Annotated in this window: 38 protein-coding genes (1 of these 38 running past the window's edge); 20 read left to right on the top strand and 18 right to left on the bottom strand. The window is 67.4% G+C overall.

The window, feature by feature from the left end; all coding sequences use genetic code 11:
* Positions 1-1,588: the 5' portion of a heavy metal translocating P-type ATPase gene (locus tag D7S86_RS06150; RefSeq protein ID WP_121084607.1), read on the bottom strand. The gene continues 659 nt to the left of window position 1, outside the view; only the first 1,588 of its 2,247 coding nucleotides appear in the window; its start codon is at positions 1,586-1,588; its stop codon lies beyond the left edge, outside the window.
* A 103-nt stretch (positions 1,589-1,691) separates the two neighbouring features.
* Positions 1,692-2,903 (bottom strand): EAL domain-containing protein, encoded by a 1,212-nt coding sequence (locus D7S86_RS06145; RefSeq protein ID WP_121084605.1) that lies wholly within the window; start codon positions 2,901-2,903, stop codon positions 1,692-1,694.
* A gap of 194 nt (positions 2,904-3,097) precedes the next feature.
* Between D7S86_RS06145 and D7S86_RS06140 the strand changes: the two genes are divergently transcribed.
* Together D7S86_RS06140 and D7S86_RS06135 are read left to right on the top strand one after the other, a co-directional pair.
* Entirely contained in the window at positions 3,098-3,292 is a 195-nt protein-coding gene (locus tag D7S86_RS06140; RefSeq protein ID WP_121084603.1) for a heavy-metal-associated domain-containing protein, read from the top strand.
* An 11-nt stretch (positions 3,293-3,303) separates the two neighbouring features.
* Positions 3,304-4,212, top strand: coding sequence for a dTDP-4-dehydrorhamnose reductase family protein (locus D7S86_RS06135; RefSeq protein ID WP_240648012.1), 909 nt, complete (start codon positions 3,304-3,306; stop codon positions 4,210-4,212).
* Between the two features lie 75 nt (positions 4,213-4,287).
* On the opposite strand, the gene D7S86_RS06130 is transcribed toward D7S86_RS06135, so the two are convergent.
* The 6 genes from D7S86_RS06130 to D7S86_RS06100 form a co-directional block, all read right to left on the bottom strand.
* Entirely contained in the window at positions 4,288-7,587 is a 3,300-nt protein-coding gene (locus D7S86_RS06130) for an error-prone DNA polymerase (protein ID WP_121084599.1), read from the bottom strand.
* A 25-nt stretch (positions 7,588-7,612) separates the two neighbouring features.
* A complete protein-coding gene (locus D7S86_RS06125; protein ID WP_420813207.1) occupies positions 7,613-9,250 on the bottom strand; it encodes a Y-family DNA polymerase in 1,638 nt (545 codons plus the stop codon).
* The gene (locus D7S86_RS30610; protein WP_158601872.1) at positions 9,244-9,507 is read right to left on the bottom strand and encodes a pentapeptide repeat-containing protein; all 264 of its coding nucleotides are present in this window, start codon (positions 9,505-9,507) and stop codon (positions 9,244-9,246) included. Before D7S86_RS30610 ends, D7S86_RS06125 begins: the two co-directional genes overlap by 7 nt.
* 11 nt (positions 9,508-9,518) lie before the next feature.
* Positions 9,519-10,412: a translesion DNA synthesis-associated protein ImuA gene (gene imuA / locus D7S86_RS06115; protein WP_121084597.1), complete on the bottom strand. Its 894-nt coding sequence runs from the start codon at positions 10,410-10,412 to the stop codon at positions 9,519-9,521.
* A 190-nt stretch (positions 10,413-10,602) separates the two neighbouring features.
* Positions 10,603-11,112 (bottom strand): DUF2127 domain-containing protein, encoded by a 510-nt coding sequence (locus tag D7S86_RS06105; RefSeq protein ID WP_121084593.1) that lies wholly within the window; start codon positions 11,110-11,112, stop codon positions 10,603-10,605.
* A 251-nt stretch (positions 11,113-11,363) separates the two neighbouring features.
* Positions 11,364-11,798 (bottom strand): CBS domain-containing protein, encoded by a 435-nt coding sequence (locus tag D7S86_RS06100; RefSeq protein WP_121084591.1) that lies wholly within the window; start codon positions 11,796-11,798, stop codon positions 11,364-11,366.
* A gap of 184 nt (positions 11,799-11,982) precedes the next feature.
* On the opposite strand from D7S86_RS06100, the gene D7S86_RS30110 reads away from it, so the two are divergent.
* A complete protein-coding gene (locus D7S86_RS30110; protein ID WP_240648010.1) occupies positions 11,983-12,138 on the top strand; it encodes a hypothetical protein in 156 nt (51 codons plus the stop codon).
* Between the two features lie 187 nt (positions 12,139-12,325).
* Here D7S86_RS30110 and D7S86_RS06090 read toward each other — a convergent pair whose 3' ends face one another.
* Positions 12,326-13,021, bottom strand: a complete 696-nt coding sequence (locus D7S86_RS06090; RefSeq protein ID WP_121085237.1) for an HD domain-containing protein — start codon at positions 13,019-13,021, stop codon at positions 12,326-12,328.
* A gap of 309 nt (positions 13,022-13,330) precedes the next feature.
* On the opposite strand from D7S86_RS06090, the gene D7S86_RS06085 reads away from it, so the two are divergent.
* Positions 13,331-14,293 carry a GlxA family transcriptional regulator gene (locus D7S86_RS06085; RefSeq protein WP_121084587.1) on the top strand — a complete coding sequence of 321 codons (963 nt, stop codon included), beginning with the start codon at positions 13,331-13,333 and terminating at the stop codon, positions 14,291-14,293.
* A 142-nt stretch (positions 14,294-14,435) separates the two neighbouring features.
* Here D7S86_RS06085 and D7S86_RS06080 read toward each other — a convergent pair whose 3' ends face one another.
* The gene (locus tag D7S86_RS06080; protein ID WP_121084585.1) at positions 14,436-15,851 is read right to left on the bottom strand and encodes an aminotransferase-like domain-containing protein; all 1,416 of its coding nucleotides are present in this window, start codon (positions 15,849-15,851) and stop codon (positions 14,436-14,438) included.
* A gap of 268 nt (positions 15,852-16,119) precedes the next feature.
* Here D7S86_RS06080 and D7S86_RS06075 point away from each other — a divergent pair, with 268 nt between their 5' ends.
* Positions 16,120-16,443, top strand: coding sequence for a DUF2917 domain-containing protein (locus D7S86_RS06075; protein ID WP_158601870.1), 324 nt, complete (start codon positions 16,120-16,122; stop codon positions 16,441-16,443).
* Between the two features lie 381 nt (positions 16,444-16,824).
* A complete protein-coding gene (locus D7S86_RS06070) occupies positions 16,825-18,081 on the top strand; it encodes an MFS transporter (protein WP_121084581.1) in 1,257 nt (418 codons plus the stop codon).
* A gap of 140 nt (positions 18,082-18,221) precedes the next feature.
* On the opposite strand, the gene D7S86_RS06065 is transcribed toward D7S86_RS06070, so the two are convergent.
* The 4 genes from D7S86_RS06065 to D7S86_RS06050 all read right to left on the bottom strand — a co-directional run bounded on the left by D7S86_RS06065 (position 18,222) and on the right by D7S86_RS06050 (position 24,004).
* A complete protein-coding gene (locus D7S86_RS06065; protein WP_147432238.1) occupies positions 18,222-20,306 on the bottom strand; it encodes a right-handed parallel beta-helix repeat-containing protein in 2,085 nt (694 codons plus the stop codon).
* Between the two features lie 118 nt (positions 20,307-20,424).
* The gene (locus tag D7S86_RS06060; protein WP_121084577.1) at positions 20,425-22,545 is read right to left on the bottom strand and encodes a helix-hairpin-helix domain-containing protein; all 2,121 of its coding nucleotides are present in this window, start codon (positions 22,543-22,545) and stop codon (positions 20,425-20,427) included.
* Positions 22,542-23,327 (bottom strand): PP2C family serine/threonine-protein phosphatase, encoded by a 786-nt coding sequence (locus tag D7S86_RS06055; RefSeq protein ID WP_121084575.1) that lies wholly within the window; start codon positions 23,325-23,327, stop codon positions 22,542-22,544. The genes D7S86_RS06060 and D7S86_RS06055 overlap by 4 nt, the downstream gene beginning before the upstream one ends.
* Positions 23,324-24,004: a vWA domain-containing protein gene (locus D7S86_RS06050; protein WP_121084573.1), complete on the bottom strand. Its 681-nt coding sequence runs from the start codon at positions 24,002-24,004 to the stop codon at positions 23,324-23,326. The genes D7S86_RS06055 and D7S86_RS06050 overlap by 4 nt, the downstream gene beginning before the upstream one ends.
* A gap of 172 nt (positions 24,005-24,176) precedes the next feature.
* On the opposite strand from D7S86_RS06050, the gene D7S86_RS06045 reads away from it, so the two are divergent.
* On the top strand, positions 24,177-26,093 hold the full coding sequence (locus D7S86_RS06045; protein WP_121085236.1) for a propionate--CoA ligase: 1,917 nt from the start codon (positions 24,177-24,179) through the stop codon (positions 26,091-26,093).
* Positions 26,094-26,192: 99 nt separating this feature from the next.
* On the opposite strand, the gene D7S86_RS06040 is transcribed toward D7S86_RS06045, so the two are convergent.
* Both D7S86_RS06040 and D7S86_RS06035 read right to left on the bottom strand, forming a co-directional pair.
* On the bottom strand, positions 26,193-26,369 hold the full coding sequence (locus tag D7S86_RS06040; protein ID WP_121084571.1) for a DUF3563 family protein: 177 nt from the start codon (positions 26,367-26,369) through the stop codon (positions 26,193-26,195).
* 380 nt (positions 26,370-26,749) lie between these two features.
* Complete coding sequence (locus D7S86_RS06035) at positions 26,750-28,123, bottom strand: extracellular catalytic domain type 1 short-chain-length polyhydroxyalkanoate depolymerase (RefSeq protein WP_240648009.1); 1,374 nt, start codon at positions 28,121-28,123, stop codon at positions 26,750-26,752.
* A gap of 298 nt (positions 28,124-28,421) precedes the next feature.
* Between D7S86_RS06035 and D7S86_RS06030 the strand changes: the two genes are divergently transcribed.
* The gene (locus D7S86_RS06030) at positions 28,422-29,114 is read left to right on the top strand and encodes a phosphatase PAP2 family protein (RefSeq protein WP_240648008.1); all 693 of its coding nucleotides are present in this window, start codon (positions 28,422-28,424) and stop codon (positions 29,112-29,114) included.
* A 49-nt stretch (positions 29,115-29,163) separates the two neighbouring features.
* Here the strand turns inward: D7S86_RS06030 and D7S86_RS06025 are convergent, their stop codons facing one another.
* Positions 29,164-30,876: a CHAD domain-containing protein gene (locus tag D7S86_RS06025; RefSeq protein WP_121084567.1), complete on the bottom strand. Its 1,713-nt coding sequence runs from the start codon at positions 30,874-30,876 to the stop codon at positions 29,164-29,166.
* Between the two features lie 454 nt (positions 30,877-31,330).
* Here D7S86_RS06025 and D7S86_RS06020 point away from each other — a divergent pair, with 454 nt between their 5' ends.
* The 3 genes from D7S86_RS06020 to D7S86_RS06010 all read left to right on the top strand — a co-directional run bounded on the left by D7S86_RS06020 (position 31,331) and on the right by D7S86_RS06010 (position 35,148).
* Positions 31,331-32,920: an inorganic phosphate transporter gene (locus D7S86_RS06020; protein ID WP_121084565.1), complete on the top strand. Its 1,590-nt coding sequence runs from the start codon at positions 31,331-31,333 to the stop codon at positions 32,918-32,920.
* A 176-nt stretch (positions 32,921-33,096) separates the two neighbouring features.
* Positions 33,097-33,255, top strand: a complete 159-nt coding sequence (locus D7S86_RS06015; RefSeq protein ID WP_121084563.1) for a DUF3309 family protein — start codon at positions 33,097-33,099, stop codon at positions 33,253-33,255.
* A gap of 69 nt (positions 33,256-33,324) precedes the next feature.
* On the top strand, positions 33,325-35,148 hold the full coding sequence (locus D7S86_RS06010) for a GGDEF domain-containing protein (RefSeq protein WP_121084561.1): 1,824 nt from the start codon (positions 33,325-33,327) through the stop codon (positions 35,146-35,148).
* On the opposite strand, the gene D7S86_RS06005 is transcribed toward D7S86_RS06010, so the two are convergent.
* On the bottom strand, positions 35,106-35,888 hold the full coding sequence (locus D7S86_RS06005) for a metallophosphoesterase (protein WP_121085234.1): 783 nt from the start codon (positions 35,886-35,888) through the stop codon (positions 35,106-35,108). The genes D7S86_RS06010 and D7S86_RS06005 overlap by 43 nt on opposite strands.
* 268 nt (positions 35,889-36,156) lie before the next feature.
* Between D7S86_RS06005 and D7S86_RS06000 the strand changes: the two genes are divergently transcribed.
* The 9 genes from D7S86_RS06000 (at position 36,157) to treY (ending at position 57,626) form a co-directional block, all read left to right on the top strand.
* Complete coding sequence (locus tag D7S86_RS06000) at positions 36,157-36,822, top strand: DUF1345 domain-containing protein (RefSeq protein WP_121084559.1); 666 nt, start codon at positions 36,157-36,159, stop codon at positions 36,820-36,822.
* 299 nt (positions 36,823-37,121) lie between these two features.
* Positions 37,122-38,783 (top strand): glycogen synthase GlgA, encoded by a 1,662-nt coding sequence (glgA, locus tag D7S86_RS05995; protein ID WP_121084557.1) that lies wholly within the window; start codon positions 37,122-37,124, stop codon positions 38,781-38,783.
* A gap of 157 nt (positions 38,784-38,940) precedes the next feature.
* Positions 38,941-42,327: a maltotransferase domain-containing protein gene (locus D7S86_RS05990; RefSeq protein WP_121084555.1), complete on the top strand. Its 3,387-nt coding sequence runs from the start codon at positions 38,941-38,943 to the stop codon at positions 42,325-42,327.
* A 6-nt stretch (positions 42,328-42,333) separates the two neighbouring features.
* Positions 42,334-45,735, top strand: coding sequence for a maltose alpha-D-glucosyltransferase (gene treS / locus D7S86_RS05985; RefSeq protein ID WP_121084553.1), 3,402 nt, complete (start codon positions 42,334-42,336; stop codon positions 45,733-45,735).
* Positions 45,728-47,953 (top strand): 1,4-alpha-glucan branching protein GlgB, encoded by a 2,226-nt coding sequence (gene glgB, locus D7S86_RS05980; protein ID WP_121085233.1) that lies wholly within the window; start codon positions 45,728-45,730, stop codon positions 47,951-47,953. The genes treS and glgB overlap by 8 nt, the downstream gene beginning before the upstream one ends.
* A 9-nt stretch (positions 47,954-47,962) precedes the next feature.
* On the top strand, positions 47,963-50,467 hold the full coding sequence (gene glgX, locus D7S86_RS05975) for a glycogen debranching protein GlgX (protein ID WP_121084551.1): 2,505 nt from the start codon (positions 47,963-47,965) through the stop codon (positions 50,465-50,467).
* Between the two features lie 48 nt (positions 50,468-50,515).
* Positions 50,516-52,621, top strand: a complete 2,106-nt coding sequence (gene treZ / locus D7S86_RS05970) for a malto-oligosyltrehalose trehalohydrolase (RefSeq protein ID WP_147432237.1) — start codon at positions 50,516-50,518, stop codon at positions 52,619-52,621.
* Complete coding sequence (gene malQ / locus D7S86_RS05965; protein ID WP_121084547.1) at positions 52,618-54,807, top strand: 4-alpha-glucanotransferase; 2,190 nt, start codon at positions 52,618-52,620, stop codon at positions 54,805-54,807. The genes treZ and malQ overlap by 4 nt, the downstream gene beginning before the upstream one ends.
* On the top strand, positions 54,804-57,626 hold the full coding sequence (gene treY, locus D7S86_RS05960) for a malto-oligosyltrehalose synthase (RefSeq protein ID WP_121084545.1): 2,823 nt from the start codon (positions 54,804-54,806) through the stop codon (positions 57,624-57,626). The genes malQ and treY overlap by 4 nt, the downstream gene beginning before the upstream one ends.
* Positions 57,627-57,671: the final 45 nt, after the last annotated feature.

The raw sequence follows: 57,671 nt of genomic DNA, 5'->3' as shown, positions 1-57,671 counted from the left end.
GCGGCACGTGTGCATCCTGAATCGCCTGGCGGTTGCCGAACACGAACGCACGCTCGCCGACCGACGCGGCGATGCCGCGTCCGGCGAGCGCACGGACTTGCGTCGCGGGCGTCTCGCTAGGTTCGGCCGCATAGTCGGCGGCGGCATCGAGCACGGCGCGCGCGAGCGGGTGGCTGCTGCCGCGCTGGAGTTCGGCCGCGAGCGAGAGCAATTCGCCGCGCGAAATATTCGCGCTCCGATCGAAGGCGACGACGCGCGGCCGGCCCACGGTCAGCGTGCCCGTCTTGTCGAAGCCGACCCAATTGACGCGATGCGCGCGTTCGAGTGCTTCGGCGTCCTTGATCAAAATCCCGAAGCGCGCCGCGACACCCGTGCCCGACATGATCGCGACAGGCGTCGCGAGACCGAGCGCGCACGGACACGCGATGACGAGCACCGACACCGCGCGAATGATCGCGACGGGCCACCCCGCGCCGGCCATGACCCAGCCCGCGAGCGTAAGCGCCGCGACGGCGATGACGACCGGTACGAAGACCGCGGCCACGCGATCGACGAGCCGCTGGATCGGCGCCTTCGCGGTCTGCGCATCTTCAACGAGCCGGATGATCTTTTCGAGCGCGGTCTGCGCGCCGACGGCGTCGACCCGCACATGGAGCAATGCCTCGCCATTGATCGAGCCGCCCGTCACGCGATCGCCCGCGTGCTTGTCGACCGGCGTGCTCTCGCCCGTGAGCATCGATTCGTCGACAGTGCCGACGCCGGATTCGACGCGGCCGTCGACGGGAATCCGCTGGCCCGGCGGGACGATCGCGAGATCGCCGACGCGCACGTCGGCGAGTGCGACCTCGACTTCGCGCGCATCGCGTACGACGCGCGCATGAGATGGGCGCAGCGCCTGCAGGGCGCGGATCGCCGCGGCCGTCTGGCGGCGCGCGCGCCGCTCGAGCCACTTGCCGAACAGCACGAGCATGATGACGATCGCGGACGCCTCGAAGTAAAGGTCCGGCATCGCCCCGCCGGCGGCGCGCGCCCATTCGACGACGCTGAGCCCGTAAGCGGCCGACGTGCCGAGCGCGACGAGCAGATCCATATTGCCCGAGCCCGCGCGCAAGGCGCCCCACCCCGCGCGATAGAAACGCGCGCCGAGCCAAAACTGCACGGGCGTCGCGAGCGCGAACTGAAGCCATGCAGGCCACATCGCGTGAACGCCGAACACGGCGGCGACCATCGGAATCGCGAGCGGCAGCGCGAGAATCGCCGCGATCAGCACGTGAACGCCTTCGCGCCGTTCGGCATCGGCCGCGTCGTCGCTCGCGGCGCGCGGCGCGTGCGTATCGACGCGCGCGTCGTAGCCCGCCTTGCCGATCGCTTCGAGCAAGGCGGCGACCGGTACGCCGGCCTGCATCTCGACACGCGCGCGTTCGGTCGCGAGATTGACGCTCGCGGCGCTGACGCCCGGCGTTTTGCGCAACACCCGCTCGACGCGGCCGACGCACGACGCGCACGTCATGCCCTCGACGACGAGATCGACGGTTTCGTGCGGAATCGCCGCGACACGCAAGGCATTCAGGGTTTCAGTGCGGCTCATGACCAGCGCCCGCTCGGCATTTCATTGAGATGAACGGATCGTACACGTTCCAATGATGGGAAGGTCAACGGCCATTTTCAAGGCCGGGATCGGCCTTCGCGCTTCAGTCCGAGTCGACGTCGACGCCGAGCAGGTAACGGCGCCCGTCGCGTTCGACCGCGAGGGCCATCGTCACGCACATATAGCTGCCGCTGATCGACAGATAGGGCACCGTCGAGACAACCTCGCCGACCGATTCCATCGCTTTGCGAAAATACGGCCGGCTCTCCCAGTTCGCGCCGCTCTCGTCGTCGAGCGGCAGAAACCGGGCCACGTGCACGCCGCGCGTATAGACATGGCCGAACTGCATGCCGTCTTCGTCGACGACGTAGCATCGCGCGGCATCGGGATGCGCGAGCATGACGGCCGCAATCTCCGATTCGACGGCCCGCTTGAGGAACAGCTCGGCGGCATGCGCGAGCGCGGCGCGATGCGGTTCGAGCCGCGCCTCGCGCATGCCGTTGCGGCGCGCATGCTCGGCCGTCGTTTCGGCGCGCATGAGGTCGAGGCGCGGCAACACGCGGTCGAGACCCACGAGTTCGGGGCTGGGCAAGCCGAAGAAAAAACCCTGGGCCAGGTCCGCGCCCGAATCGAGTGCGATCGACGCCTCGATCGCCGTCTCGATCCCCTCCGCAACGACGAGGGTGCCGATCTCGTGAAGCATCGAGATCATCGTCGGCAGCACGCGCCGGATCGCGCGATCCTGCGTCGCCTTGATCGTGAGCCGGCGATCGAGCTTGATCAGATCGGGTTTGAGATCGAGCACGCGGTCGAGATTCGAATGACCCGCGCCGAAATCGTCGAGCGCGATGACGAAGCCGCTCGCGCGCAGCTCGGCGATCGATCGTTCGAGTTCGACGGGCCGGTCGTGCGGCGTTTCGAGCAATTCGATGACGATCTGACGCGGCGCGAGATCGTGCGCGGCGATCCGCTCGATCAGCGTCTGCGGAAAATTCGGCACGGCGATCGATTCGGGCCGCACATTGAGAAACAGCCAGTCCTGCCTCGACGACACCTGCGAGAACGTCTGGAGATGAATCCGTTGGCAGGCCGAATCGAGACGCACGAGCTCGCCCACGCGCGCGGCGGATTCGAAGAGTTCATACGGCGTGACGGCGCGCGCGCTGCGCGCCAGCGATCCGCGCACGAGCGCCTCGTACCCGACCACGCGTTGATGAATCAGCCCGACGATCGGCTGGAACGCCGTACCGAGCACGAATTCATCGTCGTGCAGACCGAACGACAGACCGGCCTGCTGCGGTAGTACGCGCGTCATGTCGCTGCGCTCTCCTGAGAGTCCTGGGGTGGGCGACGGATTCCGGATCCAGACCGCATCTCTATGTCTACGGCAACCTTCCGGATTCCTTTAGCATCCGCAACGAACACTGAAAAAGGCCCTTGAGTTTGCCACAATGGCAAGGTTCAAAATACGGGCATCTGCGTTGAAACACGCGTTCGAGGAGTCGGAACATGGTGGAACTGAAAGTGGAAGGCATGAGCTGCCAGCATTGCGTCGCATCGGTCACGAAGGCCGTGCGGGCGGTCGATGAGCATGCATCGGTCCGGGTCGATCTCGCCGAGGGGCGCGTCTCGGTCGACACGGCCGTGCCGCGCGACGCGCTGAGCGCCGCGATCGAGGACGCCGGCTATACCGTCGCGGCATGAGCGGCGCGGCGTTGCGGGTCGCCCTCATCGGGGCGTCGGGATTGCTCGGCCGAGCCGTCGCCGACGCGCTCGCGGGCGATCCGAAATTTTTGGTAACCGGCACGGCCCATACGCGGCCGGGTCCGGGCCGCGTCCCGCTCGATCTGACCGACGCGGCGGCGATCGCATCATTCTTCGATGCCTACCGGCCGCAGGCCGTCGTGCTCGCGGCCGCCGAACGGCGTCCCGATGTCTGCGAACAATTTCCCGAGCAAGCGCACGCGCTCAATGTCGGCGCGGTCGAGCGCATCGCGCACGCGGCGCGCGAACACGGCGCATGGCTGCTCTCGATTTCGACCGACTATGTGTTCGACGGCTCGCGCGCGCCCTACCGGCCCGATGCGCCGCCGCACCCGCTCAATGCGTACGGACACGGCAAGCTCGCGGGCGAACGTGCGCTGACGCCGTCGCTCGACAACGCGTGCGTGCTGCGTCTGCCCTTGCTGTACGGCCCGCTCGAACAGGTCGGCGAATCGGCGGCGACGAGCTTCATTCCGGCGCTCGAAGCGGCGCGCGCCGATCGTCCGGCCGTCGTCGACGATTGGGCGATCCGGTATCCGACCTTTACGCCCGATGTCGCGGTCGTGATCCGGCAACTGCTCGAACGCGTCGCCGCGGGCCGGCCCGTCACGGGCATTCATCACTGGTCGGGCAACGAAGCGATGACGAAATACGCGATCGCCTTGGAGCTCGCCGCGCGGCTGGGGCTCGACCCAGCGCATATCCGCGCGCAGTCGACGCCGGCCGATACGACGCCGCGGCCGTATGACTGTCATCTCGACAGTGCGTCGCTCGAAGCGCTCGGTATCGGCCGACGTACGCCGTTCGCGCAAGGTCTCGACGCCGTGCTGGACGAGCTGCGGATTCGGAAGTCGGCTTAGCGCGGTCGATTTCGACGCCTGCGTTCGGCGTTCGACAGGTATCGCAGACCCCGACGTTCGAACGACGCACCGTCTTCAATGAAAATCGCGGCTGTGCGTCGCGAGTTCGCCGAGCAGCGCCGAGTGATCGACAAGCCGCTGCGCGACGAGATTCACGACCTCGCCTTCGCGCTGCCAGGTGCCGAACACGCCGAGCAGTTGCGCGCCGAGCACCTCCTTGCGATATCGCTCGATGAGCCGCGGCCAGACGATCACGTTGACCGACCCCGTCTCGTCCTCGATCGAGATGAAGATCGTTCCGCTCGCGGTATCGGGCCGCTGACGCACGGTCACGATGCCGCATGCGCGCGCGAGGCGCCCGTTCGGATAAGTCGTCAATTCCTCGGCCGTGCGAAAGCGCAGCGCGGCGAGATGCGTCCTCAGCAACGCGACCGGATGACGCTTGAGCGTGAGCCCGAGACTCGCGTAGTCGTCGATGATCTCGCGCCCCTCTTTCGCGCGGGGCAGCATGAGCGGCGCTTCGTCGATCGGCGCATCGCGCAGCAGCCTCGTCGTGCCCTGCTGCGCCGTCACGGCCCACCAGGCCTGCCGGCGATGTCCGGCGAGCGCCTGGAGCGCGTCGCCCGCCGCGAGCGCTTCGAGTTCGAGCCGCGACAAGGCCGCACGCCGCGCGAGATCGTCGACGTTCTCGAACGGCGCGCGGCGCCGCGCGGCCATGATGCGTTCGGCCGCCGCCTGTGAAAACCCTTTGACGAGATTGAGTCCGAGCCGCGCCGCGGGACCGTGCGCGCCGAACCGTCGCGCAAGCTGCCAGTAACGGCGCGCGCTGCGCCTCGGCAACCTGTCGGCCATGGGCATCGGAAACGGCGTCGGCGCCGCGGGCCGCCAGTCGAAGTCCGGCGCGGGACCGTGGCGCGTCGCGGCGAAGGCGGCGCGCCGCGCGCGCTCGCGTGCCTGTTCGTCATCCGGATATTCGAAGCGCGCTTCCCAATCGCTCATCGTGACGTCGGGCGGCAGCACCGTCACGCCATGCCGGCGCGCATCCTGGACGAGTTGCGATGGCGAATAGAAACCCAGCGGCTGACTGTTGAGCAAGGCGATCAGAAACGCCGCGGGCTCGTGCCGCTTGAGCCACGCGCTCTGATAGCAGAGCAGTGCGAAGCTCGCGGCATGACTCTCGGGAAAGCCGTAATCGCCGAAGCCCTCGATCTGCTTGCAGATCCGCTCGGCGAACGCCGGATCGTAGCCGCGGTCGAGCATGCCCTGCCGAAGTTCGTCCTGGTACTGGTCGAGATGCCCCTTGCGTTTCCAGGCGGCCATCGCGCGGCGCAACGCATCGGCCTTCTCGGCCGAGAACCCGGCCGCGAGCATCGACAGGTGCATGACCTGTTCCTGAAACACGGGCACGCCGAGCGTGCGTTCGAGCGCGGGTTTGACTTCCTCCTTCGGATAGACGACGGGTTCGAGTCCCTGTCGGCGACGCAGATACGGATGCACCATGCCGCCCTGGATCGGTCCCGGCCGCACGATCGCGACTTCGACGACGAGGTCGTAATAGGTCTGCGGCCGCAGACGCGGCAGCATGCCCTGCTGCGCGCGCGATTCGATCTGGAACACGCCGATCGTGTCCGCGTGCGAGCACATTTCATAGACATCGAGGTCTTCGGCCGGAATATCCTGCGGCTTGAATTCGGGCAGACCGCGCCGCACGGCGACGAGTTCGAGCGCGCGCCGGATCGCCGACAGCATGCCGAGCGCGAGCACATCCATCTTGAGCAATCCGAGCGCCTCGATATCATCCTTGTCCCACTGGATCACGTTGCGCTCTTCCATCGCGGCGTTCTCGATCGGCACCAGACGCGAGAGCTTGTCGCGCGCGATCACGAAGCCGCCGACATGCTGCGACAAATGCCGCGGAAAACCGCGCAAGGCCTGCACGAGTTCGACGAGATGGCGCGTGAGCGGTGACGCCGGATCGAAACCCGCTTCGGCAAGCCGTTCAGGCACCGCGGCCGTGCCGTCCCACCATTGATGCGCCTGCGCGATGCGCTCGACGAGCTGCGCATCGAAACCGAGCGCCTTGCCGACGTCGCGCAACGCGCTGCGCGTCCGGTAGCTCGCGAGCGACGCCGCGAGCGCGGCACGATGTCTGCCGTACTTCTCATAGATGTGCTGGATCACCTCCTCGCGCCGTTGATGTTCGAAATCGACGTCGATATCGGGCGGCTCCTTGCGCGCGCGCGAGATGAAGCGCTCGACGAGCATCGACATGCGCACCGGGTCGATCTCCGTGATACCGAGGCAGAAACAGATCACCGAATTCGCGGCCGAGCCGCGTCCCTGGCACAGGATCTTGCGGTCGCGCGCAAACGCGACGATCTCGTGCACCGTCAGGAAATACGGTTCGTAGCCGAGCTCCGCGACGAGCGTGAGTTCGTGCTCGATCTGCTCGATGTGTTTCGGCGTGAGCCCGTCGGGCCAGCGAACCCGGCTGCCCGCCATCACGAGTTCGCGCAGATGCTCGGCGGGCGTCTTGCCCGGCGGCACGAGTTCGTCGGGGTATTCGTAGCGAAGCGTGTCGAGCGAGAAACGGCAGCACGCCGCGATCGTCTGGGTCGCCGCGAGCAGATCGGGCGGATAGAGTTCGGCGAGCTGGTCGAGCGGGCGCAGATGCCGCTGCGCGTTCGCCTCGAGCGCGAAACCGCATGCGCTGAGCGGCGTGTTCAAGCGAATCGCGGTCAGCGTGTCCTGCAGCCGCTTGCGCGCGCCCGCATGCATGAGCACGCCGCCGGCGGCCACGAGCGGCACGCCGCTCAGCGTCGAGATCGTGCGCAGGGTCTGCAGGCGCATCGCGTCGTCGCCCGACTGCGCCGCCTCGAACGCGAGCCAGCACCGGCCGGCCGCCCAGCCCGCGAGCCAGCGCGCACGCGCGAGCACATCGTCCGCGCTGTCCTCGGGCGACGGCACGAGCATGAGCACGCAGTCGGGCAAGCCGGCCAGATGCGCGTACGCGTCCGGCGGCGCGGTCAGATCGCCGCATTCGAGCCAGTAGCGCCCTTTCTCGGTCCGAGTCCGCGCGCAAGTGATGAGCTCGGAAAGGTTACCGTAGCCGTTACGATTGGTCGCGAGCGCGACGAGCGTGCACGCGGACCGGCCCGCCGCGTCGACGAGGCGCAGCTCGCTGCCGATCAGCAACGCGATGCCGTGCTCGCGCGCGGCCAGATGCGCGCGGACGATGCCGGCGAACGAACACTCGTCGGTCAACGCGAGCGCCGTATAACCGAGCTGCGCAGCCCGCTCGACGAGCTCGTGCGGATGCGACGCGCCGCGCAGGAACGAGTAGTTCGACAGGCAATGAAGTTCGGCGTACTGCATGGGTCTTCGATCGATCAGCCGAGCATCAGCCGAACATGCCCTGCAGGAACCAGGCCGCGTCGTGTGTCTCGGACGGCGTGCGTTCGCGGTAGATCCAGTACAGCGTCGCATCGTCGCCGCTCGCGACGAAGTAATCGCGCCGCGCGCCCGGTCCATCCCACCAGCCCGTCTCGATGCACTCGGGGCCCGACACGATCCGCATCGCGCTCCGGTAATACGGCTGCCCTTCGCGGGTCGCGAGCCGCAGCGGTTCCGGCAGCAGCCAGACCGGCCGCGGCGCAACCGGCGCATGCGGCGGCACGAGATCGTGCGGTCCGTCGAGCCGGCCATTGAGGCGGCGGCGCTTGCCCTGAGACGACGCGCCCGCGCGCTGCGCCGATGCCGATGCCGATGAGACGACCCTGTCCGCGCGCGCCTGCACCGTGCTCGCCTGTGCCGTGCGCGCTTGTCCCGTGCTTGCCTGCCTCGTGCTCGCTTGTCCTCTGTGTATCGGCATCGCGCCCTCCTGCGCGATGCGCGCCTGCGCCGTGCGCGCCGGCCGGCGCATCGTGTACGACGCGTCTGTGATCGCGGCTTCGGGCCGGTGATCGGCTCGCGCGCCGACCTCGCGGACCTTGTCGGCGCCCAGGCGCGCGACGAGCCGTTCGAGCAGCCGCGTCATCGCCTCGCGTCCCGCGTCGGGACCGGCGTCGAGCGGGAACAGCGTATCGGTCGGCGCCGCGTAATCGGTGATCTCGTCGGCATGCAGATGCAGCTCGATGACCGGTGCGGCGAGTTCGGTCCGGTCGAGCTTCTCGCGGCTCATCAGCACGAGATGATCGAGATCGCGCGCGGGCGCCGACCAGGCGACGGTCAGTGTCGACATGCGCGGATCGCCGCGCCGCGCGGTTTCATGCACGAGCGTCAGCGTGAAGCGGCTCACGCCCGCGTGCCGCGCCGTGAGCCACCCGACGAGCTGAAGCAGCAGGCGACGCACGGCGAACAGCAGCGCGTCGGCATGTTCGACGCGCGCCATGAGTTCGAGCCGCGCGCCGAAGACGGGCGGCGGCTCGAAATACGTGCGCGGATCGGCGGCTTCGCCATAGGTGCGCGCGAGCGTATCGAGCAGGCCCGGACCGAAGCGCCGCGTCACGCCTGCGCGCGGCAGGCGGCGCACGGCGCCGAGCGTGTCGCAGCCGATCTGCGCGAGACCGTCGCGATGATCGGCCGCGGCGGGCAGGAGCAGCGCGGGCAACGCATCGAGCATCGACGCGAGCCGCGCGAACTTGACCACACGCCGCCCGCGACGATCGACGACGCGCGCCTGCGCGAACAGCCATGCGGCCCAGGGCGTCGGCGCGCAGGCCAGCGCGGCCGCGTGCCCGCTCGCGTCGAGCGTCGCGGCAAGCCGGCGCCAGAGCGCGCGCAGGCCGCCGAACAGACGCAGACTCGCGCTCACGTCGAGCACGATCGTATAGGCGTCGGCGAGCACGATCTGCGGCGTGTAGGCGCACAACGCGAGCGCGACGGCTTCGAAGGCACGACGCTCGCGCGCCGCATCGGGCGTCAGGCAGACGAGTTGCGGCGCGAGCGCGAGCGCATACGCGCGCGCAAACCCCCGCCGCACGCCGAGCGACTGCGCGCACGCATCGGCAAGCGCGACGCGCGCATGCTCGATCAACACGCGAGGCGGCGCGCCGGGTTCGTGATGACCGAGATCACCGTGGCCATGCTCGCCGTGGTTGGGGGCACCGTAGTCGGAGGCACCGTGGCCGAGTTTGCCATGGCCGGGTTCGCAGTCGCCGGGGGCGCGATGGCCTGAGACGTCATGGCCAGGCGCGCTGTACCCAGGCTCGCGCCGGTCAGGTGTGAGCCGGTCAAGCGCGCCCCGATCAGGCGCGACCCGATCAGGCGCGACCCGGTCAGGCGTGACCCGGTCAAGCGTGACCCGGTCAGGCTGCGGAGGCTGTACGGCTTCGAGCCGCAGCAGCGGCAAGCTGACCGCGATCCAGACCATGATCGATCTCCGCTACTTCGGACACACCAGACACGTCGGACGCGTCGAAACGCTCGTGCACGGACGGCGCGACGCGCACGGGCAGCCTGAGCCAGAGCGGCACCGCCATCGCAGGCCCGCGCCGCTTGACGATCTCGATCCGGAGCCCCGCGCGTTCGAGTCCATCGGCCGCCGCCGTGCGCACGGGCGCGTCCGTCTCGGGAAGCCGCGTCCGATTCGACACCGCGTGCAATCCGCGCAGCGCCGTATCGCGGACATCGGCGGGTTCGAACCGCAGCCGCAGCGGTGCAGGCGACGATTGGGCCGCCGCCGTCGCGGGGCGCATCAGGAACGCGACCGCATTGCCGTCCTGCGCGAGCACCTGCAATCGCCGCAGCGCGGCGGCCTGCACGCGCGGCAGCCAGAGCAGCACGGCGCCGACGCCGTCGTGCCGCAAAGCCTGTTCGGCGGCCCAGAGCGCATCGGCGCCCTGAACGTCGATCCAGACGAGCTTGTCGGTCGCGATGCCGGCCGCCGCGAGCGCCGGCGCATAGGGTGTATACGGCGGCGCAATGAGGACCGCGTGGCGCGGCGAGCGCGCGTGCGCGGTCAAGCCGGCGAGCGCGGGCGCGAGCAGACGCATTTCCCCGCATCCGGGCCGCACGCCGAGCAGCTCGGTCAGCGCCGCGCGCGGCCAGCCGCCGTCCGGCAGTTCGGCATCGAGCGGGGCGTGTCCGCTCGGCACGCTGCCGCGCGCCGCATGGCCGAGCGCATTGCCGCGCCAGACCTGACGCGCGAGATGAGCGGGCAACTCCGGCCCCGCACGCACCGCCGCGATTTGAACAGCCATCCCCAACCCCGTTTTCAAAGACGGCAAAGGGTCCGGCCTGCCCGGGGGCCGGCAACGGACCGCTTCGCTGATACTGTGTATTTATACAGTATTTTCGCGGAAAACGAGAAGGGAAAAATGAGGGGGATCCGAATCATCGATCGGACAAAAAATTGCCCGCGACGCACGCGCGCTTGAAACGGCCGCGCGCCTAGATCGTCTTGCGGACCATCGCGGCCGCACCGCCGCGACGGCGCCAGAGCCGCACGACGAGAAAGATCACCATGCCCAGATTCGCGATAAAGATCAGCATGCCGGTCCACGACAGCCGATGAAACTGATGCCAGATTTCAACGGGCAGATAAATCGCGCCCGACACCGCGCCGAGCCATTCGCCCCATGCGTGGTCATGCCAGAGTCCGTAGCCTTCGGCGATCCGCAGCGCCGCATAGGCGAACGCGACGAGCACGATTGCGCGAATATCCGACCCCGTCGTCAGGATGTCGGCATAGTGGAGCAGCAGCGCCGGATAGTGACGCTCGGGGTCGAGCCCGAAATAGCCGATGAGCTCCGACACGAGATGCCGGAGATCGTGATGAAGCAGACTCAGCAGTCCGATGCTGGCCGCGAGCGCGGCCACCCCTTTGAGTCCTTCGTACAGCGCAATCGCGCGCAGCGTCTGGCGGTTCCGCGTTTCGCGAACCAAGGAAGATCGAGTCATGGAGTCGGGTCGTCGGACTACGGTCGGCAGCCTCGCGCCTCGGATGACGCGCCGATGACACATGAACGTGTCGCCCGCGCGCATCCGTTGCACCTAGTGAAGACCCTAGCATAAGCGCACGCGTTCAAACTCGCACGCGAGCGCCGCGTCATGTCGTACCGACGACGGATCGAGTCGTATGCCCGATGAGGCGCACGGACCATGCCCGCGCGGCCGCGCGCGGGCCCGTACGCATCGACGCGCGCGCCCGCTCAGCGTCCGGTGATGTATTGCTCGAGCTGCTCGATCGTGAATTGCTGCTCGGAAATGATGTCGGCGACCAGATCGCCGATCGAGATCATGCCGACCATCTTGCCCTTGTCGAGCACGGGCAAATGCCGGATCCGGTGCTCGGTCATGAGCGCCATGCATTCCTGCGAGGTCTGCTGCGGGCTCACGTAACGCACCGCGCTGCTCATGATCTCCGCGACCTTCGTGCTCTTCGACGACCGGTCCTTGAGAACGACCTTGCGCGCGTAATCGCGCTCGGTCACGATGCCCGCAATCTCTCCGCCGGTCGTCACGACCAGCGCCCCGATGCCCCTCTCTGCCATCTGCTTGATCGCGTCATAGACCGAGTCCTGCGCGTCGATCGTAGCGACCTGCGGGCTCGATTTCGAACTGAGTATCTGTGCGACCTGTGTCATAGCAAACGCTCCGGGTTATCCGGGCCTGCGCGTTCGGATCGTCCGATCGTCGGATCGGCAAATCGTCGAACACGCGGCGCCGGGGGTTGTCTCCTTCAAAAAGTATAGGAGTCGCCGGGCGCTCGCGTGACAGCATTTTGTCGGGTCCGCGGCGTGGCGCGCCGAAACGGTATCCACGTGTCAAATGCATGTCGCTTTCACGCGTGTGGTGCGTGTGGTGCGTGTGGTGCGTGTGGTGCGCGTGGTGCGCGTGGTGCGCGTGGTGCGCGTGGTGCGCGTGGTGCGCGTGGTGCGTGCGGTGCGTGCGGTGCGTGCGGTGCGTGCGGTGCGTCGTCGATGATAAGCCTGTCTATCGATACCGCCGTCGATGCTCGCCCGGGTCCGATGCGTCTCGTGAACGCCTGCGACCCGAGCGTATCGGCCACGCGTTCGGGTCAAACGCGTGGCCGACCGTGCGCGATACGGCGATCCATCCGCACAACGCCGTCTTCTCCTTTGGCGCGTCCGGCATGCCCGCGCGACTTCGTCTATGCCGCCGTATGATCGTGGCCGCATCCGGCGTGATGCACATGCGCGCCGTTGACGTCGTCCCATGCCGAACCCAGGATGATCTGGCAGAAGTTCAAACGCTTGTAGCTCGGATCGCGCAGTTCGAGCACGTCGGCCTTGACGTTGCCGAACGTCGTCAACGGCTTGTCGATCGTGCCGCCCGCGAACGCGTCGATGATCGCGTTCTTGAAGTCCGCCTCGCGCGGATGCGCCGCGCAAACCTGGATGCGCTGCGTTGGCGTGAAGTCGTCGTATGCCAGACCCAGCACATCCATTTCAACGCCCGCCGTCACCAGGGCGACATTCGGCTTCAGATGCTCGGGCACGCCCGGCGTCGTATGCAAGGCGATGCCGAGCCACACTTGCTCGATGTCGTATTCGCTCGCGCCGTATTGACGCAGAAAGTCGCGCGCGGCGTTCGCGCCGTCGACCTCGAAGCGATCCGTCTTGCTCCGATAGGCATCGGTCAGCCCCATGTCATGGAACATCGCGCCGATATAGAGCAGCTCGGGATCGTATTTGAGCTGCTTGCGCTCGCCCGTCAGCGCGCCGAACAGGAACACGCGCCGCGAGTGGTGGAAGAGCAAGTCGTTCTCGGTATCGCGCACCAGTTCGGTCGCGGCGCGTGCGAGTTGACTATCGGGGATCTGAATACCGGCAATGCGCGTGCTCATCGAATGTTCTCCATGGACAGGACAGTGGCCGACGCGCGCTGCGCGCGGCCCGTTAGGAGCGGACATCGACGCGCCGGGATCGCCCCGCTCGTCTTCGCCCACCCCGCATCGGCGCAATCGGGCGAACGTGTATGCTTGCGTCGCGGTTCATGCGGTGATGCGTCGATGGAAAACAGTGTCGCCGCGCGGCCCGATCCGGACAATCGCAAAGGACCGGCGAACGCTGCCAACCGTACGTCGGCTTCTGCCATCGCGGATGGCGCGCCGGAACGATGGACCCGACGAACCCGACCCACAAACGGATCCCGTATGCGCGCAGTAGCGATCGCGATTTTCCCCGGCGTGCAGGCCCTCGACGTGGCGGGCCCGCTCGATGTGTTCGCCGAAACGAACGCATTCGTCGGCCCCGATGCGGGCTACTCGATCACACTCGTGGCCGAGCATCGCGAGCCCGTCATCGCATCGAACGGCATCCGCATGCTGCCCGATCGCGCGTTCGACGACGCCGATCCGCACGGCGTCCATACGGCGCTCGTCGCCGGCGGCCCGACCTTGCCCGACCACGCGCCGACGCCCGCACTCGTGCAGTGGCTCACGCACCGCGCATCGCGCTGCGCGCGATATGGCTCTGTCTGCACGGGCGCCTTCGCGCTCGGTCATGCGGGTCTGCTCGACGATCGGCACGTGACGACGCACTGGCAAAACGCACCCGCGCTCGCCTCGCAGTTTCCGCGCGCGCGCGTCGAACTCGACCGCATCCATATCCGCGACGGTGCGCTCGTGACGTCGGCGGGCGTCACCGCGGGCATCGACTTGTCGCTCGCGCTCGTGGCCGAGGATCACGGGCCGCACGTCGCGCTCGCCGTCGCCAAGCGTCTCGTCGTGTTCGCGCAGCGGCGCGGCGGCCAATCGCAGTTCAGCCCGTATTTGAGCGCGCCCGCCGACGAGACCTCGCCCGTGGCCAAGGTCCAGGTCTATGTGATGGACCATATCCGCGAGCGCTTTTCCGTCAATCAGCTCGCGAGCGTGGCCGGCATGAGTCCGCGGCATTTCGCGCGCATATTCGTGCAGCTCGCCGACGTCACGCCGCACGAATTCGTCGAGCGCGCCCGCGTCGACACCGCGCGCAACCTGCTCGAAAGCACCGACATGGCGCTCAAGACGATCGCCTACGAAAGCGGATTCGGCACCGCCGACCGCATGCGGATCGTCTTCACGAAGCGGCTCGGCGTCACGCCGAATGCCTATCGCGAGAGCTTCCGCCGCGCGTAAGCACGGCTCGACGATCGATCGTCGACGGCAATCGGCGGTCAGCGGTCGACGGCCCTCAATCGGCAATCAGCCAAGCCGCATACCGCGCTTCACGGCGGCGACACCGTTCCGACGCAAGGCGGCATCGCGGTCCGCACCCGCGCTACGCGATGCGAAGCTCCGCCGCGGCCGCGGCCTCGTGCAGAAACTCGACCGCGCGCGTTTCGTTCGCATAGGCGACGTTGATGCGTAACCACGGCGTCGCGCGCAAATCGGAATGGAACGCGTGTCCGGGCGGAATCGCGATACCGAACCGTTCGGCGAACTTCGAGAGCGTGCGCGAATCGGCGACATGCGGCACGCGCGCCCACAGGAAATGACCGCCGACGGGTGGACCGAACACTTCCCAGCCCGCCTGATCGAGCGTCTGCAGCGCGCGCGCCTGGGCTTCGCCAAGCTGGCGCCGCAATCGGTCGAGATACTTCCGGTACGCGCCGCGCTCAAGCATCGACGACACGATCGACTCGGCGAAACGCGACGACGTGATGCTCGTCAGCGTCTTGATATCGGCCATCATCCGAATCGCCTCGGGATCGGCAACCAGATACCCGACGCGCAGCGAACTCGAGAGCGTCTTCGAGAACCCGCCGATATAGATCACGCTTTCGAGCTGATCGAGCGTCGCGAGCCGATCGGTCGGCTCGACCTGGAAATCGGCGAACACATCGTCCTCGACGATCTTGAACGCGTGCTGCTTCGCGAGCTGCAGCACGCGGAACGCATTCGGCGGCGACATCGTCGTGCCCGTGGGGTTATGAAACACCGTGTTCACGAAGAACAGCTTGGGCCGGTATTCGCGCAGCTTCGCCTCGAGCACCTCGATATCGGGCCCGTGCCGCGTGCGCGGGATGCCGACGATCTGCACGTCCGAGATCCGCAGCAGGCCCAGCAGGTTGTAGTACCCGGGGTCCTCGACGAAGACCGTGTCGCCGGGCTTGAGCATCCAGCGAATCACGAGGTCGAGCGCCTGGCTCGCGCCCTGCGTGAGCATGATCCGATGCGGATGCACGTGAATGCCGAGCACGGCGAGACGCAAGGCGACCTGCTCGCGCAACGTCGCATTGCCGAGCGGCGTCGAATAGTCGATCAGACTGCGCGGATCCATGCGCGCCAACTGGCGGATCGCAAACGACAGCCCTTCCATGTCGCGCCAGTCCTCGGGCGTCCATCCGCTGCCGAGCCGCAACATGCCCGGACCGTGCTGAACCGCCTGCCAGGCCGGCCCCGAGACTTCCTCGACGAGTTCGGGACTCACGATCGCGAGCGATGCCGCGTGCGCGCGCCGGTCCGCGACATAGAACCCCGACCCCTGGCGCGAATCGACCAGGCCGAGCGACACGAGCCGATCGTACGCCTCGATGACGGGAAACCGGCTGATCCCATGTTGCGCGGCAAGCTGGCGGATCGACGGCAGCTTCGAGCCGACGCGCGCCTCGGGCGTGCGCAGCCACGTGCGCACGCCGTTGACGATCTGGTCGGTCAGCGGAATGCCGAGCGAAGCGTCGAGTTCAAGTTTCATGAGCAAGCGGCCAAGATTGGACTGTTCGTCAAAATGACTGAACAGTCTAGTCAAACTGTTCGGAACTGTTCATGTGATTGTGAGATATCTCAATCAATAATGCAGATGTGTCACAAGTCAAGTGGACAAAATACGGATCCCGCTCCAGCCCGCCGCTCGGCGCCCTTGTCAGGCCGGCGACCGAGGACGGTCCAGGATGCGCCGGGTCGTTGTCCCGTCTGTGTCACTCGCATGTCGCCAATGTCCGCTGACCCATCAGGTGAACCCCATGGATGAACTTCGCACTTTCGAACTCGATGAACCCCAAGTCGCTCAAGCGCTGAGCTTCGTGCGCGCCGCCACGATCAGCGCGATCAGCGGTCCGATCTGGGTCACGATCGAGGGTCATGCGGACGACTTCTGGCTCCTCGCGGGACATCGGATCAAAGTGCCCGCCGGCCGTCGAGCGTGGCTCTCGGCCGAGCACGCGGGCGCGCGCTTCACGGTCCAGTCGCACGGACGCGCGCGCCGCGACCGGTGGGGCAGCGTCACGCGCGTGCTGAGCGCCGCCGCGGCCCGGCTCACGCGCACGACGCCGACCCGCTCGGCCTGAAGGCAAACTGAGCCCGACCTGAGCGCGACCTGAATACGACCTGAACGCGGCTCGAATACGACCCGCGTCGGCCGGTCCGGAACGCGCGCCACGCGCACGGCATACCGGACCGGTCAGACCAACACGGCCTCCCCGCATCGATCGCTCACCCACTGACCGCGCGAGCCCATCCGGCGCGCCCTGCCCCGACACCCGGCACGGCATCCGGCACAAAAGCGCCGCGCGCGACCGCGCAACCCGATCGCCGGTCCCCCGATCGGTCGCCCCATTTGTCCTGTTTACAACAAAATTTGTCCGACACTCTCGGACAAGACAATTTATTCTGCAGCCTATCGGAAAAAATCGAATCCGATCCATCCCGAAAAGCACACTGTTGGAACCATGAATTCAACCGCGAACACCGCTCTGTCCAAGCCCGCCGCGTCAGCCGCGACCGCTTCCGCGGCCGCCTACGAAGGCACCGTCTTCAAGATCATCGGCGCGATCAGTTTTTCGCACCTGCTCAACGACATGATGCAGTCGTTGATTCTCGCGATCTATCCGCTGCTCAAGTCGAATTTCGCACTGAGCTTCGGCCAGATCGGCCTGATCACGCTCACGTATCAGATCACGGCCTCGCTGCTGCAGCCGGTCGTCGGCCTGTACACCGACAAGCATCCGAAGCCCTATTCGCTGCCGGTCGGCATGGGCTTCACGCTGACGGGCCTGCTGCTCATGGCGTTCGCGCCGACCTTCGGATGGCTGCTCCTCGCGGCGGCGCTCGTGGGCTGCGGTTCGTCGGTCTTCCACCCTGAGTCGTCGCGCGTCGCGCGCATGGCCTCGGGCGGCCGTCATGGCCTCGCGCAGTCGCTGTTCCAGGTCGGCGGCAACGCCGGTTCGTCGCTCGGACCGCTGCTCGCCGCGCTGATCATCATGCCGCACGGCCAGCACAGCATCGCGTGGTTCGCGATCGCCGCGCTCGTCGGCATGGTCGTGCTCACGTTCGTGAGCCACTGGTACAAGGGCGCGCGTCTGCACGCCAAGCCGCGCGCACGCGCCGCCGGCCACGCGACGCTGTCGCAAGGCCGCATCATGTTCGCGCTCTTCGTGCTGCTCGTGCTGATCTTCTCGAAGTACTTCTATCTCGCGAGCCTGAACTCGTACTACACGTTCTATCTGATCGACCGTTTCCATCTGCCGGTCGAGACCACGCAGTTCTATCTGTTCGCGTTCCTGTTCGCCGTGGCGGTCGGCACCATCGTCGGCGGCCCGATCGGCGACCACTTCGGCCGCAAGTACGTGATCTGGGTGTCGATCCTCGGCGTCGCGCCGTTCACGCTGCTGCTGCCCTACGCGAACCTGTTCTGGACGGGCGTGCTGACCGTCATCATCGGTCTGATCCTCGCGTCGGCGTTCTCGGCGATCATCGTCTACGCGCAGGAACTCATTCCGGGCAAGGTCGGCATGGTCGCCGGCATGTTCTTCGGATTCGCGTTCGGCATCGCGGGCATCGGCGCGGCCGTGCTCGGTCATGTCGCCGATGCGACGAGCATCGAAACGGTCTACAAGATCTGCAGCTTCCTGCCGCTGTTCGGCATCTTCACGGTGTTCCTGCCGAATATCGAAGGCGCACGCGCGCGCAAGGCCAAGGCAGCCTGATCGCCGCCTGACGCCTCGCTTCATCCCGCGGCCGATGCCTCGGCGATCTCGCGATCGCCGGCGCATCGGCCGCTGTCGTTAAGGCGCGCGTTGTTAAGGCCGGCGTTTTCGCGCGCGGGACGCACGCCGCGCCCCTTCACTCAGCGCGAGAAATGCGATGTCTGGAAGCCCTGCGCGATCGCGGGCGAAGCGGTCGAGAGCACGAAGTCCGAATACACCGCACGCGCGCTGTCCGACATCGGCGTCGCGAATACGACATCCGGCGAACCGAACCACGTCCCGATCTGCAGATACTGGAGCGCGCCCGAATCGGCCGTGAGCTGCGTGCCGTCGATCACGACGTTGCGCGTGATCGTATTGCCGAGCGGCACGCCGGGCATGTCGGTCAGGATCACGGGCAGCGTCGGATACTGCGTCGCGTACGGCGCCGTGCTGTACGGCACGGCGCGCAAGGCGGTCTGGAACACGCCGGTCGTCGACACGACGTCGGGTTCCTGCCAGCTCATGCCGCGCGAGTCGGCGCTGATCGCGGGCAGCAGGTTCACGAACAGATTGTCCGACACCGTGTTGTCGCGTCCGCCGCCGATGAACACGGCCTGGCCGACCTTCGAGAACACGTTGCGACGGATGATCGTGCCGCAATACTCGTCGTCGAGATAGACACCCATCGTCGCGCTCGGCGCCGAGGTCGAGCCGATATCGTGGATGAAGTTGTCCTCGATGATCGTGCCTCGCATGGTCCAGTCGCGGCCCGCGTAGATCGCGCCCGAATCCGAGGTCTCCGTCACGACGTCGTAGATCTCGTTGTTGCCGATCTCGTGATTGTTGCCGCTGAAGAGGATACCCGCGTGCGGGCCGTTGTAGATCGTGTTGCCCGTGATCGTATCGCCCGCGCCCGACACGCTGATCGCCGGACGATACGCGCGCGAACGGCGCGCATAGTCGTGGATCGTACTGTTCGTCACGAAGCTGCTGCCCGCGGCCAGCGTCGTGCGATTGCCGCTATAGATCGTGATTCCGCCCTCGCCCGTGTTCGAGGCCGTCACATACTGGAATCCGCTCGCGCCCGCGCTCGATACGCCCGCGCGATTGCCCATGTTGCGGATCACGACATGATCGACCGTGTTCTTGCCGCCGCCGTTGAACTGCACCGCGTCGCCGCGGCCGATATCGAGCGTCAGGTTCTGCAGCGTCAGGTATGTCGCGTTGTTCGCGACGAAGATCGAATCGGCGACCGAGACCTGCACGTCGCCGTCGGTCATCGTCGCGGGCGGCCAGAAGTACAGCAGCCCGGCGTTCGAATCGACATAGTATTCACCCGGCGAATCGAGCTCCGACAACGCGTTCTCGATGAACACGCGCTGGCCGACCGCGAGCCCCAAGGTCGGCGCGGGCGACTGGAGCGTGATCACCCCCGACGCGTCGACCGACTGCACGGGCAACGTCGTGTCGGCCCAGTCGCGCGCCCAGTATCCGAACGCATGGAGGTTCGGTTCATTCGCCCATGCGGACGGATTGCCGCCGCTGACGGTGAAGGTGAGTCCCGTCGGACCGCCGGGCAGCGACGCGATGGTCGCGAAACCCGAGTTCGGCCAGCGCGCGATCGTCATCGGCTGATCCCGGAAGAACACTTCGAGCGGCGCGGGCGTGATCGAGATCCCATAGCCGTGCCGATTGAACGTGCCGAGATTCGTCACGCCGCTCGCCGCGAGCGATGCGACGAGCACGCTGCCGTGCGCGGAGACCGGAATGCGCGCGAGCGCGCTCGGATCCGTCACGGCCTTGAAGCCCGTGACGATCTGCGAACCCGTGATGATCGCCGAATCGTCGGCCGGCCCCGAGATCGTGATCGTCGTGCCGCTCCATGACGGATCGAGCGTGACCGTCAGCGTCGACGCGATCCGGTATGTGCCCGAAGCGAGCACGATGTCGTACGACGATATGCCCGAACCGACGAGCGCCTTGTTCGCGCTGAGCACGCGCAAGGCATCGCGCAACCCGAGGTTCGACGCCGACAGATTGACCGTCGCGGGTGCGGCGGTCGCACCGCTCTCTTCGGCATTGGTCGCGGCCGCCGTCACATTGACCGTCGTGGCCTGCGCGCCCGCGCACGACAAGACACCGGCCAATCCCAGCGCGGCCGCGCGGGAACGCACGCGCCAGCCATGCGTGTATTTGAATAGGTTTCTTGTGCTGGCGTAAATCTGTACTGCGAACGAATACATATCGACCTCGGCTTCGATAACGTGACGAATGCACATGGTGCGCGAATGCGCGGTGCAACGGGCCCGACACACGTTCGATTCCATCGAACGTGCGTTCACGCCCACGCCATGCACGCATTCACGGCAGCCCCGCCCCCCGACGGAGCCGCCAACGTAACCGGCGCCGCCGATGCGCACCGGTCAGCGCGCGATAGTCGGCCTCGGTCTGCGCAAGCGCAACGCTCGCCCCTTGCAGTTCGGCAAGGGCGTGCAATCGCATGCGCTGATTCTCGATATCCAGCTTCTGAAGGTCGCGCAGTCCTTCGCGCAGCGTCTTTTCGACGCGCGCGCGACGGTTCGCGAACTGGCGGTTCAACCATTGCAGATCGCGCGGATCGGTCCCGCCTTGCGGATCGAAGGCGAAGCGCGCTTCGATCTCGGCGCGCCACGCCAGCAATTCGCCGCGCGCCACTTCGCCGAGTCCCTTGACCTTGCCGAGCATCGGCTCGACGACGTCGGCCGCCGTTTCGATGCCGAACGACGCGAGCGTCGCCTTGCGGCCCGGCCCGATCGCGGCAAACTTCGTATCGGCAAGCACATAGGCCGACAGGAATTTGTCGCGCTGCTTTTCGCGCACGAGCGCGAAAAGCTTCTGCCGTTCACGCTGGTAACCGCGCGGCAACGCATCGAGTCCGCGCTTCGCGCGCTCGAGCGCGCGGAGTTTGTCGGCGAACGCGCGCGAGTGGCGGATCTTCCGATAGCGCGCAAGCAGCACGTCGTACTCGTGCTGCGCGCGTTCGAACGCATCGCGCCGCCGCAGATACTCGCGACGATAGGGACGCTCGGCGAGCATCAGATCGGCGACCCACGCGAACGGCCAGAGCACGGCGAGCCCGATCCGCGCCTCGGGCACGAAGACGGCGCCGACGATCGACGCCAGCGTCCAGGCGAGCGCCATGGCATGGGCGATGCGTCGGCGCATGCGCAAGGGATGCACACCGTGCGCCGACGACGTCAGCGTAGAAGACGCGCGATCGGCCGCCGCGCGCATCGCTGCGGCCCGCATCGCGGACGACGTCGATTTCGGCGCCGCCAGATCGGGATGCCCCTCCGGATCGCCGAGCGCGGCGATGCGCTGCCAGACCTGCTGGATGTCCGCGTTGTCGGGCAAGGCGAGGTGCGTGCCGGCCGCGGGCAAGGTCGGCAGGAAATACTGCATGCCCGTGCGCGTCTCGATCTCGCACCACGGGCAGCCGCGCAGATGCGCGGGAAAACGATGGATCGAATCGGTCGCGCAGGTGCGCAGACTGCGGCCGAACGTATCGAGCGCCTGCACCCAGTCGCGCGCGCTCGGACGCGTATTCGTCGCGCCCGCTTCGGTAAACGCCGCTTCGAACAACGCCGCGATCGTCGGCGACACGGTCTCGAGCGCGAGTGCATGCGGCGGCGTCTGCATGCCGCGCGCTTCGCGATGCGGGCCATAGGCGAAGCGATACTCGGCGATCGCCTGCTCGATCGGCATATCGCCTGCCGCATGAATGCCCGCGTACGGATGCCGTCCCATGAACAGCAGATGGAACACGAGCACCGCGAGTCCGAATGCATCGTGATTCGGCGTGCGCGCGGCCTCGGCGAACGACGGCACGGCCTGCAGCTCGGGCGGCGTGAAATGCTGGACGCCGACTTCGCACGCGAAGCGTGTGCCCAGCGCATGGATGTCGAACGAGTCGCAATCGATAAAGCACGCGACGCTGTCGCGGCGTATCACGAGATTGCCTTGATTGACGTCGCCGACGACATGACCGTGCGCATGAATCGCGTCGAACGCCGCCGCGATATTGCGTGCCGCCGCGACGAGAAACGCATAGTCCGCATGCGCGAAGAACTGCTTGCGCTGAACCGGACTGTAGAGATGATGGACGGGCTCGTAGCCGTCGACGCGTCGCATCGTGAAGCCCGCGACACGCGCGCCGTCCGCGAACAGCACACCGCTGGGCCAGGCCGCGATCGTGCGCAGATAGCTGTCGCCGAGCGCGGTCATCGCACGCAGCTTGGCCTGGTGACGCGCGGGCAACGGTTCGCGATAGAGCTTCGCGACGGAACCCGGATGCTCGCGCAGCGCATAGACGCGGCCCTCCCCGCCTTCGCCGAGCAACGCGCCGAGCGCGACTTCGCGCCCTGCATCGTCAAAAACCCGCTCGACTTCGGATGACGACGCGTGCGCGTCCGCCGGCATCGAATCGAATCCATCGACGCTCACGGCAGGCTCCTGCGGCGGCGCGTCGCGACGACGAGCGTCTTGTCGTCGTCGGTGCGCGCGTTGATCGCCGCACTCGACAGAAAGCGCGCGAGATCGGTGTTGAGCTGCACGCAGCGCGCGGGGTCGACGCCGCGCAACGCCGCGAACATCGGTTCGAAAAATGGCGTATGCGCCTCGCGCGTCGCATAGACGAGTGCAAGGCGCTGAAGACCGTCCGTGAGCAGCGACACCTCGTCGGGCGCCGCGATGATCTCCGCGTTCAGATGCGCGGCCGCGTCAGGATCGGTCACGAAGTAGGTCGTGTTCGCATATTCGCCCGCGTCGGGCCAGAACACCGGCCGCAGCGCGCCGTCGGCGCGATCCGGCGACCGCACCACGACCGCGCCGTCGCCGATCTGGAACACGAGCGCGCGCTCGGGCCCGATCACGGCGCCGACGAGCGTGCACGCGAATTGACGCGCCGGCGCGCGCTGCCAGGTGCTCGCGAGCGAGATCTCGGCGCGTACATGCCGCACGCAGGCGGCCGCGAGCTTGACGTCGAGCGCGGACGCGCCGCGCGCTTCGACGCGATCGCATAAAAAGCGTCCGCCCGTCTCGCACATGATGCGCGCGCCGATCGCGCCGTAACGCGCGCTACCCGCGCCGTCGGCCGCGAGCGCGATCAGCCACTCGGCGCCGTCGGCGCCCGATGCGACCGCGACGAAGCTCGCGTCCTGGCACGACTCGCCCGCCTGCACATGCGACGTGCCGGTCGCGGACGCGCTCACATAACGCCAGCTCACACGAGCGCCCAACCCGACGGATTCTGCAGACGCACTTCGGCGCCCGGCGCCGATTGCGAAACCGAACGCATCGAATTCGAGAGCCATTGGAACAGCTCGCGGAACTTGAGGCCCTGCAGGCCCAACGGCGTGCGCACCGACAACTGGCGCAGCACGTCCATGTTCGCGCCCTCGATCCCGACGGCAAAAAACGCGAACTTCTTGTTCGCCTCGCCTTCGGCGACACGCGCGGCCGCGGCGCGCCAGTCGTCGGTCGGTTCGCCATCGGTCAACAGAAAGATCCACGGACGATAGAACGCGATGCCGTTCGCGCGGTACTCGGCCTTGCGCGCCTCGAGCAGATCGAGCGCAAGCGTGACGGCCGCGCCGAGCGGCGTGTCGCCTTGCGCGCTCAAGGCGGGCGGCACGAAATGTTCGATCGTATGGAACGGCACTTCGACGTTCGGCGGCCCGAAGGTCACGATCGCGGTTTCGACGCGTTTGCCCGCGAGCGTGTCGGCCGTCAGCTCTTCTCGAAAATGTTCGAGACCCGCGTTGAGTTGTTCGATCGGCTCGCCTTCCATCGAACCCGACCGGTCGAGCAACAGCACGCAAGGACAACGCGGCTCGGGGTTTTCCGCGAAGTTGTCCGTCCCGAACGCGACCTGCTCGGCAAACGGATTGTCATTCTCGTTCATGGTAATCCCGCTCTATTCGCGCCTTGCCGGCGCAGTTTTAATAAGACTCATGTGTGCGCTGTCGATCGGCCGGCCCAAGGTCCCGGCCTTTGCGCACGAAGCCGATCAGCCGTGGCGATTGTCCCGATTGCCCGGTTCCCCCGGGAAAACCCCCGGACCGGAGAAGCCGCTGATGACCCGCTACAAGAGTTTCCACGCGCATTCGGTCGACGATCCTGCCGCCTTCTGGGGCCGGCAAGCCGACCGGATTCACTGGCATACGCCGTTCACCCAGGTTCTCGACGACTCACGACCGCCCTTCGCCCGATGGTTCGTCGGCGGCACGACCAATCTCTGCTACAACGCGCTCGACCGGCATCTGCCCGAACGCGGCGCACAGGACGCGCTGGTCTATATATCGACCGAAACCGGCGCCGAGCGCAGGTTGACTTTTGCGGAAATGTTCGTCGAAGTGAATCGGATGGCCGCGGCGATGCGCGCGCTCGGCGTGCAGCGCGGCGATCGCGTGCTGATCTACATGCCGATGATTCCCGAGGCCGTGTTCGCGATGCTCGCGTGCGCGCGGATCGGCGCGATTCACTCGGTCGTGTTCGGCGGTTTCGCGGCGGGCAATCTCGCCACGCGCATCGACGACGCCGAACCCGTGCTCATCGTGAGCGCCGATGCGGGATCGCGCGCGGGACGCGTAATCCCCTACAAGCCGCTGCTCGACGATGCGCTGCTCGAATCGAAAGCGCCGCAGCCCAAGGTGCTGCTCGTCGATCGGCGTCTCGCGCCGATGCCGCTCTTTCCGGGCCGCGACACCGTCTATCCGAGCGCGCCCGAACCCGGCGAGCCGACGCCGATCGTGCCGTGCGAATGGCTCGAATCGAACGAACCCTCATACATCCTCTACACATCGGGCACGACGGGCCGGCCCAAGGGCGTGCAGCGCGACGTCGGCGGCTATGCGGTCGCGCTCGCGACGTCGATGGACTATCTGTTCGGCGGCAAGCCCGGCGACGTCATGTTCACGGCGTCCGATATCGGTTGGGTCGTCGGACACAGTTATATCGTCTACGCGCCGCTGCTCGCGGGCATGACGACGGTCCTCTACGAAGGACTGCCGGTGCGGCCCGACGGCGGGGTCTGGTGGCGCATGGTCGAACGGCTCAAGATCAACCTGATGTTCACGGCGCCGACCGCGATCCGCGTGCTCAAGAAACAGGATCCGGCCCTGCTCCGCGCGTCGGATCTGTCGAGTCTGCGCGCGCTGTTTCTCGCGGGCGAACCGCTCGACGAGCCGACGGCGACCTGGATCGCGCGCGCGATCGACAAGCCGGTCATCGACAACTACTGGCAGACCGAGACCGGCTGGCCGATGCTCACGCTGCCGCGCGCGATCGATGGCGTCGAGATTCCGGCGCCCAAACTCGGCGCGCCCGGCGTGCCGGTCTACGGCTATCGGCTCAGCGTGCGCAACGAACGCACGGGCGCGGTCTGCGCGGCCGGGCAGAAAGGCGTGATCGCGCTCGACTATCCGCTGCCGCCGGGCTGCATGACGACCGTCTGGCGCGACGACGAGCGCTATATCAAGACGTATTGGTCGAACTTCATCGGCCGGATGTCCTATTCGACATTCGACTGGGGCGTACAGGATGGGGATGATTTCGTGACGATTCTCGGGCGCACCGACGATGTGATCAACGTCGCGGGGCATCGGCTCGGGACGCGCGAAATCGAGGAAAGTCTCTCGCGTCACCCGGCCGTGGCCGAGGTTGCGGTCGTGGGCGTCAAGGACACCGTCAAGGGACAGGTCGCGTTCGGCTTCGTCGTGCTGCGCGACCCCACGCGGGCCGAACAGGCGATGGATCGCCTCGCGCTCGAGGGAGAGTTGATGCAGACGGTCGACCGGCAGCTCGGCTCGGTCGCGCGGCCCGCGCGCGTGCTGTTCGTCGGGCTGCTGCCCAAAACGCGCTCAGGCAAGCTGCTGCGGCGCGCGATCGCGGCGCTCGCCGAAGGCCGCGAACCCGGCGATCTCACGACGATCGAGGATCCGTCGGCGCTCCATCAGATTCGCGCCGCGCTCGGCTTCGCCGGGCAAGTCTAGCTGTGCAGCGTCAAACGCGCGTTTCGAAACATGCGGCATCCGGTGCATCTCGGCTGACGCGCCGCCCGAATCGCGCCTATCGGGGCGCTCGCGCGTGGCTTAGGCGTTGAAACCCATCCATCCCGTGCGCTTCGAGGCCTGGCGGTCGAGATCACGCATACGGGCTTCGAGGTCGTAGAGGTCGACGGCTTCCGCGAGGTAGGCTTCCTCACGTTCGAGACGGCGTTGTTCGGCGCTCTTCGTGAGTTCGTTGACGATCTTCCACAGTGCGTACATGGTGCTGCTCCTTGCTGACGGCGCCGATCGGGCGCCGGTTCGAGTCCTGCGACCGATCCGAATTGCCGGACCCATCGCCTAAGTGTTTTCCCTAGGTACGCATTCTAGGTGAAAACCCTGATCTTGAAAAGACGAAAAATATTCGAATTCGGTTTATTTTTTGCGGCGCAACACATCCCGCCTCGCCGTGCTGTGCCGACGAGGCGAGGCGGGAAAATCCCTGTCGATCAGGTCCGTCACGCCCGCTGCGCGGCCGGGGCGCCACCACGCCAACGGCCCCGTTCAGGCCTGATGGGGCGTGCGATGGGACGTCCCATCGAAGGCACGTTCGGCGTTCGGCAGCCCGATCCAAGGCCGAAGCCGATAAACGCACGCGCAAATCAGGCGATCAGCACGGTCTGCGGCGGCGTGAGCGCCACGCCGGACGTCCGCCGGTGCAGGCGGAAGAAATCGTAGATCAGCCGGCTCGAATCCGGCCCGTCCGACACATGGAACGGCATCGCGCCATCGCCGCCGCTCCACGCATGGCGCAGGCCCGCGATCCGGCAATCGCGTACGACCGGCACGTCGTCGAGCAGCCAGTCGTGGCGGATCACGCCGCCCGGCGCGCTGTCGCGGGCCGTGCCGTGCAAACGTTTCCCGCTCGCGTCGACGAGCCGGTTCAGGCGAACGAACTGGCTCGCGAGCTGGTCGGCATTGCGCGGCGAAACGACATCGTCATCCTCGCCGTGCACGACGATCGCGGGCATGCCCGGATGATCGGCAAATTCCTTGAGTCCCCCGACGAGATGCAGCGGGTCGTCGCGCGTGCCGCGGCGCATCGTCGCGAGCGCCGACATCGCCGAGTGCGCGTCGCCCATGACCGGTCCCGAATGCAGCGCGACCGCCGCGAACACCTGCGGATACCGGATCGCGAGCAGCGCCGCCATCCCCGCGCCCGCCGACATGCCGGCGACATAGACGCGCGACGCGTCGATGTCGTACCGCTCGATGACGGCCTCGACCAACGAGACGATCGACCGCGCCTCGTGACCGCCCGCGCGCTCCGACGCGTCATACCAATGCCAGCAGCGATGCGGATGCGCGACGCGCGACTGCTCGGGATAGAGCACGACGAAGCCGTATTCGTCGGCGATCGCGTTCATCCGCGTGCCCTGCGCGAATTCCTCTCCGGTCTGCTTGCAGCCGTGCAACATGACGACGAGCGGCCGCTTATTGCCACTCCCGCCCCCGCCCTTCGCGGGCGGGACATAGATGCCGTAGCCGAGATGGTTGACGAGATCGCCGGGCGCGGGCGGCGCGGAGTGAAAGGATCGCGACCAGTCGCCCTTGAGCCACGCATGACGCGAGGGCCGCACGCGCGACTCGGCGGGTTTGGCGCGCGTGCGCGCAACGCTCGCCGCGCTTCGAACGCTTTGCGAAGTCGTCGCCGGCGAGGCTTTCGATCGTGTGGCGCTGCTGCCGCGCGCTTTGACGGTCTTGCCGATCGTCGGCCGCACGCCGAGCGGGTCAAGCCGTTTTGATGTCGCCGACGCGCCCTTGGCGCCCGACCCCTTGGCCGCGCCCGCTTTCTTGGCCGACGCCGTGCTCGATTTCGCCTTGATGCTCGACGAAGCCTGCGTACCGAGCGTGCTTTGCGTGATATCCCAAACCGCGCGCTCGCCGCGCTTCGCGGCATTGCGCAGCGCGCGCATCTGGATCTGCGCAATCTTGCCGAGGCCGCGCAGCCAGGTCGAAGTCAAACTCTTGCCCATGATGTGTTCTCCGGTTCAGTCGCGGTTCGCGTCCCGTCTCGGTCCGGCGTCGACAGATCGCGTCGACGCTCGACCGCTGCTGGACACGAACACCGTGGTTTCCGGCGGTTGTGCAATGCACCATAACATCTTTTGGCGCGCGCTGCTTTTGCAGAAAAAGGCGTCAGAGAAACTGCGCCAAAAAGCGGCGCATTCCGCGGCGGCGGCGAAAAAATCGGCGGTTTATACTCGCATTTGCGCATGGCTGTTTCCATGCGGATCACGTGGTCGTTGCCTGTAAAACATGAGTTCGACGTCGTTGCTTCCGACCCCTTTGTGGTTCACGCTGACCGGTTTCGGCGGCGTGGCCGTGACCATCCCGGTCGCGCTCGCGATCGCCGCATGGCTCGCGGCGGGCATGCGGCTACGGGCCGCCGTCGAATGGCTCGCCGCGCTCGCCCTCGCGGGCGCGCTCACGATCGCGACGAAAATTGCGTTCCTCGGCTGGGGCGTCGGCATCCGGCGCATCGACTTCACGGGCATCAGCGGGCATGCGGTGCTGTCCACGCTCGTCTTCCCGGTGATGTTCAGCGTCGTGCTGATCAACGCGCCGATCGTCGTGCGCCGCGCGAGCTTTCTGGTCGGCCTCGGATTCGGGCTCGCGATCGGCGCGTCGCGTGTCGTGGTACGCGCCCATTCGATCTCCGAGATCGTCGCGGGATGCGCGCTCGGCGCCTTGTTCGCGTGCGTGTTCGTGAGCCGGCTCGAAGCGCGGCCCGCGCCGAGCGAGCCGACACCGCATCCGATCCTCGTCTCGTTGAGCCTCGTCGCGCTGATCGGCGCGCTGCACGGCGTCCATGTGCCGACCCAGCGCTGGGTCACCTCGATCGCGCTCGACCTGTCGGGCCACGAGCGGCCGTTTATCCGCGCGCGCTGGCATCGCGACGGCCGCGCCACATCGCGGCTCGTCGACGACCTGACCGCGATTCACGCACGCGGTCCGACGTCCTGATCACGCCGCCTTCGCGCGGAACGTCCCGATCCATATCGTTTCTCGACCCCTATTTCTTCGCCCGGATCCTGTCGAGCTCGCGCTTCCCGCCCGATACGCCGTGTGCCTCCGTCGCGCTTAAATAGCCTTGCGTGAACATCCGCACGGCCGCGTCGAGTTCGACCTCGGCGAGCAAACGGCGGCCGACGATCGCGTCGTTGGCCGAACCGAGCGTGTCCTGCAAGACCGATACGTGCGCCATCATGCGCCGGCGTGCGCGCCCGTCGAGCGCCGGCGCCAGAAACTCGATCGCATAGCGCAGGCGCTTCGCGTCGATCCGGACCTGGTGCCGCGCGTCGGGCGTCAACGATGCGAGATCGGCGACGCGCGCGAGCTTCCGATAGCGCTTGTTCAACACGCGCCGGGCGTCGGGATTCAGCGGCCGCGCACGCCGGTTCTTCGCCTGCGCGACGAGCACCGCCACCTGCCGCGCGATCTGCATGACGAGCCGCGCGTAGCGCGGCGACGTCATCGCCTCGCGCAAGGCCTGCGCGGCGCGCGCGCGATGGGCGGCGACGCGCCCGCGCGCCGCGTCCCATTGCGCCGCATCGCGTGCCTGCACATCGGCCGGGCTCTCGGCGCTCGCCTCGCGCGCCGCGCGCGCGACGGCTTCGAACGTCTCCTCCGCGAGCACGTCCCAATCGCGGACATCGCCGAGCAACGCGGCGATCCATTTGAGCTCCTTCTGTTCGGCCACCAAAGCGGCGGCATCGAGCTCGGGTCCGAAAAACCGATAGGCCGTGCGCATCCGCCGCAAGGCGATCCGCATCTGATGCACGTACTCGATCGCCTGCCCCTCGACGACGCCCTGTACGTTCGCGATCCATTGCGCGAAGACATTGCGCGCGACCGCCGCGGCGAGCGACGCATAGGTCTGACGCGCGCCGAAGTCGATCGGTCCGGCCTTGCGCGGTTTGTCGGCCGACTGCGAGGCACGCGTCAGCGCATCGTGCTCGACGAGCGTCAACAAGCCGTCGGCGTTGAGTTCGAGGGCGAGATCGAAGAGCCGGACCGCGCGCGCCGCGAGTTCGATACGCGTATCGGCGTCGGGCGAGGCATAAAGATCGGGCGCCGCGTCGTCGGGATTGTCGACGTCGGCAAGTTCGAGCGAGATCCGCAGTTCGACGAACGACCGGCGCTCGCCGCCTGCACGGCCCGCGCCGTCCTCACCGTTCTCACCGTCCCCGCCGTCCGCTCCGGCCCCGTCGCGCGTCGCGGGCGCGCTGAGCACGCCCGCGTCGAGGCTGATCGTCAGCGGCGCGCCGTCGTGATCGAGCCGCCACCAGTGCCGCTCGACGTCGGCGCGCCACGGCACGTCCCCGCATTGGCCGGCGAAATCGGGCAATTGGTCGCGCGTCAGCGCGACGGGCTCCCACGACCGTACGCGCAAGCCGGGCAATACGGGCCAATCGTGGACGGCGATCGCAAAGCGCCGCGCGCCCGCGTCGAGGACCAGACATTGCCAGGCGGGGTCGCCGCTCGGCGGATCGTCGCAGTGGTGCAATTCGAGCGCGAATTTCGCTTGATCGTGCCGCACGCCCGCGAGCGGGGCATGATTCGCGAGCACGGCAAGCCAGCGCGCGACATCGGGCGAGGCCCCGACCGGTGCATCCGTCAATGAATTCGCGGGCGCAGCCGGCGCGGCGGCGGCGGAAACGCCCGTCGCGGCGAGGCGGGTCGCGGGCACGGTCGGACGAAAGACGAGTTCCAGCACACGCTGCATAGGCTGCTCTCCGGTTCACGCTTTGTTCCAGACTAAGCCGCACGCGACCAAACCGCCATCGGGAAGCATACTGCGTTCCACTTTGTGCACCGCACAGAACGCTTGCAGGCCGCATAAACCGCCGCAGAACGCGTTAGCGCGCCCCCTCTCGACACGCGCCCGACCTCGACCCGATCCTGGATCGCCGCCCGCCTCGTGATGGCGTTCTGCAGACCTGCGCTTCGCCCCGCCCTGTTCCGTGCCGCTGCCCGCGCTATCCTTCACGCGGCCAGACGGCTTCGTCCTCGGATCGGCATCCCTCGCCGCATCCCTGTTTACCCGCATCGGGCACCATCGTCACATATCGGTCACGCGGCCTTGATATTTATTCGAGTTCACGTGCGCGCGTTCGCGCGCCGCGTGCCGTCCTCCCGATCCCAGTCTCATACACGCTCTACCCCCCGAGGAGCCCCGCATGTCTGAGCTTTCCGCATCTTCGTCACACGCCGCACGCGCCGCGCTAGGCCGTAAGGTCAGCCTCGGCGTCTTTGCCCTGTTTCTCATCGCCGGGATCGCGTATGTCGGTAGCCATCTCGCCGACGATCTGCGTCCCGTTCAGCTCGGATCGAGCCTGCCCTATGTCCTGCTGGGCATCGCCCTGCTGATCGCGCTGGGCTTCGAGTTCGTCAACGGCTTCCATGACACCGCGAACGCGGTCGCCACGGTCATCTACACGAACTCGCTGCCGCCGAACGTCGCGGTCGTCTGGTCCGGCGTGTTCAACTTCGTCGGCGTGCTCGTCTCGAGCGGCGCCGTCGCATTCGGGATCCTGCAACTGCTGCCCGTCGAACTGATCCTGCGCGTGGGCAGCGCGCAAGGTTTCGCGATGGTGTTCGCGCTGCTCATCGCGGCGATCATCTGGAATCTCGGCACCTGGTATTTCGGCCTGCCGTCGTCGAGCTCGCATACGCTGATCGGTTCGGTCATCGGCGTGGGCCTCATGAATCAAGCCCTCGCGGTCAAGACGGGCACGAGCGGCGTGGACTGGAACCAGGCCGTCAACGTCGGCAAGGCGCTGCTGTTCTCGCCGGTCGTCGGCTTCCTGCTGTCGGCGCTGCTGCTCGTCGCGATGAAAGCCCTGATCCGCAAGCCCGAACTCTATGCGGAACCGAAGAAGGATTCGCCGCCGCCGTTCTGGATCCGCTGCCTGCTGATCCTGACCTGCACGGGCGTGTCGTTCGCGCATGGCTCGAACGACGGCCAGAAAGGCATGGGCCTCATCATGCTGATCCTGATCGGCACGGTGCCCACGGCATTCGCGCTGAACAAGGCCGTCGACGCGAGCCAGACCCAGACCTATATCGCGATCACGCACAGCGCCTCGGACGTCATCGGCAAGTACGCGACGCCCGGCGCGCAATCGACGGACCCGCGCGCCGACGTCGAAACCTATATCCAGTCGCACACGCTCCAGCCGAGCACGATTCCGGCGCTGCGCGCGCTGACGGACCAGATCGGCCAGAACATCGCGCAATCGGGCGCCGTGTCCGAAATCCCGCAAAGCAATATCAGCAACGTGCGCAACGACATGTACCTTGCGTCCGAAGCGCTGCGCCTGATGGACAAGGCGAAGGAACCCGTCTTCAGCGAAGCGGACCACGCGGTGCTCGCGAACTACAAATCGGCGCTTGACCATTCGACGAAGTTCATCCCGACGTGGGTCAAGGTCGCCGTCGCGCTCGCGCTCGGCCTCGGCACGATGGTCGGCTGGAAGCGCATCGTCGTGACGGTCGGCGAGAAGATCGGCAAGCAGCATCTGACCTACGGTCAGGGCGCCGCGGCCGAATTCGTCGCGATGGCGACGATCGGCGCGGCCGACGTCTATGGGCTGCCGGTCAGCACGACGCACGTGCTATCGTCGGGCGTCGCGGGCACGATGGCCGCGAACGGCTCGGGCCTTCAGTGGTCGACGGTGCGCAGCCTCCTGCTCGCCTGGGTGTTGACGCTCCCCGCGTCGATCGGTCTCGCGGCCGGTCTCTTCTGGCTGTTCCGCTCGGTCTTCTGAGCGCCTGACGGCGTCTACCGCGCCCCGTCCGACGGGGCGCGCGGGTACAGCGCGTGCTGTCCCGATCGTAAGCCCGCGACGCGATCGCGTCGCGCTTATCGATCGTCCGGCCCACGCGCCCGACCGCTTGTGCGCCGGCCGCCTCTCGTGGCGGCCGACGCGCTCAGGAGACGCTCATGACTGTAGGCACCATCCTCCTCATCGTTCTGATTTTGCTGCTTATCGGCGCGCTCCCCGCGTGGCCGTATAGTGGCGGCTGGGGCTATCGTCCCACGGGCCTGCTCGGCATCGTCGTCATCGTCGTCATCATCCTGTTGTTGACCGGCCGCATCTAAAAAGCAGGGTCACACGACCGTCACGATCCGCGTGTACAAGGCGCTTAAATCCAGAACAAATACAACACCGTGACCACCGCTTTTCCGCCTTCAAGCCTCACGCTGCAGACGATTCTCGGGGAACGTCTGCTGACGCCGGTATACCAACCGATCGTCAATCTGGCCGAGCACGCAATCTACGGCCACGAAAGCCTGATTCGCGGGCCCGCCCAGACGGCGTGCCAAATGCCCGACGTGCTGTTCGCCATGGCGCGCGCGGAGGGCTGCCTCAACGAGCTCGAATTCGCGGCCGCGAACACGGGTATCGCGGGGTATCGCGCGGCCGGGGGGCGCGCGAAGCTGTTCATCAATCTGAGCGCGACGTTTCTCGTCGACCACTACGTCCGGCACGGCGACAGCCATCTCGACCAGCTGTTCGAACGCGCCGACATGCCGCTCGGCGACCTCGTCATCGAGCTGACCGAACACGACCAGGTCCATCACGTCGACGCGCTGCCGCGCATGGTCGAGTCGCTGCGCGCGCAGGGCGTGCAAATCGCGCTCGACGATTTCGGCGACGGTCGCTCGAGCCTGCGTCTCTGGTCCGAATTGCGGCCCGAGATCGTCAAGATCGACCGCTATTTCTCGCGCGAGATCGACACGCACGCGGCAAAGGTCCAGACCTTCAAGGCCATGCTCCATCTCGCGGAAACGTTTGGAACGCGTCTGGTCGCCGAAGGCATCGAGACGGCCGAGGAACTCGAGATCATCCGCGATCTCGGCATCGTCTACGCGCAAGGCTATCTGCTCGGCCGCCCGCACGCCGAGGCGACGCGCGCGATCGCCGAGCCGGCGCGCGAAGTCCTCGCGAATCGCGACATCGTCGTCTACCCGGCGCTGCGCAAGGTCGCCCATACGCACTTCTCTGCCGAGAAGCTCGTGATCGACGCGCCCGCGATCAGCCCGAAGATGCCCAACGACGAACTCGTGCGCATCTTCCACGACCGCGCGGACCTTCAGGCGCTCGCGGTCGTCGCGCCCGACGGCAAGCCGCTGGGCCTCATCAATCGCCGGGATTTCATCGACCGCTATACGCACCCGTATCACAAGGAACTGTTCGGCAAGCGCGCGTGCACGGCCTTTATGGACCCGAGCCCGATTCTCGTCGACAAGCACCAGACGTTCGAACAACTGACGTCGATCCTCGTCTCGGGCGACCAGCGCTATCTGAGTTCGGGCTTCATCATCACGGAAGCCGGCCGCTATCTGGGCCTCGGCACGGGCGAGCAGCTCGTCAAGGCCGTGACCGAAGTGCGCATCGAAGCCGCGCGGCATGCGAATCCGCTCACCTTCCTGCCGGGCAACATTCCGATCAGCGAGCACATCGCGCGTCTGCTGACCGCGCGCGTGTCGTTCACGGCCTGCTACTGCGATCTCAATCACTTCAAGCCCTATAACGATCAATACGGTTATTGGCGCGGCGACGAAATGATCCGGCTGGCGGCGGGCGTGATTTCGGCGAATTGCGATGCGCGACGCGATTTCGTCGGCCACGTCGGCGGCGACGACTTCGTCGTGCTGTTCCAGAGCGCGGACTGGGATTCGCGCTGCGCGCAGATCATCACGACGTTCAACGAGCATGCCCTGACGATGTTCGACGAGGCGGCGCTCAAGGCCGGCGGCATCGAAGCCGAGGACCGGCACGGCAACCCGTCGTTCTTCCCGTTGACGACGCTCACGATCGGCGCGGTACGCATCGCGCCCGACAGCTATAGCCGTCCCGAGGACGTCGCCTCGGCGGCCGCGCTCGCCAAGCGCAGCGCGAAGCACGGCGGCGGCGGCCTCTGGGTGCTCGACGGCGGCAAGGCGGTTCAGTTGCCGCTGTGCGTGCGCATGGCCGACGCCGAAGCCTGATCGGCAGCCGGCCACGGCCAGTCGTCGGCGCCCGCCGCGGCGGCCTGCGCGGGCGCGATCGAGCGCGTCACGCCCGTCGCATGTTCGACGATCGTCAGCTCGCCCGTGCGCGTGAACACCCCCGTGTCGATAAACACCTGCGCGCCGATGCGCGTGACGCGCTCGACCGGCGTATGGCCGCAATACGTGGTCGACAGGCCCGCGTGCAGCGCCGCGGCCGTGCCCGGCGCGGTGCCCCCGACGAGCTGCCGCCCCCAGAGCAGCCGTTGACGCACGTGATCGCTGAAGTGGCCCACATCGAGTGCGCGATCGTCGCCGAAGAACTCCGCATGCACGATGTTGAATCGCTCGTGCTCGCTGCCCACGATCAGCGCGAGCGGCAGCACGCGCAGCCGCTCGGCATAGCCCGCGAGGATCTCGCGCGGCACCTCGCGCGCCCACTCGCCGCCGACCTTCGCCCAGCCCTCGAAATCGAGCAGGCCGTCGACGACGGCGATCAGCATGTCTTCATGATTGCCGCGCACGCTATGAAACCAGGGCATGTCGAGCAGGCCGATCGCCTGCGCCGAATGATCGCCGCGATCGACGAGATCGCCGACCGACAGCAGGCGGTCCTCCGCCGGATCGAACGCGACATCGCGCAGCAAATGGCGGAGCGCGCCCGTATGACCGTGGAGATCGCCGATGATGAAATCGCGCCCGCGCCGGTTCGCGGGCAGCCGTCTGACAGGGCGATACAACGCCGCACTCTTCACAATACGTTTCCCTGGGGCGTGCTTTCACGCCGCAATCTTGCTCGAACAAATTGAATGATAGTGGGCCCATTCTCCGAATGATCGTATGCGCTGGAAAAATGCAGGCTTTGCAAAGGACTTGGCGCGCGCGCCGATGCCCGGCACGATGACGTCCCGCCCCGTTCGCGCGGAGCGGTCCGGGTCTGGCACCCTTTGCAACGACACCCATTGAAACGGCGCCCGTTCGACACGACGCCCATTTGAAAGGAACACCATGCGCTGGCTCAAGAACGCCTTCATGCTGCGCCCCCGCCTCTATATCGGCCTCGTGCTCGGCGCGCTCGTGGCGCTCGTGCTGCCCAGCCCTCTGTCGGCCGCGCAGCGCGCGCTGATCGGCTGGAACGTCGCGGTCTACGCGTATCTCGCGCTCGTCATGATCGAGATGGCGCCGCGCATGGACAGCGACGCGATGCAGCGCTACGCGGCGCGCGAAGACGAAAACGCGGTCGCGACGCTCGTGATCTTCAGCGTCGCCGCGCTCGCGAGCATCGCCGCGATCGTGCTCGAACTCGCGACGGCGCGCGCGCCGAACACGCCGCTGAGCGTCACGCATATCGCGCTGTCCGCGCTGACCGTCGTCGGCGCCTGGGCACTGATTCCGACACTGTTTTCGATGCACTACGCGCGGCTCTACTACGGCTCGCCCGACGACCAGCGCGCGCTGATCTTTCCCGAGCGCGATCCGCAGCCCGATTTCTGGGACTTCCTCTACTTTTCGTTCACGATCGCCGTCGCCTCGCAAACGTCCGACGTCGCGCTGCGCGGCTCCGCGATACGCCGCACGGCGCTCGCGCAATCGGTGCTCGCGTTCTTCTTCAACGCGAGCATTCTCGCCTTGTCGATCAATATCGCGGCGGGTCTCGTGAACCCGGGAAGCTGATGCACACGCGCCCGAAATTGTAAAAAGCTGTTACTCCGGCCGCGATTTACACGCATGCGTCACGTCCGTTGCCGAAGCTCGATACGGCGTGACGCTTCGATGCCGGCATTTCGTAAGCCTGTTTCCTTATTGGTCCGGCACCCTCGCCAGACACGCGTCCGGCAGCCTCTGTGCGCCCCTTGTGGCACATAGCTTGCTAAAAATCGACGGTTGCCTCCCTCCTCCTTGATCGATGTCCGGACTCCCGCGCGATCTGCGACGCGGCTCACGCGATATCGAGCACCTGTTCGGAGCCTATCTTGTCATTACGCGTCCTGTTGGTTACGTCAGAAGCCATGCCGCTTGCGAAGACCGGCGGTCTCGCGGACATGGTCAGTGCCTACGCGGCGGCCGCGCGCGATGCGGGCGTCGAAGCGACGATCCTGATGCCCGGCTATCCATGCGCATTCGCGCGCGCCAAAGGCGTGACGCGGGTTTGCGCGCTGCCGGGGCTGCCCGGCGGTGACGGTGCGCTCTACCGCGCGAGGATGCCCGATTCGAACGCACCGGTGCTGCTGCTCCAGCACGATGCGCTCTATGCACGCACCGGTTTCTATCAGGACGAGCACGGCAACGACTATGCCGACAACGCGCTGCGCTTCGCCGCGCTCTCGCACGCGGCGGTGCGCATCGCGTCGGGCGTGCGCGGCGTCGCACGTCCGGACGTGGTGCATGCACATGATTGGCACGCGGGTCTCGTCCCATTGTTGATCGCGCAGGCACGCAATGCGGGCACGACGCAGGCGCGCTCGGTCTTCACGATCCATAACCTCGCGTTCCAGGGCAACTATCCGATGTGGATGGCCGGGCAACTCGGCATCCCCGATCATGTGCTCGGCGTCGACGGCATCGAGTTCTACGGCGAGCTGAGTTTCATGAAAGCCGGCATCCAGTTCGCCGACCGCGTGACGACCGTCAGCGACACCTACGCGCGCGAAATCCTGACCGAACGCTTCGGCCACCGAATGGAGGGCGTCGTCGCCGCGAACCGGCACAAGCTCGCGGGCATCACGAACGGCATCGACATGGAGATGTGGAATCCGGCCGGCGATCCGATGATTCCGGCGTCTTATTCGAACGAAGACATGCGCGGCAAGCATCTGTGCAAGCGCGGTCTCCAGCAACTGTTCGGGCTTCCGAACGATCCGTTCGCGCCGATTGTCGCGATGGGCAGCCGGCTCACGACGCAGAAGATGGCCGATCTCGCGATCGAATCGATTCCGATGCTGCTCGAACGGTATCCGCGGCTCCAGTTCGCGATCCTCGGCCAGGGCGATCACGGCATCGAGGCGGCACTGCGGCATCTCGCGCAGCAATGGCCCGACCGTATCGGCCTCTATATCGGCTTCGACGAGCAGCGCGCGCACATGCTGCACGCGGGCGCCGACATCCTGCTGCACGGCAGCCGCTTCGAGCCCTGCGGCCTCGCCCAGATCTACGCGATGCGCTACGGCACGATTCCGGTCGCCTCGCGCGTCGGCGGGCTCGCCGATACGATCGTCGATTGCCGCGATCCCGGCGATGCGATCAATCCGATGCTGATCCGCGTCGACGGCGTGCGTACGCTCGGCGAGACGCTCTCGCGGCTCGCGCCCGCGCCGACGGGCTTTCTGTTCGACGGCGAAAGCCGGTACGCGATGGCCGCGGCCGTCGCGCGCGCGCTCGACGCGTTCGTGCGCCCCGCGCTCTGGCGCGAACTCCAGCGCAACGCGATGCGCGGCGACCACGGCTGGGCCCGGCCGGTTGCGCAATATGTCGCGGTCTATGCAACGTTGACTACGGTCAAGCCCGCGCGTCACGCGCCACCGGCCGCGCCTCGCACGGCGCCCGCGCGGTCCAAATCCGCGCCCGCGCCGCGCGTGGCCGCCGCGCGCACCGCCCAGCCGGAAAACGCCGACGTCGTTTTCGCTCAAACCGCCTAAGCTGTTTCATGAGCGGGCTGCGCGATGCGCGGCCCGCGTCTTGCTCCGTGCTCGTCATCTGTGTCGCTCGCGACTCCGAACCAATCGGCGGCCACCTCCCGATACGCATCCCGCGGATGCGTCAGGTCCGCGGCCGCAATCTGGAAATCGATGACCGATGGAACTCAATCCCGCGTTTGCGCCACGTATTGCCTATCTGAACCCGCTGCTGATCGGTCCCGTCGATGCATGGCCGCCGTGGCTCGACCGCGCCGCCGCGATGGGCTTCGACCATGTGCTGATCGCGCCCCCGTTTCAACCCGGACGGGCCGGCAATATCCTCGTCAGCGCCGACTATCGCCGCGTGCACCCGGTCTTCGAGACCGAGCGCGACTCGCATGAGGTACTCGCCGAACTCAGCGGCCTCGCGCGTGAACGCGGCCTCGCGCTGCTCGTCGATCTGATGATCGAGGCCTTCGCCTCGGACAGCGTGTTCTACCACCAGCACATGCACTGGTTCCATGCGTTCGAGACGGCGCACGCACGGCTCGACCCGCGCCGCGCGCCGCGCGAATCGGAGATCGCGTTCGCGAACTTCAACGACCCCGAGACGTCCGCTCAATGGACCGAATGGTGGAGCGCCGAACTCGGCGCATTCGCCGACGCCGGCGTCGCGGGCTTTCGCTTCTTCGCCCCGCACGGCGTGCCCGCGCACGTCTGGCGCCGGCTCGGCGGCACGGTCCGCGCGCGGCATCCGGCCCTGCATACGCTCGCCTGGACGCCGGGTCTCTCGCGCGACGAGGTCTCGTCGCTCGCCGACGGCGGCTTCAGCGCGGTGTTCTCGTCATTGCGCTGGTGGGACTACCGCTCGGCCTGGTTCATCGACGAGCACGCGGCGCTCGCGCGCGTCGCCTCGCCGATCGCGTTTCCCGAGGAGCCTCTGGGCGCGCGGCTGCGGCACGACTTCGGCGGCGCCGATGCCGTCCATATCGAGCGCGCATACCGGCGCGCCTATGACAGTTGCATCGCGCTCGGCACGGGCGTGCTGATGCCGCTCGGCTTCGAGACGGGCGCCGCGCTGGCCGCGCCGCTCACGGGCAGCGCGGCGACACGCGGCGAGCACGCCGCGCAGACGCCGCTGTTCGATCTCAGCGGCCACATCGCCGCCGCGAACGCGCGTCATCGCACGTCGCCCGCGCTCCATACGGTCGGCGCGATCGCGGCGCTCGGCGGGCCGGGTTCCGACGTCGCGGCGCTGCTGCGCTCGACGAGCCCCGATGCGCGCCGCTCGACGCACGCCGTCCTCGCGACGATCAACGCCGACCTGTCGCGGCCCGCGACCGCGATGCCCGACCGGTTTCTCGTCGACGTACCCGGCGGCTTCACGCGCTACGTGCCGATCGACGCGCCCGACACCGAAGCACCGCCGCATCTGCCGTGGTACACGCTCGCGCCCGGCGAGGCCCGCGTGATGCTCGGCAAGCGCGATGCGCCGATCCTCGGCGCGGCGCCCGCCAAACGCGGCCAGAAGACCGCCGAGCGCAAACGCGCGCTCGAAGCCGCGCACGCGCCGCGCGTGATCATCGAGCACGTGCAGCCGTGCGTCGACGACGGGCGGTTCGCGGTCAAACGCGTGGTCGGCGACCAACTGCGCGTGTCGGCCGACATCTTCATGGACGGACACGACGTGCTCGCGGCCGTCGTGCTCTGGCGCGCGGCCGACCATGCCGAGTGGAACGAAACGCCGCTCGAATTCGTCGGCAACGATCACTGGACCGCCACGATCCCGCTCACGCGCCTGGGCCGCCACGAGTTCACGATCGAAGCGTGGCGCGATGCGTATGCGACGCTCGCCGAGCATGCCGAAAAGAAACGGCATGCCGATCAGGCGATCGACGTCGAACTCGAGGAAGCGCGGATCCTGATCCGCCAGGCCGCGGACTTCGCGGCGGCGGCGGCCGGCGCGAGCGAGACGGCGGCCGCGCACGACACGCCGCTCGTCCTCGAACTCCAGCACCTCGCGGCCGCGTTCGAGAAGGCGGACACCGCGCGCCGGACCGAACTCGTGTTCGCCGAATCGACCGCGCGGCTGCTCGCGGCGTCGCGGCTGCGGCCGTTCGCGGCGCGCCACGATCGCGTGCTGCGAGTCGAGGCCGAGCGCTCGGCCGCGCGGTTCGCAAGCTGGTACGAGCTGTTTCCGCGCTCGATGTCGAACGATCCGCACCGGCACGGCACGCTGATCGATGTCATCGAGCGGCTGCCCGCGATCCGCGACATGGGATTCGACGTGCTCTATTTCCCGCCGATCCATCCGATCGGGCGCGCGAACCGCAAGGGCAAGAACAATGCGTTGAAGGCGCTGCCCGACGACGTCGGCAGCCCGTATGCGATCGGCTCGGCCGAAGGCGGCCATACCGCCCTGCATCCCGAACTCGGCACCTTCGACGATTTCCGCACGCTGATGGACGCCGCGCATGCGCACGGCCTCGAACTCGCGATCGACTTCGCGATCCAGTGCTCGCCCGATCACCCCTGGCTCAAGGACCATCCGAGCTGGTTCGCCTGGCGCCCCGACGGCACGCTGCGTTACGCCGAGAATCCGCCGAAGAAGTATCAGGACATCGTCAATCCCGACTTCTACGCGCAGGACGCGGTCCCCGAGCTCTGGCTCGCGCTGCGCGACATCGTCCAGTTCTGGGTCGAGGCGGGCATCAAGATCTTCCGCGTCGACAATCCGCACACGAAGCCGCTGCCGTTCTGGGAATGGATGATCGACGAGATCCGCAGCCGCGATCCGGAGGTCATCTTCCTCTCCGAGGCGTTCACGCGCCCGCGCGTCATGTACCGGCTCGCGAAGGTCGGGTTCTCGCAGTCGTACAGCTATTTCACGTGGCGCGAGACGAAACACGAGTTCACCGACTATCTGACCGAGCTGACGACGACCGAGGTCAAGGACTTCTTCCGGCCGAACTTCTTCGTCAACACGCCCGACATCAATCCGCATTTCCTGCAGCGTTCGGGCCGCGCGGGCTTCATGATCCGCGCCGCGCTCGCCGCGACGCTCTCGGGGCTCTGGGGCGTCTACTGCGGGTTCGAACTCTGCGAATCGGCGGCGCTGCCGAACAGCGAGGAATACCTCGACTCCGAAAAATACCAACTGCGCCAATGGGACTGGCGGCGGCCCGGCCACATCATCGACGAGATCGCGACGCTGAACCGGATCCGCCGCGTGAACCCGGCGCTGCATACCTATCACGGCCTGACGTTCCTGCCGGCCGACAACGACCAGATCCTCTTCTTCGAAAAGGCGACGCGCAGCCGCAACAACGTGCTCGTGATCGCGATCAATCTCGACCCTCACCAGACCCAGGAAGCGGCGATCGACGTGCCGCTCTCGCGCTTCGGCCTGCCCGACGATGCCACGCTGCACGTCGAGGATCAGGTCACCGGCGCGCATTTCGACTGGCACGGACACCATCAGCGCATCCGGCTCGACCCGCATGTGCTGCCGTTCGCCATCTACCGGATTCGCCCCCCGGAGTGGGACGGGTCGCACGGAGGATGAACCGTGATGAAGCGCAACCCCGTCTCGCTGCTGAAGGATGATCCGGTCTGGTACAAGGACGCGATCATTTATCAGGTGCACATCAAGTCGTTCTTCGATTCGAACAACGACGGCATCGGCGATTTTCCGGGCCTGATCTCGAAGCTCGATTACATCGCGGAGCTGGGCGTCGATGCGATCTGGCTGCTGCCGTTCTATCCGTCGCCGCGCCGCGACGACGGATACGACATCGCCGACTACCGCAACGTCCATCCCGACTACGGCACCATCAGCGACTTCCGCAGGTTCGTGCAGGAAGCGCATGCGCGCGGCATTCGCGTGATCACCGAGCTCGTCATCAATCACACCTCGGACCAGCATCCGTGGTTCCAGCGCGCGCGGCTCGCGAAGAAGGGATCGAATCACCGGAACTACTACGTGTGGTCCGACAACGATCAGAAGTACGCGGGCACGCGGATCATCTTCATCGATACCGAGCCGTCGAACTGGACGCACGACCCCGTCGCGGGCGAGTACTACTGGCACCGGTTCTTCTCGCATCAGCCCGATCTGAATTTCGATAACCCGGCCGTCATCAAGGAAGTGCTGAGCATCATGCGCTTCTGGCTCGATCTCGGCGTCGACGGGCTGCGGCTCGACGCCGTGCCCTATCTCGTCGAACGCGAAGGCACGTCGAACGAGAACCTGCCCGAAACGCATGCGATCCTCAAACAGATCCGCGCGGTCATGGACACCGAATACCGGAACCGGCTGCTGCTCGCCGAAGCGAACCAGTGGCCCGAGGACGTCCAGGATTACTTCGGGCGCGGCGACGAGTGCCACATGGCGTTCCACTTCCCGCTGATGCCGCGCCTCTATATGGCGATCGCGAGCGAAGACCGCTTCCCGATCATCGACATCATGCGGCAGACGCCGGATATTCCGAGCACGAGCCAGTGGGCGATCTTCCTGCGCAACCACGACGAACTCACGCTCGAAATGGTCACCGACAGCGAGCGCGACTATCTGTGGAACACGTACGCGAGCGACCGGCGCGCGCGGCTCAATCTCGGCATCCGCCGCCGGCTCGCGCCGCTGCTCGAACGCGACCGCCGCCGCATCGAACTCATCAACTCGCTGCTGCTGTCGATGCCGGGCACGCCCGTCATCTATTACGGCGACGAGATCGGCATGGGCGACAACATCCACCTCGGCGATCGCGACGGCGTGCGCACGCCGATGCAATGGTCGTCGGACCGCAACGGCGGGTTCTCGCGCGCCGATCCCGAGCAGCTCGTGCTGCCGCCGATCATGGGCTCGCTCTACGGCTTCGACGCGGTCAACGTCGAGGCGCAGGTCCGCGATCCGCATTCGCTGCTGAACTGGACGCGCCGCATGCTCGCGACGCGCCGTTCGCACCCGGCCTTCGGCCGCGGCCGCATCCGTTTCCTGCGCCCCGCAAATCGCAAGATCCTCGCGTACGTGCGCGAGGTCGAGGACGCCTCGCCGATACTCTGCGTCGCGAACCTCGGGCGTTCGCCGCAGGCGGTCGAGCTCGATCTCGCCGAATTCCAGGGTTCGATCCCGGTCGAGATGACGGCCGATTCGACGTTCCCGCCCGTCGGGCAATTGACCTATCTGCTGACGCTGCCGCCCTACGGCTTCTATTGGTTCCTCATGTGCCCGAGCCACGCGCGGCCCGCGTGGAGCACGATGCCGCCCGAACAATTGCCCGAGTTCGCGACGCTCGTCGTGCGCGGCTACGAGCCGCTGCCGTCGGCCGCCGAACATCGGCGCGTGCTCGAACAGGAAGTACTGCCCGGTTATCTCGCGCGGCGGCGCTGGTTCGCGTCGAAGAACGAGACGCTGACCGGCGTCAAGATCGACTACGTGACGCAGTTGCCGCACGACCTCGCGGGCAACGACCGCGACTCGCCGCTGATGCTCGGCGAGATCGAGGCCGATATCGGCGACGGTCATGCCGAGCACTACTTCCTGCCGCTCGGCGTGCACTGGGACACGTCGCAGAGCGTGAACCCGCTCGTGAGCCAGCTCGCGCTCGCCCGCGTGCGGCGCGGCCGCAACGTCGGCTACGTGACCGATGCGTTCTCGCTGCCGGGCCTCGCGTACGCCTATCTCGACGCGTTCCGGCGCCACCTCGTCGCGCGCACGCCGCACGGCGACGTCCACTTCACGGCGACCGAGCCGTTCCTCGCGCTGCCGCCCGACGCGTTCGGCGATCCGCCCGAGATCAACTGGCTGTCGGCCGAGCAGAGCAACAGCTCGCTGATCATCCATGACGTCGCCGTGCTCAAGATCGTGCGGCGCATCGTCGCGGGCATTCATCCCGAGGCCGAGATGACGCGCCACCTGACGCAGCTCGGCTACGCGAACACCGGCAAGCTCTATGGCGAAGTCGTGCGCATCGAGGCCGACGGCACGCCGCATACGCTCGCGATCATGCAAAGCTTCATCGAGAACCAGGGCGACGCATGGAACTGGGTGCTCGACTATCTGCGCCGCATGGTCGACGAACTCGCGATCACGATCGCGCCCGAAGCCGAGGGACCGATCGGCGAGCAATTCGAAGAAGCCGTCGCGGGCTACGGTGCGATCGCCGGCCTCATCGGCCAGCGGCTCGGCGAACTTCATGTCGCGCTCGCGACGCCGACCGACGATCCCGCGTTCTCGCCCGAACCCGCGACGCCCGACGATGTCCGCGAATGGGTCGACGACACGCGCGCGCTGCTCGCGACGGCGCTCAATATCCTCGAAGACAAGATCGGCACGCTCGCGCCCGACGGGCAGTTCATCGCGCGCACGCTGCTCAACGAACGCGACGCGCTGCTCGCCGCGATCGATACGATGCTGCCCGACCATATCCAGGCCTTGCGCACGCGGATCCACGGCGACTTCCATCTCGGCCAGATCCTCATCGCGCACGGCGACGTCTATCTGATCGATTTCGAAGGCGAACCCGCGCGCACGCTCGAACAGCGGCGCCGCAAGGCCAGTCCGCTGCGCGACGTCGCGGGCCTGCTGCGTTCGCTCTCGTATGCGAACGCGGCTGCCGCGCCGGTCAGCGAGGACGCGCCGCAATCGACGGCCGATCGCAAGCGCGCATTGTTCGAACGCCTGCGCGGCGCCGCGCGCGAATCGTTTCTCGTGCGGTATCGTGAGGCCGTCGCGCACGCGCCGCAGCCGTTCGTCTCGCCCGAGTCCGAGGCCGCGTTGCTCGACTTGTTCCTGGTCGAGAAAGCGGCCTACGAGATCTGCTACGAGGCCGCGAACCGGCCGACGTGGCTCGGGCTGCCCGTGCGCGGCCTCGCCTCGATCGCGGCGCGCGTGCTCGGCATCGCGCATACGACGCCGCCGACGCGCACCGAACACCCGAGTTGGCAGGAAAGCCTGGAGGGTCATGATGAGTGAGCATCACGCGTTCGCCGGTCTCGATGCGGCGGATATCGATTCGCTGATCCACGCGCGCCACGGCGATGCGTTCGCGCGGCTCGGCCCACACCCGATCGCGGACGCGCACCCGCCGTCGGCGGTCGCGATCCGCGCGATGCTCCCGAACGCGAACGCCGTCCACGTCCTGGCCCGCGACGGCGATCATGCGCGCCTGGGCACGCTCGAACGCGTGCATGCGGACGGACTCTTCGCGGGCATCGTCGCGCCGCTCGCCGACCCGCGCGCCTATCTGCTCGAAATCGAATGGCCGGGCGGCACGCAGATCACCGAAGACCCCTATGCGTTCGGCGCGCTGCTCTCCGATCACTGGCTGCATCAGCTCGCGGTCAGCGATCCGGCCGCCGTACTCGAATGCCTGGGTTCGCGGCATCTCGATCTCGGCGGCACGTGGGGCGTGCGCTTCGCGGTCTGGGCGCCGAACGCGCGGCGCGTGTCGGTCGTCGGCGACTTCAACAGCTGGGACGGCCGCCGGCACCCGATGCGCCTGCGACATTCGGCGGGCGTCTGGGAGATCTTCGTGCCGCGCCTCGGACCCGGCGCGCGCTACAAGTACGAGATCGTCGGCCCGAACGGCGCGACCCTGCCGCTCAAGGCCGACCCGTGCGCGCAGCAGACCGAATGTCCGCCCGCGACCGCGTCGGTCGTCGCCGACGCGACGCCGTTCGTCTGGAACGACCATGAATGGATGCAGACGCGCGGCGAACGCCAGCAGGCCGACAAGCCCGTCGCCATCTACGAGGTGCATGCCGAATCGTGGATCCGGGTCGCCGAGGACGGCCGCCGCGGCCTGAACTGGGATGAACTGGCCGAGCGGCTCGTCCCGTATGCGAAGGGCATGGGCTTCACGCACGTCGAGTTCCTGCCGATCGCCGAATATCCGTTCGGCGGCTCGTGGGGCTATCAGCCGCTGTCGCTGTTCGCGCCGTCCGCGCGCTTCGGTTCGCCCGAGGCGTTCGCGCGCTTCGTCGATCGCGCGCATCAGGAAGGCCTCGGCGTGCTCATCGACTGGGTGCCCGCGCACTTCCCGAACGACGCGCACGGCATGATCGAGTTCGACGGCACGCCGCTTTACGAACACGCCGATCCGCGCGAGGGGTTCCACAAAGACTGGAACACGATGATCTACAACCTCGGCCGCCACGAGGTGGCCGCGTATCTGCACGCCTCGGCGCTCGGCTGGCTCACGCGCTATCACGTCGACGGCCTGCGCGTCGACGCGGTGGCCTCGATGCTCTATCGCGACTACAGCCGCGCGGCCGGCGAGTGGGTGCCGAACATCCATGGCGGACGCGAAAACCTCGAAGCGATCGCGTTCCTGCGCAAGCTCAACGCGGAGGTCGCGCACCACGTCAAGGGCGCGATCACGATCGCCGAGGAGTCGACGGCCTGGCCCGGCGTCACCGCGAAGGTCCACGACGGCGGCCTGGGTTTCGACTACAAGTGGAACATGGGCTGGATGCACGACACCCTCAAGTACATGCACGAGGATCCCGTCCATCGCAGACACCACCATCACCACATGACGTTCGGCATGATCTACGCGTATTCCGAACGTTTCGTGCTGCCGCTCTCGCATGACGAAGTCGTCTACGGCAAGGGGTCGCTGATCAACAAGATGCCCGGCGACCGATGGCAGCAATTCGCGAACCTGCGCGCGTATCTCGGCTTCATGTGGACGCATCCGGGCAAGAAGCTGCTGTTCATGGGCGGCGAGTTCGGCCAGTTCGCCGAGTTCAATCACGACGAGTCGCCGCATTGGCATCTGCTCGACGACCCGATGCACGGCGGCATCCAGAAAGTCGTACGCGATCTGAACCGGCTCTATCAGCACGAGACCGCGCTGCACGCGCGCGATGCGGATCCGGGCGGCTTCGAATGGCTGATCGGCGACGACGCGTCGAACAGCGTGTTCGCCTATGCGCGCTACGACGCGCACGGCCGCGCCGCCGTCGCGATCTGCAATATGACGCCCGTGCCGCGCGAACACTATCGGATCGGGCTGCCGCGCGGCGGCCGATGGATCGAAGCGATGAATACCGACGCGGGCGTCTACGGCGGCTCGAACATGGGCAATAGCGGCATGATCTACGCGGAGCCCGTGCCCGAGCACGGCAAGCCCGATTCCGCGACGCTCGTGCTGCCGCCGCTCGCGACGCTGATCCTGATCGCCGAATAAGGGATGCCCATGAGTGACGTCGATCCCGCTGCCCTCGCATCGCACGCCGCGCGCCACCGCGGCCATGCGTTCGCGGACCGCTTGCTCGCGGGCGCGCCCTATCCGCTCGGCGCGACGTGGGACGGACTCGGTGTCAATTTCGCGGTGTTCTCCGCGCATGCCGAGAAGATCGAGCTTTGCCTGTTCGATACGGCCGGGCGCAAGGAACTCGCGCGCTTCGCGCTGCCCGAGTGCACCGACGAGGTCTGGCACGGCTATCTGCCCGGCGCGCAACCGGGCCTGCGCTACGGCTACCGCGCGTACGGCACGTATCACCCGAAGCACGGCATGCGCTTCAACCCGCACAAGCTGCTCGTCGATCCGTATGCGCGCCAGTTGTCGGGGCCCGTTCATTGGTCGGACAGCTTGTTCGGATATCGGCGGCAGTCGAATCGCGTCGATCTCTCGATGGATCGCCGGGATTCGGCGCCCGCCGTGCCGAAGTCGATCGTGACGGCCGATGCGTTCGACTGGTCGCTCGATCGCAAGCCCAATGTGCCGTGGACCGATACCGTCATCTACGAAGCGCATGTGCGCGGCATCTCGATGCTGCGCGACGACGTGCGGCCGCCTGAGCGCGGGACCTTCGCCGCGCTCGGCCAGCCCGCGTTCATCGACCATCTCAAACGGCTCGGCGTCACGACGCTCGAACTGCTGCCGATCCATGCGTTCGTCAACGACCGCTTCCTGCTCGCGCGCGGCCTGCGCAATTACTGGGGCTACAACACGCTCTCGTTCTTCGCGCCCGAGACGAGCTATCTGTCGGGCGGCGATACGAACGAGCTGCGCGTCGCCGTCAGGCGGCTGCATGCCGCGGGCATCGAGGTCGTGCTCGACGTCGTCTACAACCACACGTGCGAGGCCGACGAGCTCGGTCCGACGCTCTCGTGGCGCGGTCTCGACAATGCGAACTACTACCGGCTCGTCGAAGGCGACGAACGGCATCAGGTCAACGACACGGGGTGCGGCAATACCATCAACGCCGCGCATCCGCGCGTGCTCCAGATGATCATGGACTCGCTGCGCCACTGGGCCACGTCGTACAACATCGACGGCTTCCGTTTCGATCTCGGCACGACGCTCGGCCGCGAGACGCACGGTTTCGATCCCGGGGCGGGCTTCTTCGACGCCGTGCGTCAGGACCCGGTGCTGAACCGGCTCAAGCTGATCTCCGAGCCCTGGGACATCGGCCCCGGCGGCTATCAGGTAGGCCAGCATCCGCCCGGCTGGGCCGAATGGAACGACCGCTTCCGCGACGGCGTGCGCCGCTACTGGCGCGGCGACGAAGGGCAACGCCCCGACATCGCGAGCCGCATCACGGGGTCGGCCGAGATGTTCAATCACGGCCATCGCCGCCCATGGGCCACGATCAACTTCGTCGCCGCGCACGACGGCTTCACGCTCGCCGATGTCGTGGCGTACGCGCACAAGCACAACGAGTCGAACGGCGAGGACAATCGCGACGGGCACAACGAGAACTGCAGCCATAACTGGGGCGTCGAAGGCCCGACGGACGATCCCGAGATCGCGGCCGTGCGCGCGCGCGTGGCGCGCGCAATGCTCGCGATGCCGTTCATTTCGCTCGGCACGCCGATGCTGCTCGCGGGCGACGAGTTCGGCCGGACCCAGCTCGGCAACAACAACGCGTATTGCCAGGACAACGCGATCTCGTGGATCGACTGGCGCGGCGCGCATCGGCCCGCGAACGTCGCGCTCACGCAGTACGTCGCGCATCTCGCGCGGCTGCGGCGCGAACACTATCTGCTGCGCGAGCCGCGTTTCCTCTACGGCGACCGCGAGATCCTGCCGGGTGTGCGCGACATCGAATGGTTCAATGCCGACGGACAGCCGCCGACGGCCGAACAATGGCAGGCGCCGGGCGAACAGATCCTCGTGTGCCGGCGCGCGGGACGGCTGCGCGCGCCCGAGTCGCAGACGGCCGATGCCGACGATCACGACGGTCTCGACGTCCTGCTCATCGTGTTGAACGCGCGCCGCGACGCCGTCACGCTCACGATTCCCGCGCCCGCGTTCGAATGGGACGTGCTGCTCGACAGCGCCGAACCGTCGGGCATGCGCAGTGTCGCGGGGAGGTCGGAGGCCTTGGGCGATTCGGGCGAGGCGCATGCCTCGCCCGAATCGCATATGTCGCATGCGTCCGACACGCTGCCGCACGCCGGAGACGCCCCGTACACGACGCGCGCCACGCCCGCCGCGATCGTCGCTTCGATCCGGATCGAAGCCCAAAGCGTGGTCATGCTGCGCGCGCGAGATCCGCAGCGCGCACGCGCGGCGCGACATGCGGCGCAGACCGCGGCGCCGCACGATCTTCGGCCGCACGACCTCGCGCACGCGCACGACGCGTCCCCGTACGGCGCATCCGAAGATCGCGCGCGCGTGCCCGAACCGGCCGAGGACGCCGACGCGCTGGCCGGGCATGGCGCGTGCGTCAGCGCGCCGGACGCGCCCGCCTAGCGCCGGCGCGCGCATGACCGAAACCCATCCCCTCCACGGATGCTCACCATGTCAGACCGCACCGTCGACGTCCGCCAGCATCGCCACCGCCACATGCTGCCGTTCGGCGCGCAGCCGATCGGCAACGACACGACCTGCTTCCGTCTCTGGGCGCCGTCATGCGAGCACGTCGCGCTCGCGATCGAAGACGGCGACACGATCGCGATGGCGGCCACGGGCGAAGGCTGGTTCGAGGCCGAGGCCGCCTGCGGTCCCGGCGCGCGCTATCGCTACCGGCTCGACGACGGCCTCGCGGTCCCCGATCCGGCCTCGCGCTTCCAGCCCGACGACGTGCACGGGCCGAGCATGGTCGTCGATCCGTATGCGTATGAATGGCGGCACACGGGCTGGCGCGGCCGCCACTGGACCGAAACGGTCCTCTACGAAATCCATGTCGGCGCGATGGGCGGCTATCGCGGCGTCGGCGCCTATCTGCCCGAACTCGCGGCGCTCGGCGTCACGGCCATCGAACTGATGCCCGTCGCCGACTTCAGCGGCGCGCGCAACTGGGGCTACGACGGCGTGCTGCCGTTCGCGCCCGATTCGACCTACGGCACACCCGACGACCTCAAAGCGCTGATCGATACCGCGCATGGTCTCGGCATCCAGGTGTTTCTCGACGTCGTCTATAACCATTTCGGTCCCGACGGCAATTACCTGCACGACTACGCGGCCGCGTTCTTCAAGGACGACACGCCGACCCCATGGGGACCCGCGATCGATTTCGATCAGGCCGAGGTCGGCCAGTTCTTCATCGAAAACGCGCTTTACTGGATCCACGAGTATCGCGTCGACGGATTGCGGTTCGACGCCGTGCACGCGATTCGCAATCCGGCGTGGTTGCGTACGCTGGCCGAGCACGTGCGCCGCTCGATCGAGATCGATCGCCATGTCCATCTCGTGCTCGAAAACGAACAGAACCTCGCGAGCCTGCTGAGCTGCTCGCGCGGACAGGTCTGCCATTTCGACGCGCAATGGAACGACGACGTCCACAACACGCTGCACGTGATGCTGACCGGCGAGACCGAGGGCTACTACGGCGCCTATGCCGAGGCGCCCGCGCGCCGGCTCGCGCGCGCGCTGGCCGAGGGCTTCGTCTATCAGGGTGAGCCGTCGGTCCTCCACGACGGCCATCCGCGCGGCGAACCGAGCGCCGCGCTACCGCCGAGCGCGTTCGTGTTCTTTCTGCAGAATCACGATCAGATCGGCAATCGCGCGATGGGCGAACGGCTCACCCGGCTCGCCGATCACGACGCGCTGCGCGCCGCGATCGCGCTGATGCTGCTGTCGCCGCAGATTCCGCTGTTGTTCATGGGCGAGGAATTCGGCAGCACGCAGCCCTTTCTGTTCTTCACGGATTACACGGGGCCGCTCGCGGATGCCGTACGCGAGGGCAGACGGCGGGAATTCGCGAAGTTCTCGGCGTTTTCGGACCCCGCGCGGCGCGCGAGGATTCCCGATCCGAACGACCGCGCGACCTTCGAGCAGTCGCGCTTCGCGCGGCCGCTCGACGCGGCGCGCGCACACGATGCCGCAACGTCGGACGCATCACCTGCCTCACCGGCATCGTCGCGGTCCACGTCGCATCCGGGCGAGCCGCATCCGGCCGAATCCGACGCGCGCGAGTGGCGGCATTTCTATCAAGCGGCGCTGGCCGTGCGTCATCGATTGCTGACGCCGAGACTCGAACGCACGCGTTCGCTCGGCGCGCGCGTGCTCGTCGAGCCGGCCGCGCCCGACGGTGAAACCGCCGCGCTGCTCGCCGCGCGGCGTGCGCCGAGCGCGGCGTCGAGCGCGCATGCGTCGCACGGCGCGCATGATTCGCCGACACGCAGCGGCGCGCTCGCCTATGGCGCGCCGGCCTCGAACGGACGCGGCGGCGGCGTACGCGCGCAATGGCGTCTCGGCGACGGCGAAGTGCTCACGATCGCCGTCAATCTCGGCGACACCGCGCTCGCGCTCGGCGATCTGCCGCCCGGCACCATCATCTTCGAAACGCCCGATCGCGTGCGCGACACGCTCGACGCGCGTACGCTCGCGCCGCACGCCGCGATCGTCTGGCTGACCGGCGATCTGCACGCTTTTATTCGCCACCCTCTGGAGACGCTCGCATGACGGACTCGCCACGCCCGGCCCGCGCCGCGAGCGCGAAACTGCTCGCCGAACTCGCCACGCGCGCGGGCATCGAGGTCGAATGGGACAACGCGCAACACGTCCCGCAGCGCGTGTCCGACGATGTGCTGCGGACCTTGCTCGAACGGCTCGATCTGCCGTGCGCGAGCGCCGCGCAGGCGCGCGACAGCCTCGCGCTGCTCGAAGCCGAGCAACGGCGCAACCACGTGCCCAAACTCCTGAGCGCCGACGTCGATCATGCGATCGCCCTGCCGTCGTCGACGCACAAGACGGGCACGCGCTACCGGATCGACCTCGAACAGGGCGGCACGATCGAGGGCATCCTGTCGGTGCCGCGCGGCGAAACCGCGCTCCTCGCGCCGATCGCCGAGACGGGGTACCACACACTGACGATCGACAACCGGCAATGCACGCTCGCGATCGCGCCGCGTCATTGCTACGGCGTGGCCGACGCGATGGCCGCCGCGGGCCGGCCCTCGGCCTCGCGCGGCTGGGGTATCGGCGCGCAGCTCTATGGCTTGCGCGAAGCCGCCGACGGCGGCATCGGCACGTATGGCGCGCTCGCGCGCGCCGCGCAGCGTGTCGGCGCACAAGGCGGCGATGCGCTCGCGATCAGTCCGGTCCACGCGATGTTCTCGGCCCAGCCGCACAAATTCAGTCCGTATTCGCCGTCGAGCCGTCTGTTCCTCAATGTGTTACATATCGATCCGGCCGCCGCCTTCGGCGAGGCCGCCGCGCGCGCGGCGATTCAGTCGCTCGGTCTCGAACGCTCGCTCGCGGAGCTCGAAGCGCTCGCGCTGATCGACTGGCCACGCGCCGCGCACGCGCGGCTCGCGATCCTGCGCAGCTTGTTCGAGCAAATGCTCGAAGGCCGCTTCGGCGAGGCCCCGTTGCGTGAACTCGATAGATTTCGCGCGCAAGGCGGCAAGCCGCTCGAAGACCACGCGCGCTTCGAAGCGATCCAGGGCGCGTTTCTCGCGATCTCGCCCGATGCGGGCTACTGGCGCGACTGGCCCGTCGCGCTGCGCGACCCGAACCATCCGGCCGTCGCGGACGCCGTCGCGCCGATGCCGCGCGAAGTCACCTACCACGTGTTCCTCCAGTGGCTCGCGCAGCGCGGCCTCGCGGATGCGCAGGCACAGGCGCGCGCCTCGGGCATGGCGATCGGCCTCGTCGCCGATCTCGCGGTCGGCTGCGACAGCGCGGGCAGCCACGCGTGGAGTTATCCGGCCGAGATGCTGCATGGCGTGAGCGTCGGCGCGCCGCCCGATCTGTTCAATCAGGTCGGCCAGGCCTGGGGACTCACGACGTTCTCGCCGCGCGGCATGGTCGCGCAGGGCTTCGGCGCCTTCCTCGACATGCTGCGCGCCGCGTTCCGTCACGCGGGCGGCGTGCGCATCGACCATATCCTCGGACTGCGACGCCTATGGCTCGTCCCCGACGGTTCGCCCGCGCGCGACGGCGCCTATCTGCACTATCCGTTCGACGATCTGCTGCGGCTGATCGCGCTCGAATCGTGGCGCCACCGCGCGATCGTGATCGGCGAGGATCTTGGCACCGTGCCCGGCGGCATGCGCGAGCGGCTCGCCGACAGTCAGTTGCTCGGCATTCGCGTGCTCTGGTTCGAACGCAAGAAGGACGCGCCCGATCCGAGCGAAGCCGAACCGGCCGGCCCGCCGGTCGATCGATTCATCGCGCCCGAGCGCTGGTCCGAACACGCGGTCGCGACGACGACGACCCACGACCTGCCGACCGTCACGGGCTGGTGGGCCGGCGACGATATCGTCTGGCGCGACCGGATCGGTCAGACCGCGCGGCTGGCGAGCGGCGAGGACCCCGTCGCGCTCGCGCATCTCGAGCGCCGGCACGATCGCACGCTGCTCTGGGATGCGTTCCGCAAGGCCGGCGTCGCGCCGGCCGATGCGCCGCCGCCCGACGACGCGCCCGTCGACGAAGCACTCGCGTTCATCGCGCGCACGCCGTCGCCGCTCGTCGTCTATCCGCTCGAAGACCTGCTGGGTCTGGCCGACCAGCCGAACCTGCCCGGTTCGATCGACGAACATCCGAACTGGCGACGGCGTGTCGCCGCGCCGTTCGATGCGCTGACCGAACAACCGGGCTTCGCGGATCGCCTGCGCGCGATCCGGCGTCTGTTCTCAAGCTCATGACTGCGATCCGTGCGACCGTGCGCCTTCAATTCCATCGCGACTTCACGTTCGACGATGCGGCGGCGCGCGTCGACTATTTCGCCGCGCTCGGCGTCAGCCATGTCTATGCGTCGCCGATCACGACCGCACAGCCGGGGTCGATGCACGGCTACGACACGGTCGACTACACGCGCGTGAGCGCGGAACTCGGCGGCGAAGCGGGCCTCGAACGCCTCGTCGAGCGGCTGCGCGCGCACGGCATGGGCCTGATCGCCGACTTCGCGCCGAACCATATGGGCGTGGGCGGCGCGCACAACGCGTGGTGGCTCGACATTCTCGCGTGGGGCCGCCATAGCGAATACGCGCGCCATTTCGACGTCGACTGGCATTCGCCGGATCCCGCGCTGCGCGGCAAGGTGCTCGCGCCGTTTCTCGGCACCGCATACGGCGACGCGCTGCAGGCGGGCGACATCCGGCTCACGTGGTCGGCCGAGCGCGGCCAGTTCGTCGTCGAATACGGTCCGCACCGCTTTCCCGTGTGCCCGACCGACTACGCGGCGATGCTTCGCCAGGCCGACGTCTCGGTGCTCGCGCCGCTCTGCGACGCGTTCGACCATCTGACGACGCAGCCCGAGGACCGCGCACGCGCAATCGCGGCCCAGCAGACCTTCACGACCTTCGCGGCCGTCGCGCGTCACGCGCAGGCGCTCGATGCCGTCGCCGCCGCGTATGCGTCGCCCGAGGCGCTGCATCGCCTGCTCGAACGCCAGCATTTCCGTCTCGCGTCGTGGCGTACCGCGGCCGACGACGTCAACTGGCGGCGCTTCTTCGATATTTCGTCGCTGATCGGCATGCGCGTCGAACGGCCCGACGTCTTCGAAGCGATGCACGGCCGGATGTTCGCGCTCTATGCGGACGGTCTCATCGACGGTCTTCGCATCGATCATGTCGACGGCCTCGCGGAGCCGCGCGAATATTGCCAACGGCTTCGGCAACGGCTTGACGGCTTGCGCGCCGAGCGGCCGCTCGCGCTGCGCGCGACGCCCGCGACGCTCGTCGTCGAAAAAATCCTCGCGTACGACGAACCGATGCGGCGCGACTGGCAGATCGACGGCACGACGGGCTACGACTTCATGGATCAGGTCGGCATGGTCATGCACGACGCGGCCGGCGCGTCGGCGCTCGATGCATGGTGGACGTCGCTGCCCGGCGCATCGCGATTCACGCTCGACGAGCAGGCCTTGCGCGCGAAGCGTCAGATCCTCGCCGAGAATCTCGCGGCCGAAGTCGATCGATGCGCACGCGCCTTGCACCGGATCGCGCGCGACGATCTGACGACGCGCGACGCGACGTTCGCCTCGATCAAGCGCGTGCTCGTCGAGTACGTGCTGCACTTTCCGGTCTACCGGATGTATCCCGAGAGCGGCATGCGCAGCGCCGAAGACAATGTGTTTTTCGAGCGCGCGCGCGAAGGCGCGCGGGCCGCGCTGCGCACCGCCGATCATGCCTTGCTCGACCGGCTCGACGGCTGGCTCGGCGGCGCGCCGATGCCGGGCACGGACGGCTCGGGCGCGGCGCCGCCCTACCCGACGCCCGCGGGCTCGCATCGGCGCAGCGCGTTGATCCTGTTCTCGCAATTGACCGCGCCGACGGCCGCCAAGGCGATCGAGGACACGCTGTGCTATCGATATGCGCGCCTGATTTCGCGCAACGAAGTCGGCGCGCAGCCCGCGATGCTCGCGATGTCGTCCGCGCAATTCCATGCGCTGACGACATCGCGCGCGCTCGATTTTCCACGCGCCTGGCTCACGACCGCGACACACGATCACAAGCGCGGTGAAGACGCGCGCGCACGACTCGCCGTGCTCAGCGAAATTCCCGAACGCTGGGCGCAGACCGTCACGCAATGGAGCACGCTCAATGCGCGGCACAAGGCCGACGGCGCGAATGGCGCGAGCGTCGCGATCGGTCCCGAGGCGGCCGTCGAATCGATGCTTTATCAAACGCTCGTCGGCGCGTGGCCGCTCGATCTGACGCCGTCCGACGCGCAGGGTGTCGCGGCGTTGACGGATCGTACGGCCGGCTGGCTCGAAAAGGCCCTGCGCGAAGCCAAGGTCCGCACCGATTGGTTCGCGCCGAACGTCGACTACGAACGCGCGTGTCAGGACTTTCTGCGCGCGATCCTGTCGTCGGATCCGCGCAATGCCTTCGTGGCCGAACTCGCGCGTTTCGTCGATACGATCGCGCCTGCAGGCGCGATCAACAGCCTCGCGCAGACGCTGCTGCGCGTCTGCTGTCCGGGCGTGCCCGATCTCTACCAGGGCACCGAACTCTGGGATTTCTCGCTCGTCGATCCCGACAACCGTCGCGCGGTCGACTATGCGCGCAGGATGGCCGCGCTATCGGATGCGCCGCCGTCGGCGCATCTCGCAACGTGGCGCACGGGCTCGATCAAGCTCGCCTTGATCCGTCGCGCGCTTGCGTTGCGCGCGTTGCGGCCCGCGTTGTTCATCGGCGGCGACTATCTGCCGCTCGACATTCACGGCGCGCTCGCCTCGCATGCGATCGCATTCGGCCGCATCGATCGAAACACGGGCGACGCCGCGATCGTCGTCGCGACGCATCTGCCCGCGTCGATCGCGAGCCATGACGGCCTGCCGCTCGTCACGCCCGCGACATGGGCCGACACCTATGTCGACGTCCCCGAGCCGCTGCGGCGCGCGGTCTACGATATCGCGTCGGATCGAGAGCGCGCGGCTCAACCGCGACGCGCGCTGCGCGAGATGCTCGACGCGTGTCCGGTCGCGTTGTTGACGACGCCGGTCGCACGGCGAAGCTGAACGTGCGCGTCACGCATACGATGCGTGCCTCTCGTGCCTAGCCCG

This window comes from Pararobbsia silviterrae (genome assembly GCF_003628125.1).
In the GTDB taxonomy this organism is placed as follows: Bacteria; Pseudomonadota; Gammaproteobacteria; order Burkholderiales; family Burkholderiaceae; genus Pararobbsia; species Pararobbsia silviterrae.
Note: the sequence above shows the minus strand (reverse complement) of the source record. Positions and strands in the feature narration are given on the sequence as shown.

Bases quoted from the DNA above. Each gene is read 5' to 3' on its own strand.
- D7S86_RS06145 (WP_121084605.1), bottom strand. From the start codon at position 2,903: ATGACGCGCGTACTACCGCAGCAGGCCGGTCTGTCGTTCGGTCTGCAC.
- D7S86_RS06140 (WP_121084603.1), top strand. From the start codon at position 3,098: ATGGTGGAACTGAAAGTGGAAGGCATGAGCTGCCAGCATTGCGTCGCA.
- D7S86_RS06130 (WP_121084599.1), bottom strand. From the start codon at position 7,587: ATGCAGTACGCCGAACTTCATTGCCTGTCGAACTACTCGTTCCTGCGC.
- imuA (WP_121084597.1), bottom strand. From the start codon at position 10,412: ATGGCTGTTCAAATCGCGGCGGTGCGTGCGGGGCCGGAGTTGCCCGCT.
- D7S86_RS06105 (WP_121084593.1), bottom strand. From the start codon at position 11,112: ATGACTCGATCTTCCTTGGTTCGCGAAACGCGGAACCGCCAGACGCTG.
- D7S86_RS06100 (WP_121084591.1), bottom strand. From the start codon at position 11,798: ATGACACAGGTCGCACAGATACTCAGTTCGAAATCGAGCCCGCAGGTC.
- D7S86_RS30110 (WP_240648010.1), top strand. From the start codon at position 11,983: ATGCATGTCGCTTTCACGCGTGTGGTGCGTGTGGTGCGTGTGGTGCGT.
- D7S86_RS06090 (WP_121085237.1), bottom strand. From the start codon at position 13,021: ATGAGCACGCGCATTGCCGGTATTCAGATCCCCGATAGTCAACTCGCA.
- D7S86_RS06085 (WP_121084587.1), top strand. From the start codon at position 13,331: ATGCGCGCAGTAGCGATCGCGATTTTCCCCGGCGTGCAGGCCCTCGAC.
- D7S86_RS06080 (WP_121084585.1), bottom strand. From the start codon at position 15,851: ATGAAACTTGAACTCGACGCTTCGCTCGGCATTCCGCTGACCGACCAG.
- D7S86_RS06075 (WP_158601870.1), top strand. From the start codon at position 16,120: ATGGATGAACTTCGCACTTTCGAACTCGATGAACCCCAAGTCGCTCAA.
- D7S86_RS06070 (WP_121084581.1), top strand. From the start codon at position 16,825: ATGAATTCAACCGCGAACACCGCTCTGTCCAAGCCCGCCGCGTCAGCC.
- D7S86_RS06065 (WP_147432238.1), bottom strand. From the start codon at position 20,306: ATGTATTCGTTCGCAGTACAGATTTACGCCAGCACAAGAAACCTATTC.
- D7S86_RS06050 (WP_121084573.1), bottom strand. From the start codon at position 24,004: ATGAACGAGAATGACAATCCGTTTGCCGAGCAGGTCGCGTTCGGGACG.
- D7S86_RS06045 (WP_121085236.1), top strand. From the start codon at position 24,177: ATGACCCGCTACAAGAGTTTCCACGCGCATTCGGTCGACGATCCTGCC.
- D7S86_RS06040 (WP_121084571.1), bottom strand. From the start codon at position 26,369: ATGTACGCACTGTGGAAGATCGTCAACGAACTCACGAAGAGCGCCGAA.
- D7S86_RS06035 (WP_240648009.1), bottom strand. From the start codon at position 28,123: ATGGGCAAGAGTTTGACTTCGACCTGGCTGCGCGGCCTCGGCAAGATT.
- D7S86_RS06025 (WP_121084567.1), bottom strand. From the start codon at position 30,876: ATGCAGCGTGTGCTGGAACTCGTCTTTCGTCCGACCGTGCCCGCGACC.
- D7S86_RS06020 (WP_121084565.1), top strand. From the start codon at position 31,331: ATGTCTGAGCTTTCCGCATCTTCGTCACACGCCGCACGCGCCGCGCTA.
- D7S86_RS06015 (WP_121084563.1), top strand. From the start codon at position 33,097: ATGACTGTAGGCACCATCCTCCTCATCGTTCTGATTTTGCTGCTTATC.
- D7S86_RS06000 (WP_121084559.1), top strand. From the start codon at position 36,157: ATGCGCTGGCTCAAGAACGCCTTCATGCTGCGCCCCCGCCTCTATATC.
- D7S86_RS05990 (WP_121084555.1), top strand. From the start codon at position 38,941: ATGGAACTCAATCCCGCGTTTGCGCCACGTATTGCCTATCTGAACCCG.
- treS (WP_121084553.1), top strand. From the start codon at position 42,334: ATGAAGCGCAACCCCGTCTCGCTGCTGAAGGATGATCCGGTCTGGTAC.
- glgB (WP_121085233.1), top strand. From the start codon at position 45,728: ATGAGTGAGCATCACGCGTTCGCCGGTCTCGATGCGGCGGATATCGAT.
- glgX (WP_121084551.1), top strand. From the start codon at position 47,963: ATGAGTGACGTCGATCCCGCTGCCCTCGCATCGCACGCCGCGCGCCAC.
- treZ (WP_147432237.1), top strand. From the start codon at position 50,516: ATGTCAGACCGCACCGTCGACGTCCGCCAGCATCGCCACCGCCACATG.
- malQ (WP_121084547.1), top strand. From the start codon at position 52,618: ATGACGGACTCGCCACGCCCGGCCCGCGCCGCGAGCGCGAAACTGCTC.
- treY (WP_121084545.1), top strand. From the start codon at position 54,804: ATGACTGCGATCCGTGCGACCGTGCGCCTTCAATTCCATCGCGACTTC.